Annotated in this window: 48 protein-coding genes and 1 tRNA gene (1 of these 49 cut by a window edge); 19 read left to right on the top strand and 30 right to left on the bottom strand. The window is 67.8% G+C overall.

Annotated features, from left to right (window positions below; genetic code table 11):
• Positions 1-484, bottom strand: the 5' portion of a protein-coding gene (locus tag BM109_RS26755; protein WP_093349551.1) for a meso-2,3-butanediol dehydrogenase. The gene continues 281 nt to the left of window position 1, outside the view; only the first 484 of its 765 coding nucleotides appear in the window; its start codon is at positions 482-484; the stop codon falls past the left edge of the window.
• A 131-nt stretch (positions 485-615) separates the two neighbouring features.
• Entirely contained in the window at positions 616-1,566 is a 951-nt protein-coding gene (locus tag BM109_RS26750; protein ID WP_093349548.1) for a LysR family transcriptional regulator, read from the bottom strand.
• A gap of 103 nt (positions 1,567-1,669) precedes the next feature.
• Here BM109_RS26750 and BM109_RS26745 point away from each other — a divergent pair, with 103 nt between their 5' ends.
• Positions 1,670-2,044, top strand: coding sequence for a nuclear transport factor 2 family protein (locus BM109_RS26745; RefSeq protein WP_093349545.1), 375 nt, complete (start codon positions 1,670-1,672; stop codon positions 2,042-2,044).
• Between the two features lie 21 nt (positions 2,045-2,065).
• Here BM109_RS26745 and BM109_RS26740 read toward each other — a convergent pair whose 3' ends face one another.
• Entirely contained in the window at positions 2,066-3,013 is a 948-nt protein-coding gene (locus BM109_RS26740) for a GlxA family transcriptional regulator (RefSeq protein WP_093349541.1), read from the bottom strand.
• A 137-nt stretch (positions 3,014-3,150) separates the two neighbouring features.
• Between BM109_RS26740 and BM109_RS26735 the strand changes: the two genes are divergently transcribed.
• Complete coding sequence (locus BM109_RS26735; RefSeq protein WP_093349539.1) at positions 3,151-3,984, top strand: isocitrate lyase/PEP mutase family protein; 834 nt, start codon at positions 3,151-3,153, stop codon at positions 3,982-3,984.
• Positions 3,985-3,994: 10 nt separating this feature from the next.
• The gene (locus tag BM109_RS26730) at positions 3,995-5,179 is read left to right on the top strand and encodes an MFS transporter (RefSeq protein WP_093349536.1); all 1,185 of its coding nucleotides are present in this window, start codon (positions 3,995-3,997) and stop codon (positions 5,177-5,179) included.
• Here the strand turns inward: BM109_RS26730 and BM109_RS26725 are convergent.
• Positions 5,174-6,091 (bottom strand): DMT family transporter, encoded by a 918-nt coding sequence (locus BM109_RS26725; protein WP_093349534.1) that lies wholly within the window; start codon positions 6,089-6,091, stop codon positions 5,174-5,176. The genes BM109_RS26730 and BM109_RS26725 overlap by 6 nt on opposite strands.
• Positions 6,092-6,262: 171 nt before the next feature.
• Here BM109_RS26725 and BM109_RS26720 point away from each other — a divergent pair, with 171 nt between their 5' ends.
• Both BM109_RS26720 and BM109_RS26715 read left to right on the top strand, forming a co-directional pair.
• Positions 6,263-7,981 (top strand): thiamine pyrophosphate-dependent enzyme, encoded by a 1,719-nt coding sequence (locus tag BM109_RS26720; RefSeq protein ID WP_093349531.1) that lies wholly within the window; start codon positions 6,263-6,265, stop codon positions 7,979-7,981.
• Between the two features lie 14 nt (positions 7,982-7,995).
• Positions 7,996-8,718, top strand: coding sequence for an MgtC/SapB family protein (locus BM109_RS26715; RefSeq protein WP_371268843.1), 723 nt, complete (start codon positions 7,996-7,998; stop codon positions 8,716-8,718).
• A 15-nt stretch (positions 8,719-8,733) separates the two neighbouring features.
• Here BM109_RS26715 and BM109_RS26710 read toward each other — a convergent pair whose 3' ends face one another.
• Both BM109_RS26710 and BM109_RS26705 read right to left on the bottom strand, forming a co-directional pair.
• A complete protein-coding gene (locus tag BM109_RS26710; RefSeq protein WP_093349526.1) occupies positions 8,734-13,107 on the bottom strand; it encodes a DEAD/DEAH box helicase in 4,374 nt (1,457 codons plus the stop codon).
• 155 nt (positions 13,108-13,262) lie between these two features.
• Positions 13,263-14,174 carry a LysR family transcriptional regulator gene (locus BM109_RS26705; RefSeq protein ID WP_093349524.1) on the bottom strand — a complete coding sequence of 304 codons (912 nt, stop codon included), beginning with the start codon at positions 14,172-14,174 and terminating at the stop codon, positions 13,263-13,265.
• 85 nt (positions 14,175-14,259) lie between these two features.
• Here BM109_RS26705 and BM109_RS26700 point away from each other — a divergent pair, with 85 nt between their 5' ends.
• Together BM109_RS26700 and BM109_RS26695 are read left to right on the top strand one after the other, a co-directional pair.
• On the top strand, positions 14,260-15,036 hold the full coding sequence (locus BM109_RS26700) for an SDR family oxidoreductase (protein ID WP_093349521.1): 777 nt from the start codon (positions 14,260-14,262) through the stop codon (positions 15,034-15,036).
• Positions 15,029-15,427 (top strand): GlcG/HbpS family heme-binding protein, encoded by a 399-nt coding sequence (locus BM109_RS26695; RefSeq protein ID WP_093349518.1) that lies wholly within the window; start codon positions 15,029-15,031, stop codon positions 15,425-15,427. Before BM109_RS26700 ends, BM109_RS26695 begins: the two co-directional genes overlap by 8 nt.
• Before the next feature lie 39 nt (positions 15,428-15,466).
• Here the strand turns inward: BM109_RS26695 and BM109_RS26690 are convergent, their stop codons facing one another.
• Positions 15,467-16,351 carry a LysR family transcriptional regulator gene (locus BM109_RS26690; protein WP_093349516.1) on the bottom strand — a complete coding sequence of 295 codons (885 nt, stop codon included), beginning with the start codon at positions 16,349-16,351 and terminating at the stop codon, positions 15,467-15,469.
• Positions 16,352-16,533: 182 nt separating this feature from the next.
• Here BM109_RS26690 and BM109_RS26685 point away from each other — a divergent pair, with 182 nt between their 5' ends.
• A complete protein-coding gene (locus tag BM109_RS26685; RefSeq protein ID WP_256222791.1) occupies positions 16,534-16,992 on the top strand; it encodes a VOC family protein in 459 nt (152 codons plus the stop codon).
• 32 nt (positions 16,993-17,024) lie between these two features.
• On the opposite strand, the gene BM109_RS26680 is transcribed toward BM109_RS26685, so the two are convergent.
• Both BM109_RS26680 and BM109_RS26675 read right to left on the bottom strand, forming a co-directional pair.
• Positions 17,025-17,101, bottom strand: a tRNA-Arg gene (locus BM109_RS26680).
• A 115-nt stretch (positions 17,102-17,216) separates the two neighbouring features.
• The gene (locus BM109_RS26675) at positions 17,217-17,816 is read right to left on the bottom strand and encodes a TetR/AcrR family transcriptional regulator (RefSeq protein WP_093349511.1); all 600 of its coding nucleotides are present in this window, start codon (positions 17,814-17,816) and stop codon (positions 17,217-17,219) included.
• A gap of 149 nt (positions 17,817-17,965) precedes the next feature.
• Here BM109_RS26675 and BM109_RS26670 point away from each other — a divergent pair, with 149 nt between their 5' ends.
• The 3 genes from BM109_RS26670 to BM109_RS26660 are packed head-to-tail and all read left to right on the top strand — an operon-like array spanning position 17,966 to position 21,546.
• On the top strand, positions 17,966-18,724 hold the full coding sequence (locus tag BM109_RS26670; protein ID WP_093349508.1) for an SDR family NAD(P)-dependent oxidoreductase: 759 nt from the start codon (positions 17,966-17,968) through the stop codon (positions 18,722-18,724).
• A gap of 54 nt (positions 18,725-18,778) precedes the next feature.
• Positions 18,779-19,786 carry an SDR family NAD(P)-dependent oxidoreductase gene (locus BM109_RS26665; RefSeq protein WP_093350151.1) on the top strand — a complete coding sequence of 336 codons (1,008 nt, stop codon included), beginning with the start codon at positions 18,779-18,781 and terminating at the stop codon, positions 19,784-19,786.
• Between the two features lie 44 nt (positions 19,787-19,830).
• Positions 19,831-21,546, top strand: a complete 1,716-nt coding sequence (locus tag BM109_RS26660; protein WP_093349506.1) for a phage integrase family protein — start codon at positions 19,831-19,833, stop codon at positions 21,544-21,546.
• A gap of 942 nt (positions 21,547-22,488) precedes the next feature.
• On the opposite strand, the gene BM109_RS26655 is transcribed toward BM109_RS26660, so the two are convergent.
• Positions 22,489-22,776 (bottom strand): hypothetical protein, encoded by a 288-nt coding sequence (locus tag BM109_RS26655; protein ID WP_093349503.1) that lies wholly within the window; start codon positions 22,774-22,776, stop codon positions 22,489-22,491.
• A 969-nt stretch (positions 22,777-23,745) separates the two neighbouring features.
• On the opposite strand from BM109_RS26655, the gene BM109_RS40935 reads away from it, so the two are divergent.
• From BM109_RS40935 to BM109_RS26635, 7 genes are all read left to right on the top strand, one after another.
• A complete protein-coding gene (locus BM109_RS40935; RefSeq protein ID WP_143129271.1) occupies positions 23,746-25,014 on the top strand; it encodes a hypothetical protein in 1,269 nt (422 codons plus the stop codon).
• An 8-nt stretch (positions 25,015-25,022) separates the two neighbouring features.
• Complete coding sequence (locus BM109_RS41830) at positions 25,023-26,453, top strand: cell wall hydrolase (RefSeq protein WP_093349501.1); 1,431 nt, start codon at positions 25,023-25,025, stop codon at positions 26,451-26,453.
• A 25-nt stretch (positions 26,454-26,478) separates the two neighbouring features.
• Positions 26,479-29,367 carry a C40 family peptidase gene (locus BM109_RS40930; protein WP_143129270.1) on the top strand — a complete coding sequence of 963 codons (2,889 nt, stop codon included), beginning with the start codon at positions 26,479-26,481 and terminating at the stop codon, positions 29,365-29,367.
• Between the two features lie 94 nt (positions 29,368-29,461).
• The gene (locus BM109_RS26645) at positions 29,462-30,937 is read left to right on the top strand and encodes an alkaline phosphatase D family protein (RefSeq protein ID WP_143129269.1); all 1,476 of its coding nucleotides are present in this window, start codon (positions 29,462-29,464) and stop codon (positions 30,935-30,937) included.
• 19 nt (positions 30,938-30,956) lie between these two features.
• Positions 30,957-31,820 (top strand): hypothetical protein, encoded by an 864-nt coding sequence (locus BM109_RS26640; protein ID WP_177239465.1) that lies wholly within the window; start codon positions 30,957-30,959, stop codon positions 31,818-31,820.
• A gap of 61 nt (positions 31,821-31,881) precedes the next feature.
• Positions 31,882-33,000, top strand: a complete 1,119-nt coding sequence (locus tag BM109_RS40925) for a hypothetical protein (protein ID WP_143129268.1) — start codon at positions 31,882-31,884, stop codon at positions 32,998-33,000.
• Positions 32,984-33,733: a hypothetical protein gene (locus BM109_RS26635; RefSeq protein WP_093349495.1), complete on the top strand. Its 750-nt coding sequence runs from the start codon at positions 32,984-32,986 to the stop codon at positions 33,731-33,733. The genes BM109_RS40925 and BM109_RS26635 overlap by 17 nt, the downstream gene beginning before the upstream one ends.
• Positions 33,734-34,287: 554 nt before the next feature.
• Here BM109_RS26635 and prpB read toward each other — a convergent pair.
• From prpB to BM109_RS26535, 20 genes are all read right to left on the bottom strand, one after another.
• A complete protein-coding gene (gene prpB / locus BM109_RS26630) occupies positions 34,288-35,187 on the bottom strand; it encodes a methylisocitrate lyase (protein ID WP_093349493.1) in 900 nt (299 codons plus the stop codon).
• A complete protein-coding gene (locus BM109_RS26625) occupies positions 35,184-36,581 on the bottom strand; it encodes an FAD-dependent oxidoreductase (protein WP_093349490.1) in 1,398 nt (465 codons plus the stop codon). The genes prpB and BM109_RS26625 overlap by 4 nt, the downstream gene beginning before the upstream one ends.
• A gap of 37 nt (positions 36,582-36,618) precedes the next feature.
• Positions 36,619-38,256, bottom strand: coding sequence for an FAD-dependent monooxygenase (locus tag BM109_RS26620; protein WP_093349487.1), 1,638 nt, complete (start codon positions 38,254-38,256; stop codon positions 36,619-36,621).
• A gap of 29 nt (positions 38,257-38,285) precedes the next feature.
• Positions 38,286-39,695 (bottom strand): FAD-dependent oxidoreductase, encoded by a 1,410-nt coding sequence (locus tag BM109_RS26615; RefSeq protein ID WP_256222788.1) that lies wholly within the window; start codon positions 39,693-39,695, stop codon positions 38,286-38,288.
• Positions 39,696-39,700: 5 nt separating this feature from the next.
• On the bottom strand, positions 39,701-39,949 hold the full coding sequence (locus BM109_RS26610; protein ID WP_093349482.1) for a hypothetical protein: 249 nt from the start codon (positions 39,947-39,949) through the stop codon (positions 39,701-39,703).
• 64 nt (positions 39,950-40,013) lie between these two features.
• The gene (locus BM109_RS26605) at positions 40,014-40,769 is read right to left on the bottom strand and encodes an SDR family NAD(P)-dependent oxidoreductase (protein ID WP_093350149.1); all 756 of its coding nucleotides are present in this window, start codon (positions 40,767-40,769) and stop codon (positions 40,014-40,016) included.
• Between the two features lie 2 nt (positions 40,770-40,771).
• On the bottom strand, positions 40,772-41,989 hold the full coding sequence (gene prpF / locus BM109_RS26600; protein WP_093349480.1) for a 2-methylaconitate cis-trans isomerase PrpF: 1,218 nt from the start codon (positions 41,987-41,989) through the stop codon (positions 40,772-40,774).
• Positions 41,986-43,080: an amidohydrolase family protein gene (locus BM109_RS26595; protein WP_093349477.1), complete on the bottom strand. Its 1,095-nt coding sequence runs from the start codon at positions 43,078-43,080 to the stop codon at positions 41,986-41,988. Before BM109_RS26595 ends, prpF begins: the two co-directional genes overlap by 4 nt.
• A gap of 31 nt (positions 43,081-43,111) precedes the next feature.
• A complete protein-coding gene (locus BM109_RS26590) occupies positions 43,112-43,906 on the bottom strand; it encodes an SDR family oxidoreductase (protein ID WP_093349474.1) in 795 nt (264 codons plus the stop codon).
• 48 nt (positions 43,907-43,954) lie between these two features.
• A complete protein-coding gene (locus tag BM109_RS26585) occupies positions 43,955-44,659 on the bottom strand; it encodes an ABC transporter ATP-binding protein (RefSeq protein ID WP_093349472.1) in 705 nt (234 codons plus the stop codon).
• Positions 44,656-46,497: a branched-chain amino acid ABC transporter ATP-binding protein/permease gene (locus tag BM109_RS26580; protein WP_143129267.1), complete on the bottom strand. Its 1,842-nt coding sequence runs from the start codon at positions 46,495-46,497 to the stop codon at positions 44,656-44,658. The genes BM109_RS26585 and BM109_RS26580 overlap by 4 nt, the downstream gene beginning before the upstream one ends.
• The gene (locus BM109_RS26575; protein WP_093349467.1) at positions 46,494-47,357 is read right to left on the bottom strand and encodes a branched-chain amino acid ABC transporter permease; all 864 of its coding nucleotides are present in this window, start codon (positions 47,355-47,357) and stop codon (positions 46,494-46,496) included. Before BM109_RS26575 ends, BM109_RS26580 begins: the two co-directional genes overlap by 4 nt.
• 13 nt (positions 47,358-47,370) lie before the next feature.
• The gene (locus BM109_RS26570) at positions 47,371-48,510 is read right to left on the bottom strand and encodes an ABC transporter substrate-binding protein (protein ID WP_093349464.1); all 1,140 of its coding nucleotides are present in this window, start codon (positions 48,508-48,510) and stop codon (positions 47,371-47,373) included.
• Positions 48,511-48,549: 39 nt separating this feature from the next.
• The gene (locus tag BM109_RS26565; RefSeq protein WP_093349461.1) at positions 48,550-49,356 is read right to left on the bottom strand and encodes an SDR family NAD(P)-dependent oxidoreductase; all 807 of its coding nucleotides are present in this window, start codon (positions 49,354-49,356) and stop codon (positions 48,550-48,552) included.
• Between the two features lie 43 nt (positions 49,357-49,399).
• Positions 49,400-50,401, bottom strand: coding sequence for a Bug family tripartite tricarboxylate transporter substrate binding protein (locus BM109_RS26560; RefSeq protein WP_093349458.1), 1,002 nt, complete (start codon positions 50,399-50,401; stop codon positions 49,400-49,402).
• A gap of 30 nt (positions 50,402-50,431) precedes the next feature.
• On the bottom strand, positions 50,432-51,880 hold the full coding sequence (locus tag BM109_RS26555; RefSeq protein ID WP_093349455.1) for an MmgE/PrpD family protein: 1,449 nt from the start codon (positions 51,878-51,880) through the stop codon (positions 50,432-50,434).
• A gap of 138 nt (positions 51,881-52,018) precedes the next feature.
• Complete coding sequence (locus tag BM109_RS26550; protein WP_093349453.1) at positions 52,019-52,993, bottom strand: cupin domain-containing protein; 975 nt, start codon at positions 52,991-52,993, stop codon at positions 52,019-52,021.
• 25 nt (positions 52,994-53,018) lie between these two features.
• Complete coding sequence (locus BM109_RS26545) at positions 53,019-54,002, bottom strand: Bug family tripartite tricarboxylate transporter substrate binding protein (protein ID WP_093349450.1); 984 nt, start codon at positions 54,000-54,002, stop codon at positions 53,019-53,021.
• Positions 54,003-54,010: 8 nt separating this feature from the next.
• Entirely contained in the window at positions 54,011-54,895 is an 885-nt protein-coding gene (locus BM109_RS26540; protein WP_093349448.1) for a fumarylacetoacetate hydrolase family protein, read from the bottom strand.
• A 42-nt stretch (positions 54,896-54,937) separates the two neighbouring features.
• Positions 54,938-55,903, bottom strand: coding sequence for a Bug family tripartite tricarboxylate transporter substrate binding protein (locus BM109_RS26535; protein WP_093349444.1), 966 nt, complete (start codon positions 55,901-55,903; stop codon positions 54,938-54,940).
• A gap of 223 nt (positions 55,904-56,126) precedes the next feature.
• On the opposite strand from BM109_RS26535, the gene BM109_RS26530 reads away from it, so the two are divergent.
• Positions 56,127-56,894 (top strand): FadR/GntR family transcriptional regulator, encoded by a 768-nt coding sequence (locus tag BM109_RS26530; RefSeq protein WP_093349442.1) that lies wholly within the window; start codon positions 56,127-56,129, stop codon positions 56,892-56,894.
• Positions 56,895-56,896 lie beyond the last annotated feature (2 nt).

Below are 56,896 nucleotides of genomic sequence, written 5' to 3'. Positions count from 1 at the left end.
AGTTGACGATCGCGCCCTTCGAGGCGTTGTAGAAGCCGAGCGCCCAATCGCCGCCGAGCCCCGAGACCGAGCCGGTGTTGACGATGCAGCCGCGGCTCGCGATCAGGTGCGGCATGGCCGCGCGGCAGCCGTGGAACACGCCGCCGACATTGGTCGCCATGGTCTTCGCCCAGCCGTCGAAGGGCGCCTCGGTCACGCTGCCCTCGACCGCGATGCCGGCGTTGTTGAACAGCACGTGCAGCGCGCCGAAGCGCTTGATGGTGGCGGCCACCAGGGCCTGCACCTGCTTGTAGTTCGACACGTCGGTGAGCTTGACCAGCGTGCGTTCGGGCGGCAGGTCGGCGGCGACGCGCTCGAGCTTGGCCTTGGTGTCGCCGGCGAGCACGACGCTGGCGCCCTCCTGCGAGAAACGGCGGGCCGTGGCCTCGCCGATGCCGGAACCGGCGCCCGTGACGATGACGACGCGATCGATGAAACGTTGCATGCTGCTGCTCCTGGACATTGAAGCGCCGCAGCTTGGGCAGCCGAAGCGGCGCGCGGTGTCGGTGCGCGGCGATTGCGTTGTCGGACGCGCGCCTGCGGGGCGGTGGCTGGCAAAGATCGCGCGGTGCCTGCTCAGGCGCGTTGCCGGCAGGCTGCGTGTCCCTCGGATTGCGGCCCGGGCATCATGCGCGCGACGAAATCGATGAACGCCCTGACCTTGGCCGGAACGTGCTCCCTGCCCGGGTAGTAGACATAGAGCGGGAAGGTCTCGTCGGGCCAGTCCGTCAGCACCGGCACCAGCGTGCCCGCGCGCAGGTGCGCTTCGATGCCGAGGTCGATCACCTGCGCGATGCCGTAGCCCGCGAGGCAGGCGCCGATCTTGGTGCCCGCATCGGTGACCGTCAGGCTGCCGCGCACGGCCACCTTCAGCTTCTCGTCGCCGCGCCAGAACTCCCAGTCGAAGAGCCGGCCGGTGGACGGGTCGATGGCATGGATGCATTCATGGCCGCCATCGACCAGGTCCTGCGGCGACACCGGCCGGCCGCGTTGCGCGAGGTAGGCGGGCGCGGCCACGGTCAGGATCCGCGGGCTGTAGAGCCTGCGGCAGACCAGCGTCGACACCGACGGCGCTCCGAACCGGATGGCGAGATCGAATCCGTCGCTCACCAGGTCCGGGAGATCGTTGCGCGTCTCCAGCTTCAGTTGAAGCGCGGGGTGGCGCTGGAGGAACTCGGCCAGCTCCGGCGCCAGCACGAGGCGGGCGAACACCGCATCGCAGGCCACGCGCAGCGTTCCGTCGACGACCGAGGTCTGCGCCGACGCGCCGACCGTTGCCTCCTCGATGCCCTGGAGCAAGGGCAGCACCTTCGCCAGCAACGCGTGCCCCGCATCCGTCACTTCGACCTGCCGGCTGGTGCGATGCACGAGCTTCGCGCGCAGCCGGTCTTCCAGCCGCTGGATGGCGCGGCTCACCGCGGGCTGTGTCCGGCCCAGGCGCGAGGCGGCACCACTGAAGCTCTTGCAGTCGGCGACCGCGGCCAGCACCAGCAGGCCGCCTACGAGTCCTCCATCGAGGTCTTCCATGATCCATGTGTTCCTGTAATGGCAGCAATGCCCGATTCGCGGTAGCGGGGAAGGGGAGGAGCTTTCACCATACGAAGCTTCCATCCCTTAAAGAGATTTCGCAATGACCCAGACCCAAGCCGTCGCCGCCCTGATCGACGACTATTTCCATCTCGCCTACGAGCCGAAGAGCCGCGACTTCCACCAGGTCTTCCATCCGAGCTGCCTCGTCCAGTGGCTTCAGGACGGCGAGTTGCAGACCCTGTCGTCGACCGACTATGCGGCGCTCATCCACGGGAGGCCGAGCCCCGGTTCGACGGATTCGCCGCGCGAGGAGGCGATCCTCTCGATGGCGCACATCTCGGACAGCCTCTCGACGGCCACCGTGAAGGTCCGGATCGGCCAGAAGCTCTTCAACGATCACTTCGTGATGCACGAGGTCGAGGGCCGCTGGTCGATCACGAACAAGTCGTCGTTCGTGGCGCGGACCTTCGACTGAGACGCGCAGCGGCATGCCTGCTCAGGCGCGCCGCGCCTCCGACCGATTGGCCCGGCGAATGACCTGCGGCGGCTGCCCATAGGCCCGCAGGAAGGCCCGGCGCATGCGGTCGGGATCGCCGAAGCCGGTGTCGCGCGCCACGGTCTCGATCGGCAGCAGCTGCGACTCGATCATCAGCCGTGCCGTCTCGGTGCGCAGCCGCTCGATCGCCTTGGCGGGCGTCTGGCCGGTCTCCTCCCTGAACACGCGGCCGAACTGGCGCGGGCTGAGGCTGGCGGCCTCGGCGAGCTCCTCGAGCGAGAGCTCGTTCGTCAGATGGCTCTTCGCATAGGTGAGTGCCTTCTGGATGCGGTCGGTGCGCGGGCGCAGCTCGAGCAGCGCGGAATGCTGCGACTGGCCGCCGGTGCGCCGGTGGTACACGACCATGCGCTTCGCCACCAGCTTGGCGACGTCGGCGCCGCAGTCCTCCTCGACGAGGGCCAGCCCGAGGTCGATGCAGGCGGTGGCGCCGGCCGAGGTCCAGACGCTGCCGTCCTGCACGAAGATGCTGTCCTCCTCGAGCAGCACCTCCGGGTGATGGCGCCGCATCTTGACCACGTGGGCCCAGTGCGTGGTCGCGCGCTTGCCGTCGAGCAGCCCGGCCTGCGCGAGGTTGAAGGCGCCGGTGCAGGCCGCGCCCATGCGCCGCGCGCGGCGCGCCGATTTGCGCAGGAAGCCCAGCATGGCGGGGGAGCCCTCGGTCACGACGGTATCGCCGACCACCAGCACGGTGTCGTAGCGCGCGTTGCCGAACGGCACCGTGCCGACCTCCACGCCGCACGAGGAGCGGACGGGCCCGCCGTGCTCGGACAGCAGGGTGTGGACATACAGCGGCTCGGCCAGCGACATGTTGGCGTACTCGAACACCGAGACCACCGCCAGGGTGAGCAGCTGAAAACCGGGATAGATCACCACGCCGACACGAATCATCCGACACCTCGTTGCACGATGCGCACAGGGCAAGCCCATGGCGCAAAAAGACGGAAACCTGACCTTAACGCCATCGAAGTTTAGACCGAAGATCCCTGCCTGTCACCCCGCGAGGGGCCCCACTTCAGGAGCACGCATTGACTTCCACCCACCTCGACCCGGCGAGAAACACGGTCGCGCATTTCCGCCAGCTTCACCGCGCCGCCACGCCGCTGGTGTTGCCCAATGCCTGGGACGCGGCCTCGGCCCGGCTGTTCGAGCACGCCGGTGCCGCGGCCATCGCCACCACCAGCGCGGGGCTCGCCTGGTCGCTGGGCCATGCGGACGGCCGGGCGCTGCCGGTCGACGAAGCCGTCGGTGCGGTCGCGAGGATCGCCAGGGTGCTCACGGTGCCGCTGTCGGTCGACATCGAGAACGGCTATTCGGACGACCCGAAGGCCGTCGTCGAGCTCGTGCAGCGGCTGCTCGACCTCGGCGTGATGGGCATCAACATCGAGGACGGACGGGACGCCCCGGCGATCCTGGCGGCCAAGATCGAGGCGATCCGGGCCTTCGTGCACCGGACGAACGCCGACCTGTTCGTGAACGCGCGCACCGACGTCGTCCTCGCCGGGCTCGCGGAGCCCTCGGAGCGCGTGGAAGAAACGATCCGGCGCGCGACGCTGTACTCGGCCGCGGGCGCCGACGGCCTGTTCGTGCCGGGCCTGCGCGAGCCGACGGAGATCGAGGACGTCGCCCTCGCCACGCGGCTGCCGCTGAACGTCATGGCCTGGGGCGGCCTGCCCGGTGCGGCCGCGCTCTACAAGCTCGGCGTGCGGCGCCTCAGCGCGGGGTCCGCGATCCCGCAGCTGGTGTGGGGGCAGGCCGAGCGCGCCGCCCGGGGCTTCCTCGAGACGGGCCACTCCGATCCGCTCTCGGCCGACGCGAAGCCGTTCGCCGAGGTGCAACGGCTCTTCGTTGCATCGCGCTGAAGGAAAAGCCATGGACAAGCGATTGCTGGTGCTGGCGCTCGGGATGTTCGCGCTCGGCACGGACACCTTCGTGATGGCCGGCATCCTGCCGCAACTGGCGCGCAGTTTCGACGTCGACATCGCAGTGGCCGGCCAGTTGACGACGCTCTATGCGATCGCCTATGCGCTGCTGGCGCCGACGATCGCCGCCGTCGCGGGCAACGTCCCGCGCAAGCAGCTGATGCTGGCGGGGCTCGGCATCTTCGTGCTCGCGAACCTCGCCACGGCGCTCGCGCCCAGCTTCGCGGTCGCGCTGGTGTCGCGCGTGTTCGCCGGACTGGGCGCGGCCATGTACTCCCCGACCGCGACCGGGACGGGCGCGAGCATCGTGGCGCCGAACCGCCGCGGCCAGGCGATCGCCGTGATCGTCGCGGGCCTGACGGCGGCCACGGCGCTGGGCTCGCCGATCGGCACCGTGCTCGGGGGGCTCGGCGACTGGCGCTGGACGATGTACTTCGTCTCGGCCGTGGGGCTGGCAGCGGGCCTGGGCATCCTGGTGCTGCTCAGGCAGGTGCCGCTGACGCCGCAGATCGGCCTCAGGGCGCGCCTGGCGCCGCTGAAGGATTCGCGCATCGGCTGGACTCTGCTGACCACCTACCTGGGCATGGCGGGCAACTTCCTGGTCTACGTCTACTTCTCGGTCGTGTTCGATCGCGTGCTGGTCAACGCGCTGGTGTTCGGTGCGCTGCTCGTGGTCTGGGGCGCCAGCGGAACGCTCACCAACATCGCACTGGCGCGCGTGCTCGACAGGACCAGTCCGACGAGGGTCATGTTCGTGGTGCTGGCGGCCCAGGCGGTGGACATGGCCTTCCTGCCCTGGACCAGCGCCTCGCTAGGGCCCGCCGTCGTGGCCGTCGCGATCTGGGGGGCGACAGGGTGGGGCATCCAGGGGCCGCAGCAGTATCGGCTGGTCAATATCGCGCCGCCCATCGCGCCGGTGCTGCTCGGCCTCAATACCGCGGCGACCTACCTCGGCGTGACGACGGCCGGCATTCTGGGCGCCGTGGGCATCCATCTGCTCGGCGCCCACTATCTGAGCCTGCTGAGCGTGGGCGTCTTCATGCTCGCGATCTTCACCTCGCACATGGCCGGCCGCCGGATCGCCGGGCACCGTGCCGAGGGGATTGCGAGCGCCGCGCTGCCGGCGCGCTCATGACGAGGGGCGCGTCGCCGAGGCCGCCGGCTGCTGCTTGTTGCGGGCCGATCGCGAGGCTTCGCTGCGCGCCAGCCACAGGCCGCTCGCGACGATCAGCGCGCCGCCGCCCAGGGTCCAGGCATCGGGCACGGCCTGCCAGAACAGCCAGTCGAGCAGGATGGCCCAGGCCAGCGCGCTGTACTCGAAGGGCGCGATGGCAGCGGCCTGGCCATGGCGGAAAGCCTCGGCGATCGCCAGTTGCCCGAGGAAGCCGCTGAGGGCCAGGCCCGCGAGCATCCATGCGTGCTCGGCGCGGATCGGCACCCATTGCGGCGCCGCCAGCAGGCTGCCGCCCAGGGCCATGCCGACGGTGGTCCAGAACACCAGCGCGGCGCTCGGCTCGGTGCGGCTGATGAGCCGGCCCAGCATGTTCGACAGCGCATAGCAGACCGCGGCCACCAGGATCGCGATGGCGCCCGCCGAGAGGAAGGCGCCCTGCTCGGGCCGCAGCGCGATCACCACGCCCGCGAAGCCCAGCCCGATGGCGATCCAGTGCCGCGCGTGGATCGACTCGCCGAGCATCGGCACGGCGATCAGCACCATCAGCAGCGGCGCGATGAAGGTGAGCGTGTAGGCCTCGGCCAGCCCCAGGGTCTTGAGGCCATGGACGAAGAGCACGAGCATCGCCATGTTCAGCACGGCGCGCAGCAGGTGCAGCCGCCAGCGCAACCGGCGGTTGAAGACGCCGGCCGCCTCGCGGCGCCAGGCGACGTAGAGGCAGACCAGGGGCAGGGCGGTGAGGCCGCGCAGCGCCATCACCTGCGCTGGTGGATAGTGCGCGGCCAGGGTCTTGAGCAGCGCGTCCATGCAGGCGAAGAAGGCGCAGGCCAGCAGCATCGCGGCGATGCCGCGCAGGGTTCCGGTCGATTGCATCGGGTGGGTTGTCTCGCGACGGGGCGAGGTCGTTGCCGCCGTCGGGCTTTTGCGGGATGTTTGGCGCATTCTGCCTGTGCGGCGAAATCCTACCCACGATTCCGACGGCTGCCCACGGGCCGCGCGGGGCGCATGCGTAGCCTCTTTTCTTTGTCGCAAAGGAAGCCCCGCATGGCCCACAAGAAAGTCGCCGACCTCGTCATCGAAACCCTGCAGAAGGCCGGCGCCAAACGTTGCTATGGGATCGTCGGCGACACGCTGAACCACGTGACCGACGCGATCCGCCGCAGCGAGATCGAATGGGTGCATGTGCGCCACGAGGAAGCGGCCGCCTTCGCCGCCGGCGCGGAGTCGTACCTGACGGGCGAGCTGAGCCTCTGCGCGGGCTCGTGCGGGCCGGGCGGGCTGCATTTCATCAACGGCGTCTTCGAGGCGAACCGCAACCGCGCACCGGTGGTGCTGATCGCGAGCCAGATCGTGACGGCCGAGCTCGGCATGGAGTTTCCGCAGGAGGTGGACTTCAAGTCGCTCTACGCGGGCTGCAGCGTCTTCTGCGAACAGGTGCAGTCGGCCGAACAGGCGCAGCGCGTGGTGGCGCTCGCGGCGCAGGCGGCGCTGTCGCGGCGCGGCGTGGCCGTCGTCATTTTGCCGAGCGACATCGCGCAGACCGATGTGAAGGAAGGCCTGGGCTTCTCGGTGCACCGCGCCGCACCGGTGATCCGGCCCAACGATGCCGAACTCGCGCAGCTGGCGGCCCTGCTCGGAAAGGGAAAGAAGATCGCGATCTATGCGGGCCATGGCTGCGAGGGCGCGCACGAGATGCTGCTGGCGCTCGGCCAGTGCCTGAAGGCGCCGATCGCCCACACCTCGCGCGCCAAGGATTTCGTGGAGTACGACAACCCCTTCAACATGGGCATGACCGGCATCTTCGGCGTGGAGTCGGGCTACCGCGCGCTGCAGGAGTGCGACACGCTGCTGCTGCTGGGCGCCGACTTCGCGTGGAGCCAGTTCTATCCGGCCAAGGCGACCATCCTGCAGATCGACGTCGACGGCAGCCATCTCGGGCGCCGCCATCCGGTGGCGCTGGGGCTGGTGGGCGACATCGCGCACACGGTCGAGGCGCTGATTCCCCTGCTCGAGGAGCGCGCCGACCGAAGCTTTCTCGACGACTGCCTGCGCCATCGCAAGGCTTCGCTGGAGACGCTGCGCCGCGACGAGCGGCCCGGCAAGGCGGGGCTGATCCATCCGCAGCACCTCACGCGCGTGATCGACGAACTGGCGGCCGACGATGCCGTCTTCACGGCCGATGGCGGCAGCCCGATGGTGTGGTCGCTGCGCCACCTGACGATGAACGGGCGCCGCCGCACGCTCGTGAGCCTGCTGCACGGGACCATGGCCAACGCCATGCCGCAGGCGCTGGGCGCGCAGAAAGCCTTCCCGGGCCGGCAGGTGATCTCGCTGTCGGGCGATGGCGGCATCGCGATGCTGCTGGGCGACCTGATGACGGCGGTGCAGGAGAAGCTGCCGATCAAGGTGGTGGTCTACAACAACGCGAGCCTGAACTTCGTGGAGCTCGAGCAGAAGGTCGAGGGGCTGCTCGACAACTACACCGACCTGCTGAACCCCGACTTCGCACGGCTGGCGGAAGTGATCGGCTTCTACGGGCAGAAGGTGGAGCGCGCCGAGCAGCTGCCCGATGCCGTGCGCGCCTTCCTCGCGCATCCCGGGCCGGCGCTGCTCGACGTGAAGGTCAACCGCACGGAGCTGGTGATGCCGCCGAAGGTGGAGTTCAGCCAGGTCGCGGGCACGATGCTGTATTCCGCCAAGGCGGTGCTCGGCGGGCGCTCGTCCGACGTGGTGGACCTGATCAAGGACAACTTCACCGAATGACGCCGGCCCTGTCCATGCTGCACGGCAACGTTCTTCTGTCCCATGGCGAGACGCTGCTGCGCCTGTTCGTCGCCGCCGCGCTCGGCAGCCTGGTCGGCCTGGAGCGCGAGCGCCTGCTGTGGGCCGCGGGCATCCGCACGCACATGCTGGTGAGCGTGGGCGCCTGCCTCTTCATGCTGGTGTCGGCCTATGGCTTCGCGGACAGCCTGCGCGGCGAGCACGTGGTGCTCGATCCGTCGCGCGCGGCCGCGCAGGTGGTGTCGGGCATCGGCTTCCTCGGTGCCGGCGCGATCCTCGCGCGCGGGGAGATCGTGCGCGGGCTCACGACCGCCGCGAGCATCTGGACCGTGGCCGCGATCGGGCTCGCGGTCGGCGGCGGGCTCTACTTTCCGGCCGCCGCCTCGACCGTGATCATCCTGGTGATCCTCGCGGGCATCAAGCCGCTGGAAGAGGCCTACCGCGCGCGCAGCCAGAGCTGCCGGCTGCGCGTGGTCGCGACGCACGGCGCGGTGAGCCCGGAGTCGCTGGAGCAGGGGCTCGACCTGCAGCCCGCGCGGCTGCGGCGCTTCCTGGTCGCGGTGCGACCGGGCGGTGAGCTCGACGACATCACGGTGCAGCTGGTGCGCGTGTCCTCGGCCGACATCGGCAATTTCGTGCGGCGGCTCGAGACGCTGGAAGGCGTGCAGTCGGTCGAGGTGGTGACGCGCGGCGGCGGGCACGGCGCCGAGGCCAGTTGAGGCAGTCGCGCGAACTCAAGCCGACGGTTGCGCGGCGAGTTCGTGGCTGCGTAGCGAGGGCTCGAGCGAGAGCGCACGCCTCGCCGCCTGCGCCCGCGCGGCATCGAGCTCGACCAGCAGGCTGACTTCTCCCGCCACGCTGGTCGCGATCGGCACGCCATCGCAATACAGCACGCGCGAGCCCGCGACCCGCGGCACCTTCGGACCGTTCACGATCGTGCCCAGCAGGTTGGCCGGATCGCTGGCCGCGAGCGCGATCAGCGCGCCGTCACCCGACTCGCGGCGCACGCGCCGCATCGAGGCCACCGCCTCGGGCAAGGCGAACTGCTCGCCCGACACGCCGGCGATGAAGCGACCGCCACGGATCTCGCCACGCGCCTCGAGCCGGCGGCACACGCGCACCAGCTCGCGCCAGGGCGGCAGCCACGCGGCTTCGCGCTCGAGCAGCCGCCAGCAGACGACGCCGTAGCGGCGCAGCAGCACGTGCACCACCTGTTCGATCGCCTCGGCGGAGCTGGCGGCCATCGCTTCGGCGGCGGCGGGCGGCCGCACCAGGGTCCAGCGCCCGGCGTCCTCGATGCTGAAGAGGGGCGCGCGTCGCCGGCGCCGCAGGTCGGCCGAGGCGCGCTTGGCGGCCGGCACCAGCAGGGCACGCAGGCCTGCGTAGCTGTCGCAGCGGGCACGGCCCTTGGCGACCAGTTCGGTCAGCGCCTCCTCGATCTCGACCGGCAGCAGCCGCGTGCCATGCGCGATCTCGTCGAAGAAGCAGGCGCCGTGCTGGGCCAGGTGCGTGGCGACGCGTGCAGCGCGCGAGCCCAGGTTGTCGTCGTCGGCGGGAGCCGGTGCGAGCGTGGTCCACAGCGCCGAACTGCGGCGCGGCAGCAGCACCACCGGCGTGGCGCGCAACGACAGGCTGCCCGCGCCCTTGCGCCCCTCGGTGGCCGTCGGCCGCAGCCGCGTCCACAGCACGCGCCCGGCGGTGCACAGGTCGTCGAGCCAGGCGCCCGCGTAGTCGCTCACGCGCGCGGGCAACAGCTCGGCCTCCCACAGCGGCGCGGGCGCTTCGTAGCCTTCGAGCTGCGAGAGGATGCCCGACAGCGCTTCCGGGCCGCTCGCGCGCGAGCCCGCGCCGATGTGCTGCCATTCGAAGAGGAAACGCACGAAGTCGCGCGGCTCGACCGGTTCGATCTCGCGGCGCAGGCGCCCGAGCGTGTAGCGGTGGATGCGTGCCAGCAGATGGCGCTCGCACCATTCGGGCTCGGTGCCGCCGAGCGTGAAGCGGCCCTGCAGCACGCTGCCTTCGGCCTGCAGCGCGAGCAGGGCGCCTTCGACGTCCGCGGCCGACAGGAAGAGCGGCGTGGCGAGCTGCGCGACCGTCACGGGGCCAAGCCCGCCCAGGCGCGAGCGCAGCAGTTCGCGCAGCGCGGTGTCGCGGTCGGCGGGTTGCTCGGCGTCGTCGGGCGCGGCGATGGCGGGCTGCATCGGCGCATCGGGTGACACGGCGCGCAGCAGCCCGAGCCGCTCGGCCGTCACCCACAGGCCGCGCGCGGCGCGCCCCTTGCCTTCGAAGAGCAGGCGCGTCGCGCGGCCGGCCTTGGCCAGTGCCGTCAGCCATTTCTTCCAGTCCGCCTGCCGGGCCACCTCGTCGTCGTTCAGGGCGCCGAGCATGCCGAGTGCCTCGTGCATCTCGTCGGCACTGCGCGGCTGCGGCCAGGCTTCCTCGCGCACGCTCGCGATGGCCTGGGCGTCGAGCTGGCCGACGTCGTCGGCGCTCTGCGGATCGGTGTAGCGCCGGTTCTGCACGGCCTGCGTGCGGCGCTCCTCCAGCGGCGCATCGTCGAGGAAGGCATAGGGCCGCGCGTTCAGGGCCTCGAGCGCGAGCGGCGAGGGCGCGGGCAGGTCGCGCGCCAGCACGCGCACCGCGCCGGCCTCCATGCGCCGCAGCAGCGCGAGCCAGCCGTCGGCGTCCATCGCGTCGTGCAGGCAGTCGTCGAGCGTCTGCGCGACCAGCGGATGCTCGGGGATCTCGCGCTCGCCGACGATGTTCTCCGCGCACGCGACCTGGTCGGGAAAGACGGCCGCGAGCAGGTCCTCGGAACGCATGCGCTGCAGCTGCGGCGCCACCTTGCGCCCGCCGGTGAAGCGCGGCAGCGCGAGCGCGGTGGTGGCGTTCCAGCGCCAGCGCACGCCGAATAGCGGCGCGTCTAGCAGCGCCTGCACCAGCACGTGCAGCGCCGAAGCCGAATGCAGGTAGCGCGCCACCTCGTCGAGCGGGAAGCTGTGGCTGGTCGAGAGCGACAGCACGATCGCGTCCTCGGTCGCCGCGGCCTGCAGCTCGAAGTTGAAGGTGCGGCAGAAGCGCTTGCGCAACGCCAGGCCCCAGGCGCGGTTGAGCCGGCTGCCGAAGGGCGAATGGATCACCAGCTGCATGCCGCCCGAGGCATCGAAGAAGCGCTCCATCACGAGCGTGTGCTGGGTCGGCAGATCGCCGAGCACGGCGCGCGCCTGCGCGAGATGCGCGACGATCTGGCGCGCTGCCTCCTCGTCGAGGCCGATGGCCTGCGTCAGCAACACCATCGCCGCGTCGTTGCCGCCCGATGCGAGCGCCTGCGACACCTCCTCGCGCAGCCGCGACACGCCGAACGACAGCTCGTCGCTGCGCCCCGGCGCCTCGCCGAGCCAGAACGGGATGTTGGGCGCCGCGCCCTGCGCGTCCTCCACCCGCACGCGGCCCGGCTCGATCTTGAGGATGCGGTAGCTGGTGTTGCCGAGCTGGAACACGTCGCCCGCGAGGCTCTCGACCGCGAAGTCCTCGTTGACGGTGCCGATCTTGTCGGCCTGTGGTTCCAGCACGACCGTGTAGTCGCCGGTCTCGGGGATGGTGCCGCCGGAGGTCAGCGCGGTCATGCGCGCGCCCTTGCGTTCGCGCAGCAGGTGGTGCACGGCGTCGCGGTGCACATAGCCCGCGCGCTGGCCCTGCCGCGTGGCGAAGCCTTCGGACACCATCCGCACCACCTCCATGAAGTGCGCATGCGACAGCTGCGCGTACGGCCAGGCGCGGCGCACGAGGTCGAACAGCTGGTCCTCGTTCCATTCGCGGCAGGCGGTCTCGGCCACGATCTGCTGCGCCAGCACGTCCAGCGGCGCCGGCAGCACGCGCAGCGCATCGAGCTCGCCGCGTCGGATGCAGTCGAGCAGGGCGGCGCATTCGACCAGCTCGTCGCGCGACTGCGCGAACAGCCGCGCCTTCGGCACGCCGCCCACCGCATGGCCCGAGCGTCCGGCGCGCTGCAGGAAGGTGGCGATGGCGCGCGGCGAGCCGAGCTGGCACACGAGGTCGACGTCGCCGATGTCCAGGCCCAGCTCGAGCGAGGCCGTGGCGACGAGCACCTTGAGCTCGCCGCGCTTCAAGCGCTGCTCGGCGGCCAGCCGCGTTTCCTTCGACAGGCTGCCGTGGTGCGCAGCCACCGCCTCCTTGCCGAGGATGTCGCCCAGGTGCCGCGCCGCGCGCTCGGCCATGCGGCGCGTGTTGACGAACACCAGCGTGGTCTTGTGCAGCCACACGAGCTCGGCCACGCGCGCATACACCTGCGTCCACTGGTCGCCCGACATCACGGCCTCGAGCGGCGTGGGCGGCAGCTCGAGCGCGAGGTCGCGCTGCTTGGCATAGCCGATGTCGACGATCTCGCAGTCGGCCGTGCCGTCGGCGCGCAGCGCGCCCGCGCCGACCAGGAAACGCGCCACCTCGTCGATGGGCTTCTGCGTGGCAGACAGGCCGATGCGCACCGGCCGCGCGCCGCCTTGCGCCGTGCAGAGCTCCTGCAGCCGCTCCAGCGACAGCGCCAGGTGGCTGCCGCGCTTGCTCGCGGCGATGGCATGGATCTCGTCGACGATCACGCTGCGCACCGTCGACAGCATCCGGCGGCCCGAGGCGGAGCCCAACAGCACGTAGAGCGACTCGGGCGTGGTCACCAGCACGTGCGGCGGCCGGCGCAGGCTCTGCTGGCGCTCGCGCTGCGGCGTGTCGCCGGTGCGCACGGCGGTGCGGATGTCGACCTCGGGCAGGCCCAGCGCCGCCAGTTCGGCGCGGATGCCCGCGAGCGGCGCATCGAGGTTCAGCCGGATGTCGTTGGACAGCGCCTTGAGCGGCGAGACGTAGACGACGGCGGTCTCGTCGGGCAGGCCGGCGGGATCGAGGCCGCGGCGCACCAGGTCGTCGAGCGCCGCGAGGAAGGCCGTGAGCGTCTTGCCCGAGCCGGTGGGCGCGGCCACCAGCGTGTCGCGCCCGGCACGGATCGCCGGCCACGCCTGGGCCTGGGCCGAGGTGGGGCCGGGGAAGGTTCGCGAGAACCAGCGGGCGACGGAGGGGTGAAACGAGTGCAGGTCCACGGGAAGTGCAGGCTACGACAACGATCGCGGGGGCGCAACGCGCGCGCCGTAGACCCTGCAGGTCGGGACGTTGCGGGGCAACTCAAGAGGGTTCGAACGCGGCCGGTTGCGATGCCTGGTGCGCTCTCGCGAAATTCCCGAGCGAGGAGGCGTCCTCACGAGGCCCCGTCGCGCACCATGTCGATCAGTGCACGCAAGGCACCGGAGACGTGGCGGTGTCCGGGATAGTAGAGACACAGGCCCGGATAGGCGGGACACCATTCATCCAGCACGCGTTCGAGCCTGCCGTCGCGCAACGCCTCCAGGGCGAGGTGATCGGGCACGAAGGCGATGCCGATGCCCTCGATCGCGGCATCGACCATCAGCGGCTGGTCGGTGAGGGTGATCGGCCCCTTGACGTCGATGCTCTCCTCGACGCCATGGCGGGCGAACTCCCAGCGATAGATGGCACCGCTCTCGAAACGGAACCGGATGCAGTCGTGCTGGTGCAGGTCCTGCGGCACGGCAGGCCGACCGCGCGCCGCCAGGTAGCTCGGCGAGGCCACGGCGGCAAAACGCACCGGCCCGCCCACGCGCACCGAAATCATGTCCTGCGGCACGGCTTCGAACAGGCGAATGCCCGCGTCGAAGCCATCGGCGACGACGTCGCCAAGCTTCCCGTCGCAGACGATGTCGAGATGGACCTTCGGATAGGTGCGCACGAAGCGCGCGAGCAGGGGCCGCAGCACCAGGCGAACCGCGCCTTCGCTGGAATTGATGCGTATCGTGCCGCTCGGGGTATGTTGAAACTCGTCGACCTCCTGCAAGGCCTGCGTGAGCGACGACAAGCTGGGCCGCAGCTTGACCGCCAGCCGCTCTCCGGCATCGGTCAAGGACATGCTGCGCGTGGTCCGGTTCAGCAGTCTCACGGCCAGGCGCTGCTCGAGCGTCTTGATGGAGTGGCTGACGGCCGATGCCGTGATGTCCAGCTCCCGGCCCGCGGCACGAAAGCTGCGATGCGTCGCGACCGAAAGAAAGACATTCAGGGCGAACAGATCGCAGCCCTTGAATTGATGAACGGGATTCATCGGAGCAACAAGCGTTGGTGGGATTGTCCGAATGGTATGGCCTTCCTAGACTGGCTCGCACAGTCACACGAAAGGAATTCGAACCATGTCCCAGAAGATCTTGATCACGGGTGCGAGCTCGGGCTTCGGCCGCGGCTCGGCCATCGAACTGGCCCGGCAAGGCCACCAGGTGGTGGCCGCCGCCGAAACCTGGCCGCAGGTCCGCGGCCTGCGCGCGGATGCCGCCGCCGCAGGGGTCGAGATGGAGGTGATCAAGCTCAACCTGCTCGACGGCATCGACATCGCGCACGCGGGTTCCTTCGATCCCGACGTGCTGGTGCTCAACGCCGGCGTCATGGAGGGCGGCTCGATCGCCGACATCCCGATGCAGCGCGTGCGCGAGTCGTTCGACATCAACGTCTTCGGCCATCTGCAGCTGGTGCAGGCCATCCTGCCCAGGATGGTGGCGCGCCGCTCGGGCAAGGTGGTGTGGACCTCGTCGATGGGCGGCATCCTGGTGGTGCCTTTCCTCGGCATCTACTGCGCGACCAAGCACGCGATCGAAGCCATTGCCGGATCGATGAAAGCGGAGCTCGCGCCCTTCGGCATCAAGGTCGCGACCGTCAACCCCGGCGTCTTCGGTACCGGCTTCAACGATACCGGGGCCGAGAGCTTCGTGCAGTGGTACGACGCCGACAAGGCGGTCGTGCCGATGCCCGACTTCAGCGGGAGCCTGCTCGATCAGGCCGATCCGCAGGAAATGATCGACGCGATGGTCGAGATCATTCCCGCCGACGAGCACCTCTACCGCACGATGCGTCCGCTGGCGACGATCGATGCCGCCAGGCAGTGGCAGGCGACGGAGTGGTCGCAGAATGCCTGACATCGCCATCGACCATGCCCACCGCGTGGTGGCCCGGGGCCGGCAGGCCGCACAAGAGGCCGGCGTGAACGCGGTGTTCGCGGTCCTCGACCGCGGCGCGAACCTGGTCACCTTTTCGCGCATGGACGATGCGTGGCTCGCCTCGAGCGAACTGGCCATGGCCAAGGCCCGCGCCTCCGTGATGTTCAGGATGCCGAGCGAAGCGCTGAATGCGCCGCTGCAGGTGGGGGTACCGGCGCCGCACTTCGACCACATCCACGCGGGCGGTCTGCTGCTGATGGGCGGCGGCTTGCCGCTGTTCGATGGCGACGGTGTGTTGATCGGTGCGCTGGGGGTGTCCGGCGGAACACCCGATCAGGATGCGGCACTCGCACGCGCGGCGGTGGCGTGATCGGCGCGGGAGGGCATGCAGGCGTCGATGCCCTCGCGCTCAGGCCTCGGGCGGCACCGCGCCATAGGCATCGGTGATCAGGTGCGCGAGCGCGCGCGAGGCTTCGTTCATGTTGCGCTTGCTGCGATGAACCAGGCCGATGTCCCGATGGAAGGTGTCTTCCTCGAGGTCGATGACGCGGACCGCCGCGGGCCAGCGGCGGTTGCGCATCGTCTGCGGAACCAGCGAGGCGCCCAGGCCGAGCGCGACCAGACGGATCAGCGCCTCTAATTCGTCGGCCTCGCAGACGTCCCTCACGGCAATATGTTCGCGCCGCAAAAAGCGGTCCACCTGCCGGCCGGCCAGCGATGCGCGGTCGTAGCGGATGAAGGGGATCGTCATGAGCAGTTCCCGCCAGCCGATGTCCGGCGCATCCCTCGGAACGATGAGCCGGAAAGGCTCCTGCGCCAGCGTGGTCCATCTCAGGTCGCTGTGCAGGGAGAAGGGCGGCCGGATGACGATCGCCATCTCGAGTTCGCCGGCATCGACGAGCTGGGCCAGGTCCATCGAGAGGCCCGGCACCAGCCGGGTCCGGACCTCCGGAAACTGCCGATGGAAGCGCGCGATCGCCTCGGGCAGCAGGTGCGATTGCGCCGAAGCGATCGAGCCGATGCTGAACCGGAACGAGGTCGGCGTTCCGAGCTTGCCGGCGCACAGGTCCGAATACATGCGGATGAGCTGCTCGGCCTGGCCGACCATCTGGTGCCCGCGATCGTTGAGGCGGGCGGTGCGGCCGGCGCGGTCGAAGAGGTCGTGGCCCACCTCGGCTTCGAGGCGCTGCATCTGGGCGCTGATGGCCGACTGGGTGAGTCCGATCTTGTCGCCGGCGGCCGAGAAGGTGCCCTCGCTCGCGACCGCCAGAAGGGTCTTCAGTTCTCGGATCATGGAAGCGATCTGCTGTTCTCGAGCGCCGGGGGCGAGGCCGGGCCTCTCGGCTTCATACAAAAATTATTTGTCTAAAACCGCAATATTAATTGATTTTTTTATTGCATCGGCATGCCTATCGTTCGGGCCTGTACAACCAACACCGAGGCCCCCCGATGCTTGCCCCCCGCACCAACCCCGCGATGCTGTCGCCGTTCCATGTCGCGTTTCCCGTGCATGACCTCGAGCTCGCGCGCCGGTTCTATGGAGAGACCCTCGGCTGCCCCGAGGGCCGCAGTTCTCCGGACTGGATCGACTTCAATTTCTACGGCCACCAGATCGTTGCCCATCTCTCGCCCGAGGAGGCCGGAGTCGCGCAGAAGAACGATGTCGACGGCAAGGACGTTCCGGTGCGCCACATGGGCATCGTGCTTCCGCGCACCGATTGGGACGCGATGGCGGACCGGCTGAAGGCGGCCGGCATCCGGTTCATCATCGAACCCTACATCCGCTTCAAGGGCGAAGCGGGCGAGCAGGCGACGATGTTCTTCCTCGATCCGTCGGGCAACGCGATCGAGATCAAGGCCTTCGCGAACATCGAGATGCTGTTCGCCAAGCAGCCGCAAAGGTGGCGCACAAAGAAAAACGGGCTAGACGCCTGAGCGTCTAACCCGTGGTTCTAGAACCGAAATTCTGGTGCGGCTGGCAGGAATCGAACCCACGACCCCTTGGTTCGTAGCCAAGTACTCTATCCAGCTGAGCTACAGCCGCGAAGCCTTCGATTATAGCCCGGAAATCGGCACCTACCCTTGCGGGCTGGCCGTGCACCACGCCGACGATCTGGCGGCTGGCGCCCAGCGAGGATTCGCCGTCACCCCTGCGACTATCAGCCCGAGGACCGGCCGCTGCCTGGCCAGGTGGCAAGCGCTTGATCGGCGACGGCCTCCAGCACGTCGCGGCTGAAGCCTGCCTTGGCCTGCACCGCCATGCCGTGGCACACGGCGCAGACATAGGCCGCCAGCGCATCGCACTTCGCATCGGAGGGCAGGTCACCCTCGCGCTTGGCGCGCTCGAAGCGCTCCTGCAACGTCGCTTGAGCGGCTGCACGAGCCTCGACCAGTGCTCGACGCACCGGCTCCGCGTCGTCCGATCCGGCCAGAACGCCATGGATCGCCAGACAACCGGCGCGTTCGGGGTCGCGGGTGTTCAGTTCCGCCGTGTTGTAGAGGATGTGCGCGGCAACCTCGCGCGAGGTTGGCAACTCGAGCGCGGCGGGGAAGAACGCCAGGTAGTGGGCGTAGTAGCGCTCCAGCGCCTGCCGGAACAACGCCTCCTTGTTGCCGAAGGCCGAATAGAGCGCCGGGCGTTCGACGCCAATGGCTTGCGTCAGATCGGTGTACGAGGTGCCCTCGTAGCCCTTGCGCCAGAACATGGTCAGTGCGGCTTCCAATGCCTGCTCCACATCGAATTCGCGCTGACGTCCCATGAGTCGCACCACCTTGGTTTTTTCGTAACGATCGATATTAAACCGCTTGACGCTCTTCGTCCATTTCCATATCGTTCGTTACGATACCGATCGTTATGAATTCCCGATGCCCGGGACACGGCGCCCGGTTGTCTTCGAAAGAGCATGTCATGCAGCAATTCTTGAAGGGCAAGCTTGCCCTCATCACTGGCGGTTCGCGGGGGCTGGGTGCCGCGACGGCGGAAGCGTTGGCCGACCTCGGTGCCGACATCGCGATCACCTACGTTGCCTCCGAAGAAAAGGCGAATGCGGTGGTGGAGAAATTGAAAGCCAAGGGCGTTCGGGCCCTGGCCATCCAAAGCGACCAGGCCGACACGACCGCGGCAAAGCCCATGGTCGATCGGGTGCTGTCGCACTTCGGCCGGATCGACATCCTCGTCAACAACGCCGGCATCGCCGTGCAAGGCAAGACCGTCGACGATCCCGCACTCGACACGGTCAACCTCGACCGGCAGTGGCAGGTCAACGTGATGGGAACGGTGGCCACCACGCGCGCGGCGGCACCGGTACTTTCCGATGGCGGGCGCATCGTCTTCATCGGCTCCCTGCTGGGCACCCATGTTCCGTTCGCCGGGGCCGCCGACTACGCGGGAAGCAAGGCGGCCCTGGTCGGCTATGCGAAGGGCGTGGCGCGCGACCTCGGCAGTCGCAACATCACCGTCAACGTCGTGCAGCCGGGCGTCATGCCGACCGACATGGCGGCCGAGGTCCTCGGCGACGGAGTGCCGGAGGCGCTCCTGAATCTGCATCCGATACGCCGCATCGCGACGCTCGAGGAAGTGGCGGCCCTGGTCTGCTTCCTGGTCGGCCCGAACGGCGCCTACATGACTGGCAGCGTGATCGATGTGGCCGGCGGCCTGGCCGTCTGAGCTTCAGCGGCTCGGCCAATGAAATTCGAACTGAACAACGTGCAAGACAAAGACATGAGCAAGAAATTTGATGCGAAATCGACCGCCCAAGACGTGCTGGCGGATGTCGATCTGAAGAGCAAGCGCTTCCTCGTCACGGGAACATCGGCGGGGATCGGTGTCGAGACCGCGCGTGCGCTCGTCTCGCGTGGCGCCAGCGTTGTGGGACTGGTCAGAGACCTGGCCAAGGCCCGGGCGGCAACGGCATCGGTGCGCGATGCGGCGGCGCAGGCCGGAGGCAGCTTCGAGCTGGGCGAACTCGATCTTGCATCCCTGCGAAGCGTGCGCGCCAGCGCCGACAGACTGCTCGCCGACGGTCGTCCCTTCGACGCCATCATCGCCAACGCCGGCGTGATGGCCACGCCGTTCGGTCTGACGGACGACGGCTTCGAGATCCAGTTCGCGACCAACTACCTGGGTCACTTCGTTCTGATCCATCGGATCGAACCGCTTCTCGTCGACAACGGTCGCCTGGTCATGCTGTCGTCCCAAGCACACCGCGTTGCCGATGTGGACCTCGACGATCCGAACTTCTCGCAACAGCCCTACGACCCGTTCGTCGCGTACGGTCGATCGAAGACGGCGGAGACCCTGTTTGCGGTGGCGTTCGACAAGCATCATCGCCATCGTGGCGTCCGGGCGGCGGCGGTCATGCCGGGCAACAGCCTGACCGAACTGCCGCGCAACTTCTCGGCAGAGCAATTGCAAGACCTGTTCGAAACCGTGGGCAAGGCGCGTGCCGACGCAGGTCTTCCTCCAGGGCAACTGAAAGATGTCGGACAGGCAGCGGCGACTTCGGTCTGGGCGGCAGTCGTTGCCGACGCGGACGAGATAGGAGGCCGCTATCTCGAGGACTGTGCCGTCGCTCCGGTGAACGATTCGCCCAATCCGTTTGCCGACGGTGTCAGGTCCTATGCACTCGACGCTGGACGCGCCGAGCAACTTTGGGCCAGGACACAGGCACTTCAGGCTGATCGGATCGCAGGCGCTGTACCCATCAGTCAATCCGTGCTACTTCGATAACTCTTCTTATCACAACAGCTTGATTGGGGAGAGAATCTCTCCCCATGAAAAGTAGCCCACCCACCTCCGAAGCAGCCGCAAGGCCTCGTGACCGAAGCGAGGAGGGCTTTCCCGGCCAGGCCGCCTTGGCGGCATTGCGCGCCTGGTATGCGGGAATGAGTGCACGTGCCAGCGTGGTTCAGTACCTCGGGCACGCGAGCACCGACGGACAGTCTTCCCGCGCGCTCCTGGGCGCCATTCGGCGCCAACTGGTCGCGCTCGCCGAAACCCGTCGTCGTGCCGACATCGCCGCGCTGCTCACGCATCCCGCCACGGAGCGCGTGGTACGGGCAGAAGCGGTGCGCAATGCCATCGAAATCCTGCGCAAGCTGCCACCGCCCGCGCCCTTGGTGACGGACGACGTCGAAGCCTGGTTGCCGCCACGCATCGCGAAGGCATTGCGCGGCCATGGCATCCGCACGCTCGCGGAACTCACCGTGCGAGTGCCGCGCCGGCGACGTTGGTGGGTTGCGGTCCCGGGACTCGGAGCCGCGGGTGCGCGCCAGGTCGAGGCTCTCTTCACGGCGCATCCTGAACTGACGGAGCGCGCACGCGCGCTCGTCGTTTCCGACGCGCCGAACGACGTGGTGCCGTGGGAACGGCTTCATGTCCCGAACGATGTAGACGGATCCCGCGGCACCTTTCGCGCGCCGCCGGCCAGCTGCGCACTCGGGGCCAGCAACGACTACCAAGCAGTCCAGACCTGGCTGGCTCTTCAGGAGTCGCCTGCGACACAACGGGCCTATCGCAAGGAAGCGGAGCGGCTCATCCTCTGGTCGATCCTCGAGAGGGGACGGGCCCTTTCTTCGTTGACCACCGAGGATGCGGTCGCCTATCGAGCCTTCTTGCGCCGTCCGTCACCCCGAGGTCGCTGGGTCGGTCCCGCGCGCCCGCGCGGCGCGAGTGATTGGCGACCGTTCGCGGGAGACCTGTCCGCGCGCTCCACCGCCTATGCGCTGTCGGTCGTCGGCGCCATGTTCCGCTGGCTCATGCAGCAGCGATACACCCTGGCCAACCCTTTCGCCGGCATCAAGGTTCGAGGCGGCACACCGGCTCGGCCCCTGGCCGCCGCTCGCTTCTTCAGCGAGGGGGAGTGGGGGCTCATCCGCACGATCGCCGACGGACTGGAGTGGGGGAGAGGGTGGACGCTTCCCGCCGCGCAAAGGCTGCGTTTCGTCCTCGATTTCGCCTATGCGACGGGACTGCGCGTGGGCGAACTGGTGGGCGCGAAGCTGGGGCAGATCGAGATCGACAGCCGCGGCGACCAATGGCTGCATCTCGTGGGCAAGGGCGCAAAAACGGCCAAGGTGGCCTTGCCCTCGCTGGCCCGGGCGGCACTCGATCGCTACCTGCTCCAGCGCAGCATTCCGACCACCCGTGCGCGCTGGAATCCGACCTTGCCGTTGATCGGCAGCATCGATCTCGATAGCACCGAAGGGATCACCTCGGCCAGGCTCTGGAGCATCCTGCGCCGATTCTTCCTGCTCACGGGTGAAATGGTGGCGAAGGACAACCCTGCGCTCGCCGAAAAGCTCCGCCTCGCCAGTCCGCACTGGATGCGTCACACGCACGCGACCCACGCGCTGGCGCGGGGGGCCGAGCTCACCATCGTTCGCGACAACCTGCGGCACGCCTCCCTGCAGACCACGTCGATCTACCTGCACGCCGATGAAGTCGCGCGTTCACGGCAGATCGACGAAGCATTTCCGTCTCGGGACTGATTGCTGAGCTTCACGGCCAAACGGGGCAGAAGCACATCCAACAACAGAATCATTGATTTTACATAAGACTCATTGGATATAAACCGGGGCCGGGCGTCAGTGCGAGGATGGGGTCACCGAGGCTGGGTACCTTGAGCCTTGCCGCGGCCGCAAGGATCGTTAAGCACTTTCGCGAACTCGAAGTCGGCTCGAAGGCCGTGAAACGTCAATCCTGAACTCGCCCTCACCCCGGTGCCATTGGGGTCAGAGGAACGTGCTGACCTGCACCAGCAGGGCTATCCCGACGACGTACCCCCTCGTCAGTAGTTGGAATCCATGGCCAGCACAGAAACCTCGTTCGGCATGAAAAACAGGCTGCTGCGCAGCTTCAGAGCTGTCTTGCCCAACCGCCACCGAGACCGCCCCGTCCGGGCGACGCAGTTCTACCTGAGGCCCCGGAGGACCGGCGTACTCATCGATCCTTGGGCACGGAACGGCTACCAGCCCTCGTCCAGAAATCCGAAACGAATCTTCGACGGTCAAGAGTTTCCGCATCGTAGATATCCCCGAGTACAGATTTCCACGGCCCCTTGAACCAAATCATAGCCAGCCCACTGGGAGGCTACAGTTTTCCGAACGCTCACTCACCCCCGACAACGGCAACGTCCAAGGCGAGGGAGCCGCCGCATTCTTTCTCTCACCCCAAAACCACTGCCATGGCCAAGATCCAAGTCACCGCCCAGCAGTGCGCCAAACGCCCTCAAAGCCCTCAACGTCATGTGGCCGAGTATTCGGCCGGAGCAAGGCTGCTATCGGCTTCTGACCTGGCGCGAGCAGCCCAGCGCCGATGGCGAGCTGTCCGGTGACGATGTCGAACTCAAGCCGCCCCTCGTGCGGGAGCGTCGCCTGCTTTGACGGCGGCTCGAGTATCGGTACATCACAACTAGGCATCGTCGAGCGAAATCAAATCCTTTTTCGCTGTCCTGGAGCGAGCAGCGCTGATCGCCGATGGTCAAGCCGCCAGCAATACCCCTCATAAGCAAGCTTCATATCGCCACTGTCGCAGAAGTCGACGAGCACGCCACATACCCCAACGATCAGGTCGTCGTCCTCTTCCTTGGGTTCCTCCGCGAACTGATCAGAAATGGGAATCTCCTTGCTCCATGTGCTAACCAGGAAGAGATTGACCAGGCTCGCCATCGGCACTGCCTCGGATCCGACGACGAAATCGTGATCTACGAGCCAGCGCATGTCAGCCGCAGGGAGGATGGTCCATGGGTGCAGGCTTGGTTATTCGTTCCGAAGGAGTGCGTCGACGGCTACAAGGCTGACTGAGGAAACAGGATCATCACGGTCAGCGTAGCACCTCTCTCGGGGGTACGCTTGACTTCGCAATGGCCGCCGGCGTCCTCGCTGCGTTCGGCGCACTGCTCCACGTCTTCTCGCTTGTTGGCGGCCTGCTCTACTGCTTCCATCACCACTCGACCGTAGATGACGCAGCCCCCTCCTCCTCCGTGCAGACCCCATCGAACAGCTGGCCAAGACTCGCGTAGTGGTGAGTTGCTCCGCCTGCTGGATCGAACGTACTTCGAACTCTCGCATTGGCTGACCCTGCTTCATGCGTTGCACTGGCGAGGGAAAAACAGGGCGGTGCACTTATGACGAGAGCCGCAACGTTATAGCGAAGTGTCGGACAGCGGCGCTCTCCGACGTATTTTGAATCAACTCCGACGCCCGACTCGAATTTCGATGATTCGACGAAAGCGATTGCCAGTTGCAAAGGCGGCGGGCATTGAACGCGGCGTCCAATCCTCGATGCCAAGCTCAGTGTCTATCTGCTGGTTTGTGCAGGCCTACTGCCCAGCTATAGATCGTGTCTAAGCGCATACGGCGACTCTCGTGCTGCTAATTCGTGGGCAACACCAATAGTGCTCATCTTTTAGCACGAAAGTTTCTTTCACGCCATCATCAAGATGTGTGATTGGTAACTTGTACGACTTCAGCATCATCTACGTTGGCCAAAAAAGCGCCAATGGCTAGCGCCAGGTCAGATTGAGGAAGGCCGCCGAGAGGGGGTGGCAGAGAAAGAAATCTTTGGGGGACACCATGGATTCCGGTAGGCTAACTTATCGAGTCGTCCTGCGCCTGAGGCTGACTTGCGCCGTGCTTTGCGTCGCGGCCGCGCTTTCCTCGTGCACCTGGGTGGCTCCCATCCCCAAAGTGGACGATCAAGGCTATTTCAACGCCCTTGCGAGCGGACGGGAAAATCGCTCTCTGGAAGAGCTCTCCATCGATTGCCGTGAACGCATCGTTGCGATAAAGACGCCAGATTGTCTGGCAGCCGGTCTCGGCACGGTGTGGGCAAAACAGGATGCCTATCGCAGGGAATTGTTGAACATGGCTCGTGACGTGATCAACGTCCAAGCCACCTATAACACCCTCATCTATCCCTTCGGCGCGGTGACTGCCTACGAGAGCCTACGGGGTGGGTCGAATCGCGGTTTGTTGTTGTCGGCAGTGGCTGGAACCGCGATCTATGCGCTTCTGAACTCCGGTATTCCCGAGCGAGAAAAACAGTACCTTCGAGCCGCCGGGGAGATGCAATGCAGCATGTCCTGGCACGCGCAGTGGCTGTATCTCAACAGCGACCTGTACGGCTTTTCGACGCCCGATGTGACGGAAACAAGAACGTTTCGTGACGACGCGGCGCCTGGCATCAGCATCACGACGGTCCAGCGAGTGGCCTGGAGTCGCGATACAGGTCGGCGAGTGAGCCTGGAGGACGCCGAAAGTGCCCTGTCGACCAGTATCGAGAATTTTCAGATCGCACAGGCCTCCATGATCGCCAAACTGCGAGGCAAGCCTGGTAGCGGTCCTGCGCGAGGAGCACTGGAGCGGGTCAAGTTTGGCGACGGTACTCGAGGAAGCAACACAACCCCTCAGGTGGCACAGCGACTCAATCAGCAGGTTGCCCAGGCAAGAGCCACATTGAAGGCGTTGCGTCGGCTACGCGGCGACATCGAAGACGCGGCCATGTGGCTGAGTCAAGATGCCGATTGGATTCGAGCGGATCTTCAACGACGACTCGGTGAGAAGCAACCGGCGCTCCGAACACCCCAGGAGATCGGAAAGCTCTTCGAAGCTCTTGGGACGCAATCTGCGAGAGGGCAGTCGGGAGAAGACGTTGCCGGTCTGATGAACCTCGAGATTCCGCTTGATCTTTCCGCTGGCCTGGATGCGGCGAGTGCGGGAAGGTTGGCAGCGTTCTATGCCGACACAGGCGGGTCGTTGCTCTCGGCCTGGGGCGCTGCGCAAGCTTGGGTGGATGAGCAGGCGCGACGCGAGGCCAGGTCGCGCACCGCCACCAGAGGGCTGCCTTGCGCGGATTCGACTCTGCTCCAAATCGATGGAGGGCCTCGGTCGTCGGCTACCGGCGGTGGGGGCTCAAACCCAAGCAGCCGCGCGACGCAAAATCCGCTGCCGCCGTGAGAACGACGATGCATCGCCCCGCTGTAGCCATGTCGACTCCGACGACTCAGGTACTAGGTGCTTTCCGCTCTCTCGCGCAGCAGCTTGCCGGTCGTTGCACACTTTCCCGCCCTGACTGGCTCGACAGCAGTGTCGTGAATGCGGTGTGGCTGTCCCTGCCTGGCAGGGGTGTGCCACAGCTTCATGTGGCTGCTCGAGACGGCGTTGCGCTCGGCTCCTTGCCGTCTCATTGGCGGCCACCGTGGTCGACAGAGGCACTTCCCCTTCGGCGTGTGCGGGCGCCTCGCGCTCGAGCGGAGCTCGCACCTACCCTACGCCCCAGCGACAGACCCTCCATGGTCGGAGCAGCTACAGCGCTGTTGCGGGCCAACGAGGGGGGGCAGAGCTACTTGCTCACATGCGCCCACGTTGCAGTTCCTTCGCTGGAGGGGGCCTTCGGTACGGCTGTGGACGTTACTCACCGGTCGGCGGTGGGCCGCGCGCGCGTCGTGGATTGGCGACCCGCACCCAGTGCAGGCCCAGTCCACTCGGCGATCGACGCGGCTTTGCTCTCCATCGACGAGGCGCTCGTGCGCTCCCTGCGCGGTGATGGCACGCTCTTGCCGACGGGGATCGCCGAGGGACCTCGTGCGGAGCAGTCGGTGACGATGCGCAGTCATCGCGCCACCCTGCCCGGCCGCCTGAAAGTCTATTGGAGCGGCCCGGTGGATATTCCGGGTCTGTCGCCCGGGCAGACGGACTACTTCCTCGATGAGGCCATCGGGTACTGCTGTTCGTCTCAGGCGGGAGACAGCGGGGCGGCCATCTGGGACGACCAGAACCGCCTGATGGGCATGCACATTGCAGGAATAGAAGGGGTCGGCGCCGGGCAGGCCAATGCTCTCTACGGGCCGATTCGACCTGTGCTGGATACCTTTCGCGTGAGCCCATGGCTTCGGTCAGGAAACGTGGCCGCGCTCGACGCGCCGCGCGCACCCGCGCTCGCGGCTACCGTGACGCGCTCGGGAAGCGCGCCCAGTACCAACTCGACGGACCTCACCGAGCTCGAGATCATCGCCTGCACGCTCTGGGGCGAAGCGCGCAATCAGGGTGAGGAAGGGATGAGGGCCGTGGCGAGCGTGATTTCCAACCGCTGGCGGACGGGCTATCGTCGCTGCGCCACCGCACGGGCTGTATGTCTGGATCCCTGGCAGTTCAGCTGCTGGTTGAAAACCGACCCCAACCTGCCCCGAATGCTGGCGGTTGCGCGCAAGCCCGATGGCCCCTATCGACAAGCCCTGAGGCTAGCTGAGGAATTGCTGCAGCGCACGCTGGTCGACATCACTCGCGGCGCGCGCCATTACTACGCCGTCAGCATGCGCCAGCCGCCGAAATGGGCGCGTGGGAAGTATCCGTGCGTGGTCATCGGCGATCACCTGTTCTTCAACGACGTCGACTGAGAACCACAAGAAGGAAGAGGCCGCCGTGGATAACATCATTCTCGACGTGGTGCTGGGTCTCCTGCTCATCTACCTGGTAATGGCATTGCTCGTGAGCAAGGTCCAGGAGGTGTGGGCGGGACAATTGCGCTCGGGCCGTACCCATACCATGCACTCGATGCTGCTGGAAGGTGTTGGTCGCGATAAGAGGCTCAAGGACAAGATTCTGGAAAGCCCGATGATCTTCGCGCTATCGCGAGGAGACAATCCGGCCAGCGAACGCGGTGGATGGACCAGTCTGTGGTCGGCGCAGGGCCCGTCAGCCATTCCGCCTGACCTGTTTGCCAAGGCCTTGCTGGTCGAACTCTATGACGATGGCAAGAGCAATCCGCCTAGCGTCAGATACACCCCGGACGCTTTCGTCAAGGAGGTAGGCGCAGGAAGCACCGACCGTATTTGGGGCACCCTGCGCAGTCTGCTCCCAGGCAATGAGGGAAACTGGAGCGGTTTCGAGGCGGCCATCGCCGGTTGGTACAAGGCTATTGGCGAGCGTGCCGACGGTTGGTACCAGCGTAGCGCGCAGACCTGGTCGTTCTACCTTGCGCTCGCACTTGCATGCCTGCTGAATGTCGACAGCTTCCATATCGCCGAACGGCTGGCAAACGAGCCAGATTTGCGCCGTAGCGTCTCCACGCTTGCCCAGAATGTCAGTGCTTTCGTAGTGCCGGGTCAAGGGCAGGAGCGCGCCGACACAAAGCGCGAAGGAAGCGCATCGCAGGCTGCTGTCCTGCCGCCAGATCTTCGCGCCGAACAGGCGCTGCAGCGGGCCGCGTCGCTGATCGGGGATACGTACTTCCGCCATGAGGACTTTGCCAAGTTCGATCCCAATGTGGCCGATATTGCCGAACGATCGTCCGTGCCCAAAGATCAAGGGCAAAATATAAATCGGCAGCCCCTTGAAGCCGACAATGATCTTCCGCTTATCGCCGGATGTGCCAGGACGCGGGTCACCGTAAGTAATCTGACGAAGAATCCGACGAAGGATCCGACAAAGAGTTCGAAAAGACCGCCAGAGCCTATTTACTTGAGCAATCCGCTCAGTTGGATGTATCTGATGAAGATGCTGGATACTGAGATAAAAATATTGCGGCGCCCCCAAGGTTTCAATCCTGCCGAGGCGGACAAGAGCGCCCCATTGCTTCGATGGGTCTCGGTATACGATTGCGTCGCGAACCTCAGCGGCTTTGTGGCGCTCGCAGCCCAACGTCCTCCAAAAGAGATTTCCGCACAGGAGAATTTGCGTCTGGCGCTAGTCTCACTGAACTCCGCAACGGACTCTCTCTTGGAAGTCGTTCGGGACCAGAACGTACCGCTTTCTTTCATGCGGCTGTTCCAGATCGATCCCGACGTATTCACCGATTGCAGCGACGACCCATCGATGTCACGGGAGGGCTTGCGCCGCTGTGTGCTGGCTGCACAGGACGGACGCATCAATCTGCCTTTGGGATGGACCGGGCCGAACAGACGATTGAGTTTTTGCCATCCGGTCGTGGTCGAGCGGACGACTGGAAGTGCGAGCGGCGCTCGCGCGACGCCTGGCAGTTGGGTTGACGGAATCTGTGGCTCGCGGCGTGAGTTCTCCGGGAATGAAGCACTGCGAATTCCGCCGATGAGGCTTGAAGGGCCGGGCTTCTGGGAAATTCTCGCGTTTGTGGCGGGTCTCCTTGTGACCGCATTTTTCGTCGCATTGGGATCGCCCCTGTGGTTCGATCTGCTCGGCCGCGTCGTGAAACTACGCTCGGCTGGTGGTAAAGCACGCGATGATTCGCTAGGCGAGCCAAGCAGTGGGCGCGGCGAACGAAGTCCCACCGGAGGTGCCGGTGCGCCTGCAGGTGGTTCCAGTGAAGATCCTTTCTCCCTCGCGCGCAACGAGATTGAAAGACGGCTGCCCGCAGGCGACTTGATCGCGCTGCAAGGCGCCTTGGGGGTGGAACGCAATGGCGTCTGGGACAAGGCTACGAGGCAACGAATGGCCGAAGAGAGCCGGCGCTTGGGCTTGGGTGACAGCGACGAGCTGACCAATCAGCTTTATCTCGCGTTGCTGGGGCGAAGCCCGGCGGGATTGACAATGCTGCAGCCTCCGACCAGCAGCCTCAAGCTTCATGCTGAAGATCCGCGATGCGCCGAGGCGGCTAGTGCCTTGATGGGAATCCTGGCCTTTCCGAATCGTCTCACCCCTCTCCCAAAGGAGATGACTGACGACTTGCGTGCGCTGGCTGTGCTATGGCGCTACAAGAAGAGATCGGCTGCTCTTCCTCATGACCGCATGGTCCAATTTCTTCCGCAGGACAAGCATGCGCTGGACGATATCAGCGCTTCCGAACTGGCAGAAATTCTGGATCAAGCCAGAAGAACACCTCCGATTACCTATCCAAGGGAGTCGGCACCATGGCTCGATTGGGCACTTGGTGAAATCGGACAGGCTGAAGCTCAGGACCCAGCGGCGACAACGTCCGAATTGAGCAATCCCCGCATCTTGGAGTACCTGAGTGTGACCAAGCAAACGGCGGCCGAAGCGGTCCCGTGGTGTGCGAGTTTCGCTAGTTGGGTTCTCACGAGATATGACAGCACCCGTCCGGTACAGGCACCCTCGGTAGCGGCGGCCAGCGCACGTGCCGACTACTTCGGCGGTCCTGGATCGACCTATGGGGTATCGATCTGGGTCAATCACGGCGCTGCCGCATGGCCTGCCTCCGTGCAAGCCGGCGACGTAGTCAGCATGCATCTCTCCACTGGACACGAAGGGGTCAACCACATGGGCTTCGTTCTTGCGACAGATGCGGCCGGCGCGTGGGCGATCAGCGGAAACTACAGCAACCGGGTGTGCATCGCCTACTTCAAACTGGCCGACATCGTCGAGGTGCGCCGTCCCTGACCTCTGCCTTCACTGGCGAGGCTGCTTGTCGACCACTCTTCGATCACCCATCTACGCGTGTTCCTCTAACGAAGCAAGCGCCCGCAGAGTCATCATGTTGATCGCCTATGCACAAGCCGCCCCGTCGGACCGCTTACGGATCTGGGTGGGAATCTTCGATGATCCCAATCCAGCACCGCTCGTACTTCGGGTGGACGCGAGCGTCTACTCGGTCGTGGAGTTGGCCGCATTGCGCCCCATTCGAGACGGCATGACGGACGGCAGTCACGCTCCCCTGAATCATCGAGCCGTCTACGAGATCGTGGGTTTGGAACCTGGAAGGCTTCGGCAGGTAACCGTGGAAGCCGGCAGGCAAAAGAAGACCGTGTCGGTAAGTACCATGCCGTCCGACCTTCCGGAGACGTTCGACCCGTGGTTTCACGTTCTGCTGTGCTCCTGCTACTCGCAACCTCAGGACGCCTCGGGAGTGCTGGGGAAGACGATCGAGCGAATCATGACCCGCCCGAACCTGACACTCATGATGGGCGATCAGATCTATGGGGACCTCCCGATCAAGGAGGACCTGCCACGAGACACGCCGGGGGTCGCTCGCACCCTCGGCGCCAAGTATCTAAGGAACTGGCTTTCCAGTGCGCTCGGTACAGGGGGTCTCGCCTCGGTTCTTGCGCGAGCACCCGTCATGTGCGTTGCGGACGACCATGAGTACTGGAACAACTTTCCGTTCAGACAGGCACAACTGCCGAAAACATGGAGCGCAGGTGGACGTGACCAGTGGGAGCAAGTAGCTCGCGAGCTCTACGAGGACTATCAGCTCGCAGGCACAGCCGGCTCCGCTCAGAGACTGGATATCGGTCCGTTGAGAATGATGACGGTCGACATGCGCACTCGACGCGACGGTGACCTGAAGCGGTTGATGTCCGATCGGACGGCATCCGACCTCCTCGACTGGGAGCAGTCTCTCAGAAAGGACCGGGCACAAGGTGTTGCCTGCTTCGGGCTTCTATGCTCGGGCCAATCATTGTTCGCGCCATCGAATTCGGCGATCGAGCGTTCCGTCGTCGACGCCGAGATGGCCAACTATGAAGAGTTCGACACGTTGATCGTACCGATGTTCGAACGACTTGCCGAAGCGGGCATTCCGGTTCTATATATCACTGGGGATGTTCATTGGGGACGCGTCGCACAGGCCCGCTATCGATTGAGCCATCAGAATCAACCCGTGATCTACGAGGTCATCGCGTCCCCTTCCTCTCTGATCTGTACCCCGAGCGACCCTATAAAGCAAGCCAGAGCCAGGTTTCTAGAGCTTGGAGGCGACCCTGTCGAATGGCCCCTCCATGGAAAGCCGGCCGAGGTTCCCGACAAGCTCGGCAAGAGCACGCGCTTTCAGCTCGAATGCGACCTGAAGAGCGGTAGCGGCTACGGCCGGCAGGGCAATCAGGTCGCGGTGCTGTCGCTGTGCAAGGCCGGCGGAGGCATCGACTTCAAGGTCACCTATTACGCGGTATCGAAAAGCGATTCGATGATGCGCCCCCACTCCACCCCGGTCTACTCGATGCGCAACCTTTGATTTCGATCGGAAGAAATTCATGGTCAACCCTGCCCGCTCCACATCGAAGCAGCCCAATCCGGATGTCCAGAGTCTGGAGAGATTTCCTGCGGAAGGAAATCTCGCCTGGAGCGAACGCGCCGCACTCCAGATGATCGGCGACACGGACGCCCGTGACCACTCCTTCATGGTGCTGCTGGGCGGCTCGGACACGCTGGCTTTTCGTCTCCGTGTGGCCCAGTCCCACCTTCGCTCCGACATGTTGCCATCGCTGTGGTCCGAGGCCTTGCTTGTTCGCATGAAGGGTCGATCCTTGCATGGGGCCAAAGCCGCGTACGTTCCGCTCGCGCAGCCCGAGGCGCCCTTCTTCCCACCATCCGAGAACGGTGTGGTCGAAGTGCCGCTGAGCAAGTTCGACGATGTACGACGCTATCCAAACATTGCGCTCTTCGCGCTTCCTATCCGGCAGGAAGATCTCTTCGAGCAAGTCAAGCGGTTTCGAAGCGCTCGGTCTACGCTCGACACGCTGGAGCATATCCTGCGTTGGCTTGCTTTTTCGTGGGGTGTGGCCAGGACGGGAAATCCCTTGCACGACAATATCGGCCTCCCGTCCGCCTGCATGCTGGAGACGGTCTGTGCCGCACAAGACTTCGAGTTGACGCCGGCCCTCGAGTCCAGGACCTCATGCCCGGAGGCAATCTGGGCATCGATGTTGCACTGGCATGGCTACTACGCCAACACTGGAAAAAAAGCGGTGCCGTTGGGAAGATTCTCGACTCGGCACAAGTTCGAGATCATCGAACCACCCGACCGAGAGAAAAGGAAGCAGCGTGAAGACGTATCGCAACGGGAGGCTACCCCGAGCACCGCACGTCGGCGCACGCGACGTGCGCCGAATTCCTGATCCCTTGATTCTCGCAGTCTAGATAATTTGGTCACGTCGCATGAGCAATGCGAAGACAGGCATGGACCAATTGACCGGCTCGGCGGCAGCGGGAGCTGTGGCTTACCTCGCGATCTTCGAGCTGCGCACCGCTTTGGTCGAAGCCGACTCTCGAATGCTTCGAGACAGCGAAGGCCTGCTGCTTTCGCATGTGGTTGCGCTTGGGGCAGGAAGTAGCCAGCTGGTCACCTACTGGGCAAGCATCGATCACTATCTCAGTAGCCAGGAACGCATAGAGGCGATGCTCGAGGATCCGCCTTGCGTACAAGGACGCGTATCGCAAATTGCATCGCCACCCAAACCATGGTGGCGTGCAGTGAAGCCGACCACATTGGTATTGTCGGCTGCGGCGCTTCTGGGCGCGCTCGAAGTGCTGACCAACCGCTATGACCGACTTTTCGCTGAACCGCAACTGACGCTGAAGCCCGATGCTCGATTCGAGTTGACCGAGGGCGATGAAATACGACGCACTGTTACCCTGCGCAATCAGCTTCCCGCGACGGGACACAGCGACGTCAAGTTGCGAGCTTCCTGGGAGGCTCAGGACGCGGTGGGCCAGTCGTCTCAAGGGGAACTCCAGCTCTCCGAGGCATTCATTCCGCTGCTACCGGGCGGTGATGCTCGCGAACTGGTCATCGAAGGTGCCGCGCCAGGCCCGGGCATCTACAAGATGAAGGTGAGCGCCAGTGCGGAGGCGGGATTGCTCAGGGGTGCAAGGTCATTCGTTGCGCCCGACGTCTCCTTTCGTGTGTGGGCCAGGGATCCCCGTGGCCAAGTGGTCTACGTGAATTCCAACAGTGTGCAGGCCCAATACGCTCTTCGTGTGCAGATCGGTGAGCCCGCCTCAAAAGGTCTGGATTGCAACTTGGAAATACGTGGCATCCCTAATCTGCGGTACGACGCGAGGTTCTACTCTCCTGTCGGCATCTACCGTGATGGCGATGGCTTGCTGACGGCGGGGCAGGAGAAGGACGTGGTCTCAATCCTGACCTGGTCGACAGGACCCGTTGAGTCGCGGCGGGAAATTCAGATGGAGCTGACTCTTGCCGGAACGAGTGATACCAATTGGCGAGATTTGGCAAAAGATGCTCTTTTAACTTGCGAAGCACGCACGGAGAAGCTTGATGAAGCAAATCGCTAGGTTTCTTTTTCTTGGGACGGCCGTTGGCGTCGCCTTTCATCCCGCTTGGTCCGCTGAGTTGGTCAAGGGCAGCGTGCTGGAATTGGGTTCCGATGGAACGGACAAGGGGGTGAGCGGCGTGACTGTCAACGTCATCGACGGTACAACCAATGAATCGATTGGAAAGACGGTGACGCTGAAGGACGGAAGCTATGAGGTGCGCCTTACGACCAGTCCCTCTCCGAGGACCACTGTCTTCTTCGACAAGGCCAACTATGTCAAACGCAAAGCACAGCAACTTTTGACGGACCCGAAGCAGAAGCAATCGGTTCTCTATCTCGCAAAGACAGGAATATCTCCGCTCTACGCCAAGGCTGCGGTCGCCAACATCCTGCGTCAGAGCTCGGCGGGCGCTGGCGGCGCCGATGGAATGTTCGGCGCCGTTCTTTCGCTTCCTGAGAAGGACAAGAGAGAGATTTTTCGGGAGCTGAAGCTCGAAGACGCCGCGCTCTATGACCGCTTCAAGGCGGCGGACGATGTTCAACAACTTGCAGACGACCTCTCCGCCAAGATCAGATCAGGCAGCTACGATCCAAAGTACTCCGCAATCGGCGTGTATCCAAACTTCGAAGGAAAGGGGACGGTCCGACTGTATGGCCACGTCGACAATATGAACAGTTTGCGGGAGATCGAAGGCATAACCAAGCAGCTGACCGGCGCAAGAGTCTTGAACGACGTAATGATCAAGAACTGACGACTTTCTTGCACGCTATTGAACAAGTCGACAGGTATTATTTTGGGTGGTCTGAGGGGGTGGAGTGTGCACTTGATTCAGGTGATATCGAGCTCCGCTGCACAGTGGTGGTATCCGGGATGCTGGCCGTGCTTCACCTTTTTCAAAAAGTGTTTTCTACGTGCCAATTTCGAACGCAAGCGCCAGATATGGCATGCGGCTTGATGTGGTCCGCCTAAGGTTGGCATTGCCAACAGGAGTTGCCATGCCAAGGAAGGTTACTGGTTCGGACACCAGTGGTGCTCTTGGGTTCGTGGCGGGTATCCCGGCGCTGCAGATGCGCTGGCAGCGACTGGTGCTTGGTATCTGCTTTTGAGTCGCACAGACGGCGCGGCCGCGATCTCCTCCAGTTCATGCTATGAGCACCCGAAATCAAGGCATGAACTGGTCGTCCCATGCGGCCACGCCGGCTAGGTCGCCTTGTTCGAAACATCCGCCAACCAGACCATGGGTTCGCGGTGGTCCGGCATCAACGCGAGGACGACTATCACTAAGCCGGTCGCATCCCCGCCAGTTCAGCGGCCTTCCCGCCCCTTGGCAAACAACGCATCAAGCCGCTGCTCGAACGCGTGATAACCGATGCGTTCATAGAGCTCCTCGCGCGTCTGCATCGCATCGAGCACCGCGCGCTGATGGCCATCGCTGCGTATCGCACCATAAACCGCCTCGGCCGCCTTGTTCATCGCGCGGAAGGCGCTCAAGGGATAGAGCACCATCGCGACGCCGGCGGAACGCAGCTCCTCGACCGAGAACAGCGGCGTCTTGCCGAACTCCGTGATGTTCGCAAGCACCGGCACGCCAGTGGCGTCCACGAAGCGCCGGTACGTCGGCAGGTCCAGCGCAGCCTCGGCGAACACCGCGTCGGCGCCGGCCTCGGCGCAGGCTAGCGCGCGCTCGATCGCGGCATCGACGCCCTCCATCGCAATGGCGTCGGTGCGCGCGATCACGAAGAAGGCGTCGTCGGTGCGCGCATCCACGGCCGCCTTCACGCGGTCGGCCATCTCGCGCACGCCCACGATCTCCTTGCCCGGCCGGTGGCCGCAGCGCTTGGCGCCGACCTGGTCCTCGATGTGGCAGGCGGCCGCGCCGGCCTTGACCAGGCTGCGCACGGTGCGCGCGATGTTGAAGGCGCTGGGGCCGAAGCCGGTGTCGATGTCGACCAGCAGCGGCGTGTCGCACACGTCGGTGATGCGGCGCACGTCGACCAGCACGTCCTCCAGCCCGCTCATGCCGAGGTCCGGCAGGCCCAGCGAGCCCGCTGCGACGCCGCCGCCCGAGAGATAGATGGCGCGGTAGCCGGCGCGGCGCGCCAGCAGCGCATGGTTGGCGTTGATCGTGCCGACGATCTGCAGCGGCGATTCCTCGCGCAGCGCGGCGCGGAAACGCGCGCCGGGGCTGGTCTGTCCCGCGCTCATGCCGCGGCCCTCGCCACGGCATGCTGCGCCGCCAGGCGTCCGAAGATGCAGCCCTTGGCCAGCGAGGAACCGCTCATGTAGGTCTCGCCATGAAAGCCGCCCATCACCTCGCCCGTCGCATAGAGGCCCTCGATCGGCCGCTTGTAGACGTCGAGCACGCGCGCATCGACGTCGATGTGCAGGCCGCAGTAGGTCGAGGTCAGGCCGGTGGTGCAGGCCAGGCCGTAGAACGGCCCGGTCTCCACGCGCGTGGGCTTGCCGTAGCCGGTGCTCAGCGAGGTGCGGCCGAAGGCATCGGGCTCGGCGCCGTCGCAGGCGCGGTTGTAGGCGTCGACGGTCTCGCGCAGCGCGGCGGCATCGATGCCCAGCGCCGCGGCCAGTGCCTCGAGCGAATCGGCCTGCTTCACCAGGCCGGCATCGAGCGCGCCCTTGTAGTCGGCCACCGTGGGCAGCGGCGAGGACTGGTCCATCACGCGCTGATCGAAGACCTGGAAGCCCAGCAGCTCGGGCTGCTCGAGGCAGCGGTCGCCGATGGTCTTGTACGACACCGATTCGTTCACGAAGCGGCGCCCTGCCCTGTTCACGATGATCGCGCCGCGGTACATGGCCGACACCAGCCGCGGCGCCACCTCCTCCTTGCCCGGCGCCGGCTCCGCCACGGGCGCGCCGAAGGTGCCCTTGACGTAGCCGAGGTCGATCAGGTCGGCGCCGAGCGCCCAGGCCATGCGCAGGCCGTCGCCGGTATTGCCGTGGCCGCCCATGGGCCGGGCCTCGCGCAGGTGCGGCGCGAAGCGCTCGACCAGGTCGGGCGCGCGCGAGAAGCCGCCGGTGGCGATCACCACGCCGCCGCGCGCGCCGATGCGCTCACCGTCCTTCAGCACCACGCCGATCACGCGGCGCGCGTCGCCCTCGCCCTCGGTCAGCAGCCGTTCGACGTGGGCGCCGGCGCGGTACGCGACGCCGGCCACGAGCGCCTGCGCATGCAGCGTCTCGAGCACCAGCACGGGGTCGATGCTGTGGTTGCGCGGCACCGACTGGCTGCCGCTCAACGAGACCTTGTCGAAGCGCAGGCCCATCGCCTGCAGCCATTCGTAGGTCTCGTACTGGCGCTCGGCGTACACATGCACCAGCGCCTTGTCGTTGCGGTGCTTGCCGGCTTCGAGCAGGTCCTGCTCGAGCAATTGCGCGCTGTCGGGAATCTCGTTGCGCCGCTGCACCTCGGTGCCCGCGAACGCGAAGGCGCCGCCGCACATGCGGGTGCTGCCGCCGTACAGCGCGGTCTTCTCGAGCAGCAGCACGCTGGCGCCGCGCCGCGCCGCCTCGATGGCCGCGCAATGGCCGGCCATGCCGGCGCCGATCACGACCACGTCGTGCTGGTTCTCTTGCTGTGTCATTGCATTCCTCTCGTTTCCATTTCCTTGTCCATCCCGCTCAATGCCCGGCCACGGTCTTCACCAGCGCCGCCGGGTCGCGCGGCATCGCATCGCCGCGCCAGGCCACGTGCCCGTCGGGCCGCACCAGCACATGGCGCTTCTGGTAGGCCGCGATCACCTCGGGCTCGCGCATCGCATGCTGGCGCACGGGCACGCCCGCCGCCTCGGCCGCGGCCAGCAGCGCGGCGGCCTCGTCGACGTGGGCCGCATCGCTCATCAGCACGAAGCCGCGGCCGAAGAGGTCGAGCGTCGAGCGTCCGTCCTCGAGCCAGGCATGCGGCGCGCGCGCACCGGGCCGCGTGCCGGGCCGGTAGTTCACGGCATCGAGGAACTCGGCCTGGATCTGCTCGGGCGACTCGGGCTCGTCGTAGACGCACACGGGCGAGCCGGTGTAGCGGTTGCCCAGGTGCATGTTCTTCGAGAACCACTCCTTGCGCAGCCCGTCGGACAGCGCCTGCCCCACCTGCGCGCGGGCACGGTCGCCCGCCTCGCCGGCCTCGAAGACCCGAGCGGAGTGCGGCACCTGCTGCATCACCTCGAGGTTGCTGGTGGAGAAGCGCGTGATGCGGTGCGCGATCGGGCGGCGCTCGATGCCGTAGGACGCCAGCAGCGCCGGACCGCCCCAGCCCTCGAGGCAGGCCGAGAGCTTCCACGAGATGTCCACCGCATCGCCGATGCCGGTGTTCATGCCGAGCCCGCCGGTCGGCGAGGTCAGGTGGCAGGCATCGCCCGCGATGAATACGCGATCGCGTCCGTAGGCGTCGGCCACCTGCTCGATGCGGGTCCAGCGCAGGATGCTGAGGATCTCGAGTTCGAACACGCGGCCCACCGCGCGGTGCGCGAAGGCCTTGAGCTCGTCGTCGCCGTAGACCTTGCGTTCGTCGGCGGTGCCGATGATCGACATGCGCCACTGGTCCTTGCCGTTGATCGCGACGATGGTCGCCCACACGCCCTGCGCGCCGACGAACATGTAGCGGTAGCCCGGCACCTTGTCGTGCAGCGCGTTGAAGCCGGCGCAGCGGAAGATCACGTTGGTGGTGTGCGTGAGCACGCCCTTGCCCTGCATGCCGATACCCAACTGCTCGCGCACCGTGCTGCGCCCGCCGTCGCAGCCGACCAGGTAGCGCGCGCGGTAGACGGTCTTGACGCCCGTGGCGGCATGCTCGACGGTGGCGGTCACGCCCTCGGCGTCCTGCTCGAAGTCGAGCAGCCGCTGGCCGTAGCGCAGCGAGACGCCCGGGCGCGAGCGCGCGAACTTCTGCAGGATCGGGTCGAACATGTTCTGTGGGCAGCGCTCGCGCTTCTGCGGGCTCTCGGGTGGCGGCCGGTCGTCCTGCATCGCCGGCATCGGCTGGCGACCCAACTCGTAGCCGTCGAGCGTGGTCAGGTAGACGTTGTCCTGCGGATAGGCGCGGTTGTAGTCGCTGCCCTCCACGTCGCCCACGATGCCCCAGCGCCGGCAGAACTCCATGGTGCGCACGCCCACGCCGTCCATCTTGGCCTGCCGCACCACGCCATCGCCCTGCTCGATCAGCACGCATGCATGGCCGCGCCAGCCCAGGTCGCCCGCGAGCGACAGCCCCACCGGACCGCCGCCCACCACGAGCACGTCCGTCTTCACTGCTTGTTGTTCCATTGCTTCCCAGTCTTGATGTTGCGCATCGCTCAGGCGCGCGCCGTTGCGCGCTCGCCCACGATGTGCTCCGCGGCGCGCAGGCCGGTGGTGGCGGCCTTCGCCAGGCCGCCCACGTAGCCGACGTCCTCGCCGCCCTCGAGGCCGCCGCTGGCTCCGCCGGCCGCGTACAGCCCCGCGAAGGGCGCGCCCTGTTCGTCCATGGCGCGCGACCATTCGTCGATCGCGAGGCCGCCCATGGTGTAGGTGATGCCGGCGCATACCGGCACGCCGTAGAACGGGCCGGTCGCGATCGGCAGCGCCTTGTAGCTCCCCAGGCTGCGCGGCGGCGCCAGTTGCGCCGTCGTGCCCGCCGCCAGCGCGGCGTTGTGTGCCGCGACCGTGGCCGCGAGCGCCGCGCCGTCGATGCCGAGCTTGCCGGCCAGCGCCTCGATCGAATCGGCGCGCTCGATGGCGCCGCCGCACTTCTCCATGTGCGGATTGGGCGGCAGGAAGCGCGAGGTGCCCGGCCCGTCCCAGATCGGCTGGTCGAAGACCACGAAGGCCGACAGCGGGTCCGCCAGCGCCGCGATGCGATTGGCCAGGTAGACGCCGCCGCGGCCCTCGTCGGCGATGCGCCGCCCGCCCGCATCCACCACGATGGCGGCCGTGGCCACGTTGTCCATCCACGGCAGCGGCCACAGCCGGTCGTCGGTCATCGCGTTGCGGTTCATCACGTGGCCGTAGAAGCCGCGCAGGTCCGACAGCCGCGCCCCGGCCGCCTGCGCCATGCGCACGCCGTCGCCCAGGCCCGAACGCGCATTGCGCTGCAGCAGCTTCGCGGGCTCGGGCGAGATGCTCTGGCGCAGCAGCGCCGGATCGCACTGGAAGCCGCCGTCGGCGATCACGACCGCATCGGCCTCGATCGAGAACGGACCCTCCTGCGCCGTGCCCTTCACGCCGACGCAGCGGCCATTCGCCACCATCAGCTCCTGCGCGCGGTGCCCACGCCTGAGTTCGCCGCCATGGCGCGCCAGGGCCGCGCCCAGCGTGCGCAGCAGCACGTCGCCGCCGCGGCCGCGCCATTCCGAGCCCACGCGCTGCAGCGAAGGCGGCGACAGCACGAAGTTGTGATGCGGCTCCGAACCGCCCTTGATGAAACGGATGCCCTGCGACTGCAGCCACTTGACGGCGCGGCGCGCATCGGTCGCGATGGCGCGCGCAAGGCCCGCGTGCGCGGCGCCGTGCGTCGCGTCGAGGATGATCCGCTCGAGCCGGCCGGCCTCGGTCTGGATGTCGTTGAGGCAGACGTGGAAGGCGCCGCCGGTCAGGCGCGAATTGCACAGGTACTCGGGATCGGCCGAGCGCTCGAGCACCACCACGCGCAGCCCGGCCTCGGCCGCGCGCACGCCGGCGGTCAACCCCGCCAGGCCCGCGCCCACCACGCAGACGTCGAATGTCATGGCGCTCATCTCGGCATCAGCGTCTCGGCGACCAGCTCGATCACCTCGACCGCCACCTTCATGGCCATGTGCACCGCCGCCGCGAGCACCAGCGCGATCACATACAGCTCGACGACGCCGGTGCGCCATGCCAGCCAGATGCCCAGCGCGGCGACGCCCGCGCTCGCCGCGCCGACGATGCGGCGCTTGTGCTTCAACACCGACCGGATCTGCGGAAACGGCACTGGCGCTTCCTGCTCCAGGGTCTGCTCCATCGGGATAACTCCTTGATTGTTGGAAAAGGGCGAGGGACGGCGGGCGCATGGCCCGCCGCCCGCGTCAGGCCATGGTTTCGCCGCCGTTGATGTCCACCACCGTGCCGTTGACGAAGCTGGCGCCATCGCTGGCGAGGTAGAGCACGGCCGAGGCGATCTCGCCGACCGTGCCGAGCCGGCCGGCCGGAATCTTCTTCGCGGCCTCGGCGAGCACCTCCGGCGCCGAGGTCCGCGCCAGCGGCGTCTCGATCTGCCCGGGCGCGATGCAGTTGGCCGTGATGCCGAAGGGCGCGTAGTCGCCCGCGATCTTTCGCGTCATGCCGATCACCGCGGCCTTCGACGCCGAGTAGTGGGTGCCGGCGCGCGGCGAATAGGTGCGGCCCGCGCGCGAGGCGATGTTGACGATCCGGCCCCATCCCTTGCGCTTCATCGCCGGCAGCATCTTCTGGCACAGCAGGAACGGCGCGGTGGTGTTGACGCGGAAGACGAACTCCCAGTCCGCCAGCGCGATGGCCTCGAACTGAGCGATGCGGCCATCGACCTTGGGATGCACGCCCGCGTTGTTGACCAGGATGTCGACGCCGTCGCACAGCGCCAGCACTTGGTCGCCGACGCGGTCGAGCGCGGCCAGGTCGGAAAGATCGGCGACGACGGCCTCGGCCTTCGCGCCCGCGGCGGCAAGCTCGGCGGCCGCCTCGCGCACCTGTTCGCTGCGATCGAGCAGGATCACGCGGATGCCGGCTTCGGCCAGCAGCCGCGCGCTCTCGCGGCCGATGCCGCTGGCCGCGCCCGTCACCAGGGCGGTTCGTGTAGAGGTCATGTTCATTGCTCCTTGTTCGTTGAATTCGCGGGGGCCGCCTCGAAGCAGGCCGCCGGCACGCAGACGGCGCCGACCATCAGACGGCGCGCGCTGCGCGACAGCGATACGCACCGGATCCGCCAGTGCCCCTCGGGTGCCTGTTCGGCCTGCGCGCCGACCTCGATCGCGCCCGAGGCGTGGCCGAAGCGCACGCTGCTATCGGCCTTCGCCGGCGCGATGCGCGAGACGACGGTGCCCGGCACCGCGGCGGCCGCGGCGATCGCCACCGCGCCGGTGCCGGTCATCGCGTGGTGCAGCTTGCCCATCGACAGGATGCGCGCCACGAGATCGATCTCATGCGCCGCCACGCGGCGTCCGCCGGCCACGCCGTGGTCCACCGGCGGCGCGACCCAGGCGAGCTTGGGCGTCGCGGGGCGCGATTCGGTGGCCTCCTGGGCCGTGCGTGCCAGCCCCATTCGCACCGCCGCGTGCGCGCGCAGCTGCTCGAGCCGGGCAAGCAGTTCGGTGTTCACATTGATCTCGCCCTGCGATTCGGTGCCAGTGAGCCCGAGATCCGCGGCCGCGACGAACACTGTCGGGTTGCCCGCGTCGACGAGGCTGGCCTCGACGGTCGCGGCGCCGGGCACTTCGAGGATGTCGATCGCCCGGCCGGTGGGGAATAGAACGCCGCCATCGCCCTCCTCTTCCCCCGCCGGGTCGAGGAAGTCCAGCCGTATCGCCGCGCCCGGAAAGCTCAGGCCATCGAGCTCGAAATCGCCCTCCTCGACCACCTGGCCGTCGCGCATCGGTACCTGCGCGACGATGCGCTTGCCGATGTTGGCCTGCCAGATCCTCACCGTGGCCATGCCATCGCGCGGCGCATCGACGAGGCCGCACGCGATCGCGAAAGGACCGACCGCGGCGCTCAGGTTGCCGCAATTGCCGCTCCAGTCGATCACCGGCGCCTCGATGGCGACGGCGCCGAACAGGTAGTCGACATCGCAGTCCGGCCGGCTCGCGGGGCCCACCAGCACCACCTTGCTGGTGCTCGAGGTCGCGCCGCCCAGGCCGTCGATCTGCTTGCCGTAGCGGTCGGGGCTGCCGACCGCGCGCAGCAGCACCCGGTCGCGCAGCGCGGCATCGCTGGCCATGCCTTGCGGCAGCGCGCGCGTGTCGAAGAACACGCCCTTGCTGGTGCCGCCGCGCATCCAGGTCGCGGCGATCTCGCGCTGCCCCGTCATGCGGTGTGTTCCGGTGCGCGCTGCGCCAGCGCGGCCGGCAGCCGGTAGGTGCGCACCGCCGTGCCCGCCAGCAACGCCGCGCGCTCGTCGCTCGACAGCGGCGCGGCCAGCCGCTTGAAGGTGTTCCACATCGTGCGGTAGCTGCACAGGGACTTGTCGACCGGGAAGTTGCTCTCGCACATCGCGCGTGCCGGGCCGAAGGCCTCGAGGCAGACCTCGAAGGACGGCCGCCAGGCCTCGGCCAGCTCCGCCGACGTGGGCGGCAGGTCGCGGTCGTGGAAGCCGAAGCCGCCCAGCCGCATGCCGATGCCGCCGATCTTGATCGAGACCTGGGGCCGCTTCGCGAGCTCGCGGATGCCGGCCGCCCATTGCGCGAAGGTGGCCGCGGGATCGGCCGCATAGGGGCCGAGGCCCGCGCGTCCACCCATGTGGTTGAGCACCACGCGGACCTCGGGATGCGCGTCGACCAGGTCGATAAGTTCGGCCAGCTGCGGGTGGTAGACCCAGGCGTCGAACACCAGGTCGAGCGGCGCGAGCTGCGCGAAGCCGGCGCGAAAGCCCTTGTCCATCAGCAGCCCTCGCGGCGGCGACCGCACCAGGGTGCTGACCTCGGGGCTCGCGTCCCAGGCCGCCATGTGGCGGATGCCGCGAAAGCGATCGGGCGCGCGCGCGACGCAGGCCTCGAGCAGCTCGCGCGCGGAGGCGCCCTCGCTCAGGTCGACCTTGCCCACGATGGCCGCGCACACGCGCACCGGTCCGTAGACACCGCTCGCGCTCATCGCGCCGATGCCGTTGGTGAACTCCACCTGGCCCAGGCAGGCCAGGCGCGGGTCGCCGTCGGCGCGGTACATCGAGGTGCATTCGACGAAGCCGGTGCCGCGCACGTGGTGGCCGCTTGCCTGGATGTCGGCCAGGATCTCGGGCAGCAGGTACAGGCTGTGCGGGCGCCGGTCCCACAGGTGGTGGTGCGGATCGAAGATCGGCAGCTCGGGTTCGAGCACGGGCTCGCTGCGCAGGGCCAGCCATTCCTCGTCGACGAAATGGTGCGGCGCGGCGCCGCGCAGGGGTTTGGCGTGATGAGCGGTCGACATGGCGTTTTCCTTTTTTTGGGGCGACGCGGCCTCAGGCCATGAAGGTGCCGCCGTTGACGTCGATCACGGCGCCCGTCAGGTAGCCCGAGTGCTCCGAGGCCAGGAAGGCGGCGACGTGGCCGATCTCCTCGGGCGTGCCGATGCGGCCGACGGGAATCGCACCGACCAGCCGCGCGCGCTGCGCCTCGTCGCCCTGCTGCGTCATCGGCGACTCGATGCGCCCGGGCGCGATGCAGTTGACCGTGATGCCGTCGGCCGCCACCTCGGCGGCCAGCACGCGGCTCATGCCGATCATTCCGGCCTTGGAGGCCGCGTAGTGCACGCCGGCCGTGCCGACCAGCGTGCGGCCCGCGCGCGAGGACATGTTGACGATGCGGCCCCAGCCGTTGCGCCGCATCGCGGGAATGGCTTCGCGGCTGAACACGAAGGCGCTCGTGAGGTTGACGTCGAGCACCTCCTTCCACTGCGCGGTGCTCATGGCCGTGACGCCGGTGCGCTCGCCGTCGGTCTTCGGATGGATGCCGGCGTTGTTGACCAGCACGTCGAAGCGTCCGAAGCGCTCGAGCGCCGAGGCCACGAGCGCGCGCACGCCATCTTCGTCGGTGACGTCGAGCACCGCAGCCTCGATGCGCAGGCCCCGCGCGGCATGGGCGGCGACCGCCTCCGCGACCTTGGGCGAGCGGTCGATGGCGATCACGTGCAGGCCGGCTTGCGCCAGCGCCACGGCCACGCCGAGGCCGAGGCCACCGCCCGCGCCGGTGACGGCGGCCACGCGCACGAGCGCGGCGCCGGGCGCGGAGGGATCGATGGATGTCTGTGGGGTCATGGAATCTGGTGTCCTCGAAGAATGGAATGGGTTCGTGCGCGCCGCGGGCTACATGCCCATGAAGGCGGCGCGCACCTCCTCGCTCGCGCGCAGCGCCTGGGCCGGGGCCTCGGTGACGACGCGCCCGCCCTGCAGCACATAGCCGCGGTCGGCCGTCGACAGCGCCATCTCGGCGTTCTGCTCGGCCAGCAGCACGGCGATGCCGCCGTGCGCGAAATGCCGGATCGCGGCAGCCAACTCGCGCACCACGATCGGCGCGAGCCCGAGCGTGGGCTCGTCGAGCATCAGCAGGCGCGGGCCGGCCATCACGGCGCGCGCGATCGCCAGCATCTGCTGCTCGCCGCCCGAGAGGCTGCCGGCCGCCTGGGCCTCGCGCTCGCGCAGCCGCGGGAAGCGCTGGTACATGGCTTCGCGGCGCGATGCGCGCTCGCCGCCGTCCTTGCCCAGGTAGCCGAGGTCGATGTTCTCGCGCACCGTGAGCTGCGGGAACACGTGGCGCCCCTCGGGCGACAGCGAGATGCCCGCGAGCAGCCGCTCGCGCGTGTCGGCGCGCTCCAGCGCCCGCCCGTCGATGGCCACCTTGCGCGCCGTGTGCGGCGTGAGCGCCATCACGGCCTTGAGGATGGACGACTTGCCCGCGCCGTTGGCGCCGATCAGCGCCACCACTTCGCCCGGCGCGATGCGCAGCGACACGTCGTGCACCGCCGTGACGGCGCCATAGCGCACCTGCAATCCCTCGATGGAGAAGCTCATGCCGGCACCTCCTCGAGCGCGGCCTGCGCGGCCGTCGTCTCGGCGGGCGTGCCCAGGTAGGCGCGCAGCACTTCGGGATGCACGGCGATGGCGGCCGGCGTGCCCTCGGCGATCTTGCGGCCCTGCTGCAGCACCACCATGCGGTCGCAGATCGACATCAGCAGCGGCAGGTTGTGGTCGATGATCGCGATCGTGCAGCCGTCCGCGCGCACCCGCTGCAGCACGGCCGCCAGCCGCATGCCCTCGGTGTGGTTGAGCCCGGCGGCGGGCTCGTCCAGCAGCAGCACGCGTGGCCGCGTGGCCAGCGCCACCGCCACGCCGAGCAGCTTCTGCTCGCCGTAAGGCAAGGTCCCGGCCGCGGCATCGGCGCGCTCGGCCAGGCCTACCGCCGCGAGGCAGCGCGCCGCGTTCTCGCGCCGCTCGCGCTCGCGCGCCTCAAAGGCCGGCGTGCGCACCAGGCCTGCCCAGGGCGGCTCGCGGTGCAGCAGGTAACTGGCGAACAGCACGTTGTCGAACGCGCTCAGCGACGCGCAGTGCGCGGTCTGCTGGAAGGTGCGCACCAGCCCGCGCCGCGCGATCCGGTTCGGCGCGCCGGCATCGATGGCCTCGCCGGCCAGCCGGATCTCGCCCGTGCTGGTCGCCATGAAGCCGCCGAGCATCGACAGCAGCGTGGTCTTGCCCGCGCCGTTGGGTCCGATGATGCCGAGCAGCTCGCCGCTGGCGATCTGCATGTCGACGCCGTCGACGGCGACCAGGCCACCGAAGCGCCGGCCGACGCCGCGGACGGTGACGATGGGCGCGCCGGCCGCGGCGGGCAAGGGGCGCGCCTCGCTCGCCTCCACCACCGCCACGGCGGGCAACGCCGCGGAGACCGTGGCCGCGCCGCCGGAAGTCGCCGGCCTGCGCCAGCGCGGCAGCAGCGACACGAAGCCCTCGGGCAGCAGCCGCACCACCACCAGCAGCATCAGCGCGAACAGGCCGAGCCGGTACTCGTCGATGGCGCGCAGCATCTCGGGCAGCACGCCGAAGGCGATGCCGCCGATCACGGGCCCGATCAGCGTGGCCTTGCCGCCGAGGATCACCGCCAGCAGGCCCGCCGCCGAATGCTGCACGCCGAACAGGTCGGGCGAGAGCACCAGCGCCTTGGGCACCAGCAGGCCGCCGGCCAGCGAGGCCAGCGCGCCCGACAGCGCGATGTTGATGACGCGCGCGCGCAGCGTCGGGATGCCGACCGATTCGGCCAGCGCGGGCGCCTCGCGCACGAAGGTCCAGGCGCGCCCGAGCGGCCCCGCGCGCAGCCGGGCCAGCAGCAGCAGCGCCAGGCCCAGCGTCGCGAGCAGCACGAACAGGTAGCCCTGCTGGCCGCTCCAGCCCAGACGCTCGGTCCAGGCCATGGGCTGGACCATGACCATGATGCCCAGCGGCCCGCGCGTCACGTCCATCCAGTTGGTGGCCACCAGCCGCAGCATCTCGGCCAGCGTGAGGGTGGCGATCGCGAAGTAGGCGCCGCCCAGGCGCACCGAGGCCAGCCCGACCAGCGCGCCGAGCGCCGCGCCGGGCAGCAGCGCCAGCGGCACCGCGCTCCAGTAGTCGAGCCCGCCGCGCGTGACCAGCAGGCCGACCGCGTAGGCTCCCACGCCGAGGAAGGCCGCGTGGCCGAAGCTCACGTAGCCGAGCTGCCCGAAGGTCAGCCCCACCGCGAGCGAGAACAGCGCGAGCACCACCGCGTAGCTCAGCACGTCGGCCACGTAGGGCGCGGTCGCGAGGCCGGCGATGGCGGCGCTGGCGAGCGCCACGCCGGCGAGCAGCACCGGCAGCCGGGTCAGGAGCGCCTTCATGCCGCGCGCCCCATCAGGCCGTGCGGCCGCCACAGCAGCGTGACCAGCATCAGCGCGTAGATGGCCGCAGCGGCGAAGCCCTCGGACATGAACGCGCCCGCCAGCGCCTCGACCACACCGAGCAGCACGCCGAACACCACGGCGCCCCGCACGCTGCCCAGCCCGCCCATCACCACCACCACGAAGGCCTTGATGATCACGGCATGGCCGATCTGCGGCGAATAGAGGATCACGGGTGCGAGCAGCGCGCCGCCGAGCCCCGCGATGGCACTGGCCAGCACGAAGGTCAGGCTGTTGACCCGCTGCACGCGGATGCCCACCACGCGCGCGGCGAAGGCGCTCTGGGCCACGGCGCGCAACTGCACGCCGAAGGCCGTGCGCCGCAGCAGGAACTCCATCGCCACCAGCACCACGACGCCCGCGCCGAGCACGAACACGCGCTGCCACGGCACGGCGACGCCGCCGGCCGTCCACACGCCCGGGATGCCCGGCACGTTCTCGGCCTGCGCGCCGAAGCTCACGAACACCGCCTCGAACACGATGATCGAGGCCGCGAAGGTCGCGAGCAGCACCTCGGACTTGTCGTGGCTGCGCGCCAGCAGCGGCGCCACGCAGACGCGGTCGAGCAGCGCGCCCAGCGCCACGCCCGCCAGCACCGCCAGCGGCAGCGTCGCCAGGTAGGGCAGGCCCCAGCGCGTGCCCAGCAGGGCCGCGAGCGCACCGACCATGAACACCTCGCCGTGCGCGAAGTTGATCACGTGCAGCACGCCGAAGACCAGCGTCAGGCCGAGCGCGACGAAGGCGTAGCCCACGCCGTTCGACAGGCCGTTGGCCAGCAGCTGAAGGACGAATTCCGTCATCGGTGCCGTCCGCTCACTGCGACGCCGTCAGCTTGCCGCCCTTGGCGACGAAGTCGACGTAGTCGCGGGCCTGCGACTGGCCGCCGGCATCGAAGCGGATCTCGCCGCGCGGCGTGGCCCAGGCGTTCTTGTGCAGCGCCTCCGCCACCTTGGCCGTGTCGGTGCTGGTGCCGGCCGCGGCCATCGCCTTGGCGGTGAGCCAGACCGATTCGAAGCCCAGCACCTCGACCTTCTCGGGCACGTGGCCGTGCTTGGCCTGGAAGCGCTTGACGAATTCGTCGTTGAGCGGATTGCGCCGCGTCGACACGTAGATGTCGGAACCGAAGGCGCCCTCGGCGGCGTCGCCCGCCAGCCGCAGGATCTGGTTGTTGAGCACGCCGGTGGCCGTGCACTTGCGCGCCTGCAGGCCCACGGTACCCATCGCGCGCAGTGCGTTGGCGGCCTGCTCGGGCTTGCCCGCGACGATGCACACGGTGTCCGCGCCGCTGGCCTTGACCTTGGTCATCAGCGTGCTGAAGTCGCTCTGGCTGAGCTCGAAGGTCTCGCCGGCCACGAACTTGTCGCCGAAGCGCTTCTTCGAGCCCTCGATGACGTAGCGGCCGTAGTCCGTGTTCTCCGCCACCACCGCGAGCTTCTGCGGCTTCACGCGCTCGAGCAGCTGGCGATCGAAGTACTCCGAATCGGCGTCGAGCGTGGTCGTGAGGCGGAACACCTTGTCGTAGCCCGACTTCGTGAGGTCGGGGTGCTTGGGCACCGCCGCCATGAACAGCACGTTGTTGGCGCGCGCGATCTGCAGCACCGCCAGCGCCACCGTGCTGCTGATCTCGCCGGCGATGAACTTCACGCGGTCCTGGTTGATGAGCCGCTGCGCCGCGGCCACGCCCTCGACGGGCTGGAAGTTGCTGTCGTAGACGATGAGCTGCACCTTGCGCCCGCCGAGGATGCCGCCCTGGTCGTTGATCATCTCGGCCGCGAGCTCGGCGCCCTGCTGGCCCTGCTGGCCGATGACGCTCTTGGTGGGCATCAACACGCCGATCTTCACGGGCTCGCCCTGCGCGAAGGCGGCGGGCGGCAGCGCGGCGCAGGTGGCGAGCAGCGTGGCCGAGACGGCCGCGAGCAGGCGGCGGCGAAGGGGTCGGTTCGAATGGTTCATGGCTTGTCTCCGGTTCCGGTCAATAAAGGGCAATGGGGGTCACGACGGCGTGAGCACCTTGCCGCCGCAGACGGAGATGCACTGGCCGGTCACGTAGGAGGAAAGATCGGTCGCGAGGAACTCGAGCGGCCCCGCCATGTCCTCGACGGTGGCGAGGCGGCGCAGCGGGATCTTCGGCAGGTCGGCATCGCCCACCATGCCGCGCGCCCGGGCCTGGCTCGCGACGCGCGCGGTGGCCGTGGAGCCGGGCGCGATGCAGTTGACGCGGATGCCGTCGGGGCCGACCTCGGCCGCGAGGAAGCGGGTGAACTGCACCACGCCGGTCTTGGCCATGCCGTAGTGCGCATAGGCGCCGGCGCGGTGCGCGGCGTCGAGCCCCAGCGTCGAGCCCACGTTGATGATGTTGCCGCTGCGCCGCGCGCGCATGTGCGGCAGCACGGCCTGGCTGCAGTACACGGTGGTCATGAGGTTGACGTCGAACATGTCGGCCATGTCGCGGTCGCTCATCTGCGAGGCGCGGCTCGACTCGATCGGCGCGAAGGCGCCGCCCGCGTTGTTGACGAGGATGTCGACGCGGCCGAAGGCCTCGAGGGCGCGCGCCACCAGCGCGTCGGCGGCCGCGCGCTGGCGCAGGTCGCCCTGCACGCCGATGCTGCGCCGGCCCAGCGCGACGATCTCGTCGCTCACGCTGGCCGCGCTCAGCGGCTCGTCGAAGCGGCGCGCCGCGTCGAGGTCGACGTCGGCCACCACCACGTGGCAGCCGAGCCGGGCGAGGCGCAGCGCGAAGCCGCGGCCGATGCCGCGCGCGGCGCCGGTGACGATGGCGACCTGGTCCTGGAGTTTCATGAAGGGGTCCTCGTTGAATGGAGATGGCAAGGCGGCGGATGCCTCACTGCTGGACCAGGCCGTACTCGTCGGCGATGCGGCGGTACTGCGGGATCTTGGCGGCCAGGTCCTTCTTCATGGCCTCGCCGTCGAGCACGTAGAGCGGAACCTGCATCTGCTCGAGCAGGCTGCCGAAGGCCGGGCTGCGCGCGGCCTTGAGGAAGGCGGTCTCCAGCGTCTTGCGGATGGGCTCGGGCGTCTGCGCGGAGACCGCGAGGCCGGTGATCCAGGGAAACTGCCAGTCCACGCCGAGCTCGGTGAAGGTCGGCACCTGCGGCATCGAGGGCATGCGCTGGCGGTCGAGCAGCGCGAGCGCGCGCAGCTTGCCGGCCTTGACCATCTCGGCGTAGTTGGAGGTCGGCGCGAAGGTGGTCTCGCCCGACACCACCGCCATCAGGCTCTGGTTGGCGCCCTGGTAGGGAATGTGGTTGAAGCGCACGCCCTTGGCGCGCTCGAGGGCCTTGGCGCCGAAGTAGGCGGTGTCGGAGGTGCCGACCGTGCCGAAGCTCAGTTCGCCGGGACGCGCGCGCGCATCCTCGATCAGGTCGTCGAGCGTGCGGTACTTCGAGTCGGCCTTGACCACCAGCGCATGCGAGGGCCCGGCGTAGTTGAGCACGTAGGCGATGTCCTTGAGCGGATCGAAGGGCGCCTTGGTCAGCAGCGGGCTGATCAGCACCACGCTGGTGGTGACGGCCACCAGCGTGTAGCCGTCGGCCGGCGCGCGCAGCACCTGCGCGGTGCCGATCAGGCCGTTGGCGCCGGGCCGGTTCTCCACCACCACCGGCTGGCCCAGGTCGTCGGCCACGAGCTGCCCGATGCGGCGCGCGCTCACGTCGGTCAGGCCGCCCGGCGGGAACGGCACCACGATGCGGATCGGCTTGCTCGGGAAGGCATCGGCCGCGCGCGCCGGCTGCGCGAGCGGCGCGAGTACGGCGCCCAGCGCCATGGCCGCACACAGCACCCGGGACGCGATGCGGGAAAGGAAGGGACGGACGATGGGGGTCATGTCGGCTCCTGGGGATGGATGGGGAAGGCCTCAGCAGGCCGGATCGAGCGCGCGGGTCAGTGCGCGCACGTCGCCCACCGACTCGAGCGCCATCACCATGTCGACCGCCTCGTCGATGCGCGCGTCCCAGCGGCTGGACATCGGCGCGAGCGTGCGCGCCATGCGGCGGAACTTGTCGACCACGTCCTGCTCGCCGTAGCGCGGCGCGCCCTCCCAGCTGTCGCCGAGCGCGAAGTCGCTCTCCAGCTCGAACTCGCGGCCGCGCGCGCGCACCACGGCGCGCGACGGGACCTTGAGCACCTGCTGTTCCAGGCCCCAGGTCGCGGGGTCGTAGCCCTTGGGCTCGTTGGCCAGGCGCACCTTGCGGCGCATCGCGCGCGCGGCCTCGCCACGCATGTTCTCGTCGCTGAACCACTCGGGGCCGGCCGGCACGCCGAGCGCCACCATCGCGGCCGCATGCGGGAAGCTGAAGGTGGCGGCCACGAGGTTCGGCGGATCGCCGTCGTCGGCGAAGCGCGGGTACGGAATCATCGGGAACGAGCGCAGCTCGATCGATTCGATCTCCTCGGCGCGCAGCGCATGGCGGCGCAGCAGCTGGTCGAAGGCGGTCAGCGCGTAGTGGATCCAGCGGCAGCAGGGCCAGAACTTGATCGAGGTGCCGGGCAGGTACCACTCGCTGCCCAGCTTCGCGAGCATCGCGCCGGGATCGAGGATCACGCCCTGGAACACCTGCGCGTAGCTGTCGGTGTCGAAGATGTCGCGGATACCGCGTATGCCTTCGCGCGCATGCCAGGCGGCCATCAGCCCGCCCTGCGCGTTCCAGCCGGTGTCGGCGTACTTGAAGGTGCCCAGGTCGGTGTCGCGCCCCCACTGGCGCGACCAGTCGCGGCCCACCATGTACTGGGCGCAGTTGCCGAAGGCATCGGCGAGCTCCGCGGGCGTGGCGCCGATCAGGCGCGAGGCCGCGGTGCACGCCGCATGCACGCCCTGCCCCGGGCCGACCAGTCCGGTCCAGCCCTTGGTGCGGCCCTGCTCGTCGACGGTCACGCGCGGGCTCAGGAAGTTGCCCAGCCGCACGCCCACCTCGAAGCCCAGCGTGAAGGCGGCCAGCAGGTCGGCGCCGTTGCCGCCCTGCTCCTCCGAGAGCGCGAGCGCCGTGCCGAGGCTGGCCTGCGCATGGTGGCCCTGGACCTTGTAGCACTCGTCGATGTCGAGGATGTTCCCGAGCCGCCCGTTGGCCCAGGCGGCGGTGGCGACCGAGGTCTTCTGGCCCGTGCCGAGCACGCTGGCCGGTCCGCCGATGCCGTTGCGCTGCACCATGCGCCGCACCGCCAGGCCGGGATCGGTGCCGACCGCGCCGATGGCGCAGCCCAGCGTGTCCAGCAGCAGCAGCCTGGCGCTGCGGCGCACCGCCTCGGGAATGTCCTCGTGGCGGGTCTCGATGGCGAAGGTCGCGAGTCGGCGGGTGGTGGTGTCCATGGTGGCGAATGGAGGCTGCGTGGGTGGAAGGGGCGAACCAGCTCCTGCCGGCACGGGGGCCTGGCATGGAGAGCGAAACGGAAGGTGGGCGGCCGGCACCTGCCGGCCCGGCTCAGTTCATCGGTGCATGGCTATCGCTCACGGTGGGAGCGTCCCCGAGCGCAGCCAGCGAAAGGCGCGCATCACCGGGGCATCGGACATGCGCACCAGGATCGCGTCGCGCGTGGCGCGGTGCCGCTGCGCGAGCCAGGCCGGTGCCGCGATCACGTCGCCGCGCCGCCATTCGAAGCCATGCTCGCCGATGCGCGAGCTGCCCTCGCCCTCGACCACGATGAAGATCTGGTTCGCGGTGCTCTGCGCGACCTGCCACTCGCGGCCGGCCGACAGTGCCACCGCCACGCGGTCGAAGGTGTCGAGCGTCGGCGGTCCGAGCTCGAGCGTGCGCACGCCCGGCGCGGTCTCGGGCGCGTCCAGCAGCCGCGGCTTGTAGTCGCGCAGCGCGAATCGCATCGGGCTCGCGGGATCGACGCGCTCGGCCTTCTCGACCTTGTCGGGATGGTGCTCGAAGAACATCGGCCCGAGCAGTTGCACCAGCGGCGCGTCGAGGATGTCGATCCAGTAGGCATCGACCTCGCTGCGGTTGTCGTGCCCGTGGAAGCTCCAGTTGGGCGTGAGCAGCACGTCGCCGGGCTCCATCGGCACGTCGGTTCCATCGACGATGGTGAAGGTGCCGGGCGCGGCCTCGACCACAACGCGCATGGCGTTGGGCGTGTGGCGATGGCTGCGCGCGGCCTCGCCGCCCTTGACCATCTGGTAGGCCGCCACCAGCGTGGTCACGGTCGGGTAGTCGTTGCCGGGGATCGGGTTGGCCAGGATCAGGTTGCGCCGCTCGGCCCATTCGGTGCCCACGAGGCGGCCGGCCGCATGCAGCGCGGCGCGCGCGTCGGCGTACTGCCAGTGCGCGGGCATGTAGTGCTGCTTGGGCTGCGGATAGAGCGAGGGCGTCGGCTTGTTCCAGCCGTTCTTCACCTGGATGTCCTCGAGCATGCGGTGCAACTGCGCGAGATCGCTCGCGCTGTCGAAATCGGGTCGGGCGGTGGCGGTGGTGTTCATGGCGATGGGCCTTGCGTTGTCTTCTTCACTCGGGCTTCACGCCCGCGGCCTGCACCATCTCGCGCGTGACGGCAACGTCGTCGCGGATGGCCTGGCGCAGTTCGGCCGGCCCGCCGGCGTTGACCTCGAGGCCGCGCGCGGTGGCGTTCTTGCGTGCGAACTCCGGCTCGCCGAGGATCGCCTTGACGTCGGCGGCGATGCGCTCGATCACCGCCTCGGGCGTGCCGGCCGGCGCGACCAGCGCATACCAGACGGCGGCGCGCAGCTGCGGATAGCCCTGCTCGGCCGTGGTCGGCACATCGGGGAAGAGCGTGGAGCGCCTGGCGCCGGCCACCGCCAGCGGCTTGATCTTTCCGGCCTTGAGCAGTTCGCCGGCGACGCTCGCGCTGCCCGTGGCCAGTTGGATCTCGCCACCGACGAGCCCGGTCATGACCGGCGCCACGCCCTTGTAGGGCACATGGGTGATGTCGAGCGAGGCCTTGGCCTTGAGCAGTTCGTAGACCAGGTGCGGCTGGCTGCCGTTGCCGAACGAGCCGTAGGCCAGCGTGCCGGGTTGGGCGCGCACCGCCGCGACGAGTTCGCGCAGGTCCTTCGCCGGCACCGAGGGGTTGGCGATCAGGAACTGGTCGCTGGTGGTCATCAGCGCGACCGGCGCGAAGCCCTTGTCGGGGTCGTAGGGCAGCGACTTGTAGAGGAAGCGGTTCGAGGTCAGCGTCTGGTTGATGGTCGCCATCAGCGTGTAGCCGTCGGGCGCCGAACGCGCCACCGCCTCCGCGCCGATCAGCGAGCCGGCGCCGCCGCGGTTGTCGATGACCACGGCCTGGCCCCAGCGCCTCGACAGTTCGGCCGCGACCGACCGGATCAGCACGTCGACGCCGCCGCCCGCCGGGAACGGCACGATGATGCGCACCGGCCGGGACGGATAGTCCTGCTGCGCGTGCACGACGGTGGCGCCGCCACCGAGCAGCGCGAGCGCGCAGGCCAGAAGACGCAGGGTTCGCATCGCCATCCTTGTCTTCAGAAGCGCCGCGGCGCGAAGTCCTCGTCCTCGACGACCGGCAGCGTCATCGAGCCCACGCGCTCGATCTCCATGCGAACACGGTCGCCGGGCGAGAACTGGCCCACGCCCTCGGGCGTGCCGGTGGCGATGATGTCGCCGGGCTGCAGCGTCATGACCGAGGAGGCCCACTCGATGAGTCCGGGCACGTCGAGGATCAGCGCGCTGGTGCGCGAGTCCTGGCGCAGCTCGTCGTTGACCCACAGGCGGTTCGCGAGGTCGCCGGGATCGCCGATCTCGTCGGCCGTCACGATGTACGGGCCCACGGGCGTGAAGGTGTCGAAGGACTTGCGCGCGACGCGCTCCTCCTCGAACCGGCCGGGCTCGATGCGCAGGGTCACGTCGATCAGGCAGCAGTAGCCGAACACGTGCGAGAGGGCCTGCTCGCGCGGCACGTTGCGTGCCTGCCTGCCGATCACCACGGCGAGTTCGGATTCGTGGTCGAAGCGGCGCGTCGAGCCGCGCGGCAGGCGGATCGCCTCGCCGGCGCCGATCACCGACGAGGAAGCCTTCAGGAAGAAGCCGCGCTCGACCGCCGAGGCGCCGCCGCTGACCGAGCGCGCGCCGATCTCGCCGATGTGCTTGCGGTAGTTGACCGGCGCCGCCACCACGTGCAGCGGGAAGGGGTTGGGCGCGCGCAGCGTCACCTCGGACAGGGGGCGCGCCCGCGCCTCGCGGCGTGCCTTCTCGATGTCGGCCTTGCGCCGGTCCCATTGCGCGATCAGCCGCGACATGTAGACGCGCGGGAACTCGGGCCCGGCATCGGGCACGGCCGCGGTCACGTCATAGAGCAGGTCTTCCTCGACGAGGCCCACGCGGTCGTCATCGAACACGGCAATCTTCACTTGGCTTTTCCTTTCAGGTCTCGGAGGGAACGTGGCGGCGGCTCAGTCGAGCTTGATGTCCGCCTCGGTCACGAACTTCTTCCACATCGCCAGGTCGGCGCGGGTGGTGGCGTCGAGGTAGTGCACCGAGGTGTCCTCGGCCGGGTCGACGCCGATGTCCTTCATGCGCTGGCGCATCTCGGGCGAGCGGACCACCTTGGCGATCTCGGCGTTGAGCCGCTCCACCACGGCCTTGGGCGTGCCCGCCGGCGCGGCGATGCTGTACCAGGAGCGGATCGAGAAGCCCGGGAAGCCCTGCTCCTGCATCGTCGGGAGGTTCGGCGCCATGCCCAGGCGGCTCGGGCCGGTGACGGCCAGCGCGCGCAGGTTGCCGCCCGTCACCTGCGTCATCGCGGAGGTGTCGCTGAACACCAGCTCGATCTGCCCGCCGATCAGGTCGACGATGGCCGGCCCGATGCCCTTGTAGGGCACGTGATTGATCGAGATGCCGGCCATGCGCCGGAACATCTCGCCCGACAGGTGCGGCGTCGCGCCGTTGCCCGAGGAGCCGTAGTTGAGCTTGCCCGGATTGGCCTTGGCATAGCTCACCAGGTCGGCCACGCTGCGATACGGGCTCTTGGCATTGACCATCAGCACGTTGGCCGAGGTGTAGACCATGGCCACCGGCGAGAAGTCCTTGATCGGGTCGTACTGCAGCTTGGGGTAGATGGCCGGGTTGATCGCCATCGTGCTGTTGACCGCCATCAGCAGCGTGTAGCCGTCGGCCGGCGCCTTGGCGACCAGGGCCGCGCCGAGCCCGCCGTTGGCTCCGGGCCGGTAGTCGACCACCACGCGCTGCCCCAGCGCCGGGCTCAGCGCCTCGCTCATCAGATTGCCGAAGGTGCTGCCCATGCCGCCCGGGGAATAGGGCACGACGAGCGTGATCGGCTTGTCCGGGTAGGCGGCGCATGCCATGCCAGCGGCGAGGGACAGGGCCCATCCCACCAGGTGACGTCCAGCGGTACTCATCGTGTCTCCTTCATCATGGAAGGTACGATAGCTAATAAGGTCATACCTTATACATGAGGCAAACCCCGATACCGACGGAAGCGTTTTGGCGTTAGGTGCTAAGGTCCGACCTTTTGGGAATATGGATGGTGCGGCTTAAAAATCCCTGCAGCAACACCCCTCTATCGAGACAAGGACATAAGGTATAACCTTTATCCGAACTGCAAAAAAGAGGAGGCGCCGCATGACTGCCGAACAGACCGACATCGAGAACGCCGAGGCCGGCACGGCTGGCCGTTCCGGACCGAATTTCCAGCCGATCAAGGCCAAGCGCGCCTTCGAGGCGGTGTGCGAGCAGATCCGGCGCGAGGTGGCGCTGGGCACGCTCAAGCCCGGCGACCGGCTGCCGCCCGAGCGCGAGTTCGCCGAGCAGCTCGGCGTGAGCCGCACGGCCGTGCGCGAGGCCATGCGCAGCCTGGAGAACGCGGGCATCGTGCAGTGCCAGCAGGGCATGGGCGGCGGCGCGTTCATCCGCAAGCGCGACTCGAGCACCGTGACCCAGGCGGTCGGCGACATGGTGATGCTCGGCCAGATTCCCTCGCACAGCGTGACCGAGATGCGCATCATCCTGACCGAGCAGGCGATCCGCCTCGCCTGCGAGCGCGCGACCGAGGAGGACTTCCAGGCCATCGAGCAGGACATCGACCGCGCGGAGGAGCTCACCCTGCGCGGCGACTTCTCGCGGCGCAATGCCTACATCACCGAGTTCTACCGGATCCTCGCGCAGGCCACGCACAACCAGGTGATGGTCATGCTGGTGGAGTCGCTGTCGGAGCTCACGCGCGCGCTGCTCGCGAAGGCCAGCCCGGTGCCGCGCAGCGACGTGATCGGCGTGCGCCGCAACGTGCTGCGGCTGATGCGCGCGCGCGATGCGGAAGGCGCGGTGAAGGAAATGCGCGCGCACCTGGAGCGGCTCAACCGGCTGCTGGAGAAGCCGGCGGCCGAGGGCTGAGC

This window comes from Variovorax sp. PDC80 (genome assembly GCF_900115375.1).
GTDB lineage: Bacteria > Pseudomonadota > Gammaproteobacteria > Burkholderiales > Burkholderiaceae_C > Variovorax.
The sequence above is the reverse complement of the archived record's forward strand: the minus strand, read 5'-3'. Positions and strand labels throughout refer to the sequence as shown.

Excerpts from the sequence above, each read along its gene's own strand:
- BM109_RS26750 (WP_093349548.1), bottom strand. The coding sequence starts at position 1,566 with ATGGAAGACCTCGATGGAGGACTCGTAGGCGGCCTGCTGGTGCTGGCC.
- BM109_RS26745 (WP_093349545.1), top strand. The coding sequence starts at position 1,670 with ATGACCCAGACCCAAGCCGTCGCCGCCCTGATCGACGACTATTTCCAT.
- BM109_RS26740 (WP_093349541.1), bottom strand. The coding sequence starts at position 3,013 with ATGATTCGTGTCGGCGTGGTGATCTATCCCGGTTTTCAGCTGCTCACC.
- BM109_RS26730 (WP_093349536.1), top strand. The coding sequence starts at position 3,995 with ATGGACAAGCGATTGCTGGTGCTGGCGCTCGGGATGTTCGCGCTCGGC.
- BM109_RS26725 (WP_093349534.1), bottom strand. The coding sequence starts at position 6,091 with ATGCAATCGACCGGAACCCTGCGCGGCATCGCCGCGATGCTGCTGGCC.
- BM109_RS26720 (WP_093349531.1), top strand. The coding sequence starts at position 6,263 with ATGGCCCACAAGAAAGTCGCCGACCTCGTCATCGAAACCCTGCAGAAG.
- BM109_RS26715 (WP_371268843.1), top strand. The coding sequence starts at position 7,996 with ATGCTGCACGGCAACGTTCTTCTGTCCCATGGCGAGACGCTGCTGCGC.
- BM109_RS26705 (WP_093349524.1), bottom strand. The coding sequence starts at position 14,174 with ATGAATCCCGTTCATCAATTCAAGGGCTGCGATCTGTTCGCCCTGAAT.
- BM109_RS26700 (WP_093349521.1), top strand. The coding sequence starts at position 14,260 with ATGTCCCAGAAGATCTTGATCACGGGTGCGAGCTCGGGCTTCGGCCGC.
- BM109_RS26695 (WP_093349518.1), top strand. The coding sequence starts at position 15,029 with ATGCCTGACATCGCCATCGACCATGCCCACCGCGTGGTGGCCCGGGGC.
- BM109_RS26690 (WP_093349516.1), bottom strand. The coding sequence starts at position 16,351 with ATGATCCGAGAACTGAAGACCCTTCTGGCGGTCGCGAGCGAGGGCACC.
- BM109_RS26685 (WP_256222791.1), top strand. The coding sequence starts at position 16,534 with ATGCTGTCGCCGTTCCATGTCGCGTTTCCCGTGCATGACCTCGAGCTC.
- BM109_RS26675 (WP_093349511.1), bottom strand. The coding sequence starts at position 17,816 with ATGGGACGTCAGCGCGAATTCGATGTGGAGCAGGCATTGGAAGCCGCA.
- BM109_RS26670 (WP_093349508.1), top strand. The coding sequence starts at position 17,966 with ATGCAGCAATTCTTGAAGGGCAAGCTTGCCCTCATCACTGGCGGTTCG.
- BM109_RS26665 (WP_093350151.1), top strand. The coding sequence starts at position 18,779 with ATGAGCAAGAAATTTGATGCGAAATCGACCGCCCAAGACGTGCTGGCG.
- BM109_RS26660 (WP_093349506.1), top strand. The coding sequence starts at position 19,831 with ATGAAAAGTAGCCCACCCACCTCCGAAGCAGCCGCAAGGCCTCGTGAC.
- BM109_RS26655 (WP_093349503.1), bottom strand. The coding sequence starts at position 22,776 with ATGCGCTGGCTCGTAGATCACGATTTCGTCGTCGGATCCGAGGCAGTG.
- BM109_RS41830 (WP_093349501.1), top strand. The coding sequence starts at position 25,023 with ATGCATCGCCCCGCTGTAGCCATGTCGACTCCGACGACTCAGGTACTA.
- BM109_RS26645 (WP_143129269.1), top strand. The coding sequence starts at position 29,462 with ATGTTGATCGCCTATGCACAAGCCGCCCCGTCGGACCGCTTACGGATC.
- BM109_RS26640 (WP_177239465.1), top strand. The coding sequence starts at position 30,957 with ATGGTCAACCCTGCCCGCTCCACATCGAAGCAGCCCAATCCGGATGTC.
- BM109_RS40925 (WP_143129268.1), top strand. The coding sequence starts at position 31,882 with ATGGACCAATTGACCGGCTCGGCGGCAGCGGGAGCTGTGGCTTACCTC.
- BM109_RS26635 (WP_093349495.1), top strand. The coding sequence starts at position 32,984 with ATGAAGCAAATCGCTAGGTTTCTTTTTCTTGGGACGGCCGTTGGCGTC.
- prpB (WP_093349493.1), bottom strand. The coding sequence starts at position 35,187 with ATGAGCGCGGGACAGACCAGCCCCGGCGCGCGTTTCCGCGCCGCGCTG.
- BM109_RS26625 (WP_093349490.1), bottom strand. The coding sequence starts at position 36,581 with ATGACACAGCAAGAGAACCAGCACGACGTGGTCGTGATCGGCGCCGGC.
- BM109_RS26620 (WP_093349487.1), bottom strand. The coding sequence starts at position 38,256 with ATGGAACAACAAGCAGTGAAGACGGACGTGCTCGTGGTGGGCGGCGGT.
- BM109_RS26615 (WP_256222788.1), bottom strand. The coding sequence starts at position 39,695 with ATGACATTCGACGTCTGCGTGGTGGGCGCGGGCCTGGCGGGGTTGACC.
- BM109_RS26610 (WP_093349482.1), bottom strand. The coding sequence starts at position 39,949 with ATGGAGCAGACCCTGGAGCAGGAAGCGCCAGTGCCGTTTCCGCAGATC.
- BM109_RS26605 (WP_093350149.1), bottom strand. The coding sequence starts at position 40,769 with ATGACCTCTACACGAACCGCCCTGGTGACGGGCGCGGCCAGCGGCATC.
- prpF (WP_093349480.1), bottom strand. The coding sequence starts at position 41,989 with ATGACGGGGCAGCGCGAGATCGCCGCGACCTGGATGCGCGGCGGCACC.
- BM109_RS26595 (WP_093349477.1), bottom strand. The coding sequence starts at position 43,080 with ATGTCGACCGCTCATCACGCCAAACCCCTGCGCGGCGCCGCGCCGCAC.
- BM109_RS26590 (WP_093349474.1), bottom strand. The coding sequence starts at position 43,906 with ATGACCCCACAGACATCCATCGATCCCTCCGCGCCCGGCGCCGCGCTC.
- BM109_RS26585 (WP_093349472.1), bottom strand. The coding sequence starts at position 44,659 with ATGAGCTTCTCCATCGAGGGATTGCAGGTGCGCTATGGCGCCGTCACG.
- BM109_RS26580 (WP_143129267.1), bottom strand. The coding sequence starts at position 46,497 with ATGAAGGCGCTCCTGACCCGGCTGCCGGTGCTGCTCGCCGGCGTGGCG.
- BM109_RS26575 (WP_093349467.1), bottom strand. The coding sequence starts at position 47,357 with ATGACGGAATTCGTCCTTCAGCTGCTGGCCAACGGCCTGTCGAACGGC.
- BM109_RS26570 (WP_093349464.1), bottom strand. The coding sequence starts at position 48,510 with ATGAACCATTCGAACCGACCCCTTCGCCGCCGCCTGCTCGCGGCCGTC.
- BM109_RS26565 (WP_093349461.1), bottom strand. The coding sequence starts at position 49,356 with ATGAAACTCCAGGACCAGGTCGCCATCGTCACCGGCGCCGCGCGCGGC.
- BM109_RS26560 (WP_093349458.1), bottom strand. The coding sequence starts at position 50,401 with ATGACCCCCATCGTCCGTCCCTTCCTTTCCCGCATCGCGTCCCGGGTG.
- BM109_RS26555 (WP_093349455.1), bottom strand. The coding sequence starts at position 51,880 with ATGGACACCACCACCCGCCGACTCGCGACCTTCGCCATCGAGACCCGC.
- BM109_RS26550 (WP_093349453.1), bottom strand. The coding sequence starts at position 52,993 with ATGAACACCACCGCCACCGCCCGACCCGATTTCGACAGCGCGAGCGAT.
- BM109_RS26545 (WP_093349450.1), bottom strand. The coding sequence starts at position 54,002 with ATGGCGATGCGAACCCTGCGTCTTCTGGCCTGCGCGCTCGCGCTGCTC.
- BM109_RS26535 (WP_093349444.1), bottom strand. The coding sequence starts at position 55,903 with ATGAGTACCGCTGGACGTCACCTGGTGGGATGGGCCCTGTCCCTCGCC.
- BM109_RS26530 (WP_093349442.1), top strand. The coding sequence starts at position 56,127 with ATGACTGCCGAACAGACCGACATCGAGAACGCCGAGGCCGGCACGGCT.